At 69.5% G+C, this 57,671-nt stretch carries 46 protein-coding genes, 1 tRNA gene and 1 pseudogene (2 of these 48 cut by a window edge); 29 read left to right on the top strand and 19 right to left on the bottom strand.

Annotated features, from left to right (window positions below; genetic code table 11):
- The 3 genes in view from ACZYZ5_RS11670 to ACZYZ5_RS11660 are tightly spaced (each overlapping or abutting the next) and all read left to right on the top strand, a layout consistent with a single transcriptional unit that may run on beyond the window.
- Positions 1–186, top strand: partial view of a hypothetical protein gene (locus ACZYZ5_RS11670; protein WP_463901884.1) — the 3' portion only. 168 nt of this gene lie to the left of the window's left edge; the window shows 186 of its 354 coding nt (coding positions 169–354); its start codon lies off the left edge, out of view; it ends in the stop codon at positions 184–186.
- Positions 164–2,416: a thioredoxin domain-containing protein gene (locus ACZYZ5_RS11665; protein ID WP_463901883.1), complete on the top strand. Its 2,253-nt coding sequence runs from the start codon at positions 164–166 to the stop codon at positions 2,414–2,416. The genes ACZYZ5_RS11670 and ACZYZ5_RS11665 overlap by 23 nt, the downstream gene beginning before the upstream one ends.
- The gene (locus ACZYZ5_RS11660) at positions 2,413–3,072 is read left to right on the top strand and encodes an HAD family hydrolase (protein WP_463901882.1); all 660 of its coding nucleotides are present in this window, start codon (positions 2,413–2,415) and stop codon (positions 3,070–3,072) included. Before ACZYZ5_RS11665 ends, ACZYZ5_RS11660 begins: the two co-directional genes overlap by 4 nt.
- Positions 3,073–3,097: 25 nt before the next feature.
- Here the strand turns inward: ACZYZ5_RS11660 and trhA are convergent, their stop codons facing one another.
- A complete protein-coding gene (gene trhA, locus ACZYZ5_RS11655; RefSeq protein WP_463901913.1) occupies positions 3,098–3,760 on the bottom strand; it encodes a PAQR family membrane homeostasis protein TrhA in 663 nt (220 codons plus the stop codon).
- A gap of 211 nt (positions 3,761–3,971) precedes the next feature.
- Between trhA and ACZYZ5_RS11650 the strand changes: the two genes are divergently transcribed.
- Entirely contained in the window at positions 3,972–4,733 is a 762-nt protein-coding gene (locus tag ACZYZ5_RS11650) for an isoprenyl transferase (protein ID WP_463901912.1), read from the top strand.
- 233 nt (positions 4,734–4,966) lie between these two features.
- Entirely contained in the window at positions 4,967–6,409 is a 1,443-nt protein-coding gene (phoH2, locus tag ACZYZ5_RS11645; RefSeq protein ID WP_463901881.1) for an RNA 5'-3' helicase PhoH2, read from the top strand.
- 161 nt (positions 6,410–6,570) lie between these two features.
- Here phoH2 and ACZYZ5_RS11640 read toward each other — a convergent pair whose 3' ends face one another.
- Both ACZYZ5_RS11640 and ACZYZ5_RS11635 read right to left on the bottom strand, forming a co-directional pair.
- Positions 6,571–7,242, bottom strand: a complete 672-nt coding sequence (locus ACZYZ5_RS11640) for a GNAT family N-acetyltransferase (protein WP_463901880.1) — start codon at positions 7,240–7,242, stop codon at positions 6,571–6,573.
- A 48-nt stretch (positions 7,243–7,290) separates the two neighbouring features.
- The gene (locus ACZYZ5_RS11635) at positions 7,291–8,160 is read right to left on the bottom strand and encodes a hypothetical protein (RefSeq protein WP_463901879.1); all 870 of its coding nucleotides are present in this window, start codon (positions 8,158–8,160) and stop codon (positions 7,291–7,293) included.
- Between the two features lie 59 nt (positions 8,161–8,219).
- On the opposite strand from ACZYZ5_RS11635, the gene ACZYZ5_RS11630 reads away from it, so the two are divergent.
- Entirely contained in the window at positions 8,220–8,780 is a 561-nt protein-coding gene (locus ACZYZ5_RS11630) for a prepilin peptidase (RefSeq protein WP_463901878.1), read from the top strand.
- 156 nt (positions 8,781–8,936) lie between these two features.
- Complete coding sequence (locus ACZYZ5_RS11625) at positions 8,937–9,605, top strand: VWA domain-containing protein (protein ID WP_463901877.1); 669 nt, start codon at positions 8,937–8,939, stop codon at positions 9,603–9,605.
- Positions 9,606–9,711: 106 nt separating this feature from the next.
- On the opposite strand, the gene ACZYZ5_RS11620 is transcribed toward ACZYZ5_RS11625, so the two are convergent.
- From ACZYZ5_RS11620 to ACZYZ5_RS11610, 3 genes are all read right to left on the bottom strand, one after another.
- Positions 9,712–11,148, bottom strand: coding sequence for a class II fumarate hydratase (locus tag ACZYZ5_RS11620; RefSeq protein WP_307459110.1), 1,437 nt, complete (start codon positions 11,146–11,148; stop codon positions 9,712–9,714).
- A gap of 71 nt (positions 11,149–11,219) precedes the next feature.
- On the bottom strand, positions 11,220–11,834 hold the full coding sequence (locus ACZYZ5_RS11615) for a carbonic anhydrase (RefSeq protein ID WP_463901876.1): 615 nt from the start codon (positions 11,832–11,834) through the stop codon (positions 11,220–11,222).
- Between the two features lie 9 nt (positions 11,835–11,843).
- Positions 11,844–12,590 (bottom strand): DUF4245 domain-containing protein, encoded by a 747-nt coding sequence (locus ACZYZ5_RS11610; RefSeq protein WP_463901875.1) that lies wholly within the window; start codon positions 12,588–12,590, stop codon positions 11,844–11,846.
- Positions 12,591–12,796: 206 nt separating this feature from the next.
- Here ACZYZ5_RS11610 and glpX point away from each other — a divergent pair, with 206 nt between their 5' ends.
- Positions 12,797–13,819, top strand: coding sequence for a class II fructose-bisphosphatase (gene glpX, locus ACZYZ5_RS11605; protein WP_463901874.1), 1,023 nt, complete (start codon positions 12,797–12,799; stop codon positions 13,817–13,819).
- Positions 13,820–13,923: 104 nt separating this feature from the next.
- A complete protein-coding gene (gene galE / locus ACZYZ5_RS11600; protein ID WP_463901873.1) occupies positions 13,924–14,898 on the top strand; it encodes a UDP-glucose 4-epimerase GalE in 975 nt (324 codons plus the stop codon).
- A 257-nt stretch (positions 14,899–15,155) separates the two neighbouring features.
- Here the strand turns inward: galE and ACZYZ5_RS11595 are convergent, their stop codons facing one another.
- Genes ACZYZ5_RS11595 through ACZYZ5_RS11575 form a run of 5 tightly spaced genes read right to left on the bottom strand, consistent with a single transcriptional unit; the run spans position 15,156 to position 20,915 of the window.
- Positions 15,156–16,148 (bottom strand): lipid II:glycine glycyltransferase FemX, encoded by a 993-nt coding sequence (locus ACZYZ5_RS11595; protein WP_463901872.1) that lies wholly within the window; start codon positions 16,146–16,148, stop codon positions 15,156–15,158.
- A 4-nt stretch (positions 16,149–16,152) separates the two neighbouring features.
- Positions 16,153–17,445: a mannose-6-phosphate isomerase, class I gene (manA, locus tag ACZYZ5_RS11590; RefSeq protein ID WP_463901871.1), complete on the bottom strand. Its 1,293-nt coding sequence runs from the start codon at positions 17,443–17,445 to the stop codon at positions 16,153–16,155.
- Positions 17,446–17,501: 56 nt separating this feature from the next.
- Positions 17,502–19,154 (bottom strand): LCP family protein, encoded by a 1,653-nt coding sequence (locus tag ACZYZ5_RS11585; protein ID WP_463901870.1) that lies wholly within the window; start codon positions 19,152–19,154, stop codon positions 17,502–17,504.
- Positions 19,155–19,164: 10 nt separating this feature from the next.
- Positions 19,165–19,770 carry a 5-(carboxyamino)imidazole ribonucleotide mutase gene (gene purE, locus ACZYZ5_RS11580; protein ID WP_463901869.1) on the bottom strand — a complete coding sequence of 202 codons (606 nt, stop codon included), beginning with the start codon at positions 19,768–19,770 and terminating at the stop codon, positions 19,165–19,167.
- Positions 19,767–20,915, bottom strand: coding sequence for a 5-(carboxyamino)imidazole ribonucleotide synthase (locus ACZYZ5_RS11575; RefSeq protein ID WP_463901911.1), 1,149 nt, complete (start codon positions 20,913–20,915; stop codon positions 19,767–19,769). Before ACZYZ5_RS11575 ends, purE begins: the two co-directional genes overlap by 4 nt.
- Positions 20,916–21,214: 299 nt before the next feature.
- On the opposite strand from ACZYZ5_RS11575, the gene ACZYZ5_RS11570 reads away from it, so the two are divergent.
- Complete coding sequence (locus tag ACZYZ5_RS11570; RefSeq protein WP_463901868.1) at positions 21,215–21,835, top strand: GtrA family protein; 621 nt, start codon at positions 21,215–21,217, stop codon at positions 21,833–21,835.
- 40 nt (positions 21,836–21,875) lie between these two features.
- Here the strand turns inward: ACZYZ5_RS11570 and ACZYZ5_RS11565 are convergent, their stop codons facing one another.
- On the bottom strand, positions 21,876–22,580 hold the full coding sequence (locus ACZYZ5_RS11565) for a TIGR03089 family protein (protein WP_463901867.1): 705 nt from the start codon (positions 22,578–22,580) through the stop codon (positions 21,876–21,878).
- 350 nt (positions 22,581–22,930) lie between these two features.
- Here ACZYZ5_RS11565 and ACZYZ5_RS11560 point away from each other — a divergent pair, with 350 nt between their 5' ends.
- Genes ACZYZ5_RS11560 through ACZYZ5_RS11550 form a run of 3 tightly spaced genes read left to right on the top strand, consistent with a single transcriptional unit; the run spans position 22,931 to position 28,522 of the window.
- A complete protein-coding gene (locus tag ACZYZ5_RS11560) occupies positions 22,931–23,473 on the top strand; it encodes a WhiB family transcriptional regulator (protein ID WP_463901866.1) in 543 nt (180 codons plus the stop codon).
- A gap of 29 nt (positions 23,474–23,502) precedes the next feature.
- On the top strand, positions 23,503–26,853 hold the full coding sequence (locus tag ACZYZ5_RS11555; protein WP_463901865.1) for a glycosyltransferase: 3,351 nt from the start codon (positions 23,503–23,505) through the stop codon (positions 26,851–26,853).
- Positions 26,846–28,522 carry a DUF5719 family protein gene (locus ACZYZ5_RS11550; RefSeq protein ID WP_463901864.1) on the top strand — a complete coding sequence of 559 codons (1,677 nt, stop codon included), beginning with the start codon at positions 26,846–26,848 and terminating at the stop codon, positions 28,520–28,522. The genes ACZYZ5_RS11555 and ACZYZ5_RS11550 overlap by 8 nt, the downstream gene beginning before the upstream one ends.
- Here the strand turns inward: ACZYZ5_RS11550 and ACZYZ5_RS11545 are convergent.
- A complete protein-coding gene (locus tag ACZYZ5_RS11545) occupies positions 28,519–29,055 on the bottom strand; it encodes a metallopeptidase family protein (protein WP_463901863.1) in 537 nt (178 codons plus the stop codon). The two genes, ACZYZ5_RS11550 and ACZYZ5_RS11545, sit on opposite strands and share 4 nt — an antisense overlap.
- 106 nt (positions 29,056–29,161) lie before the next feature.
- Between ACZYZ5_RS11545 and ACZYZ5_RS11540 the strand changes: the two genes are divergently transcribed.
- The 5 genes and pseudogenes from ACZYZ5_RS11540 to ACZYZ5_RS11520 form a co-directional block, all read left to right on the top strand.
- Positions 29,162–29,551 (top strand): DUF3499 domain-containing protein, encoded by a 390-nt coding sequence (locus ACZYZ5_RS11540; protein WP_463901862.1) that lies wholly within the window; start codon positions 29,162–29,164, stop codon positions 29,549–29,551.
- An 82-nt stretch (positions 29,552–29,633) separates the two neighbouring features.
- Positions 29,634–29,906 carry a Trm112 family protein gene (locus ACZYZ5_RS11535; RefSeq protein WP_463901860.1) on the top strand — a complete coding sequence of 91 codons (273 nt, stop codon included), beginning with the start codon at positions 29,634–29,636 and terminating at the stop codon, positions 29,904–29,906.
- A 123-nt stretch (positions 29,907–30,029) separates the two neighbouring features.
- Positions 30,030–31,517, top strand: coding sequence for an adenosylhomocysteinase (ahcY, locus tag ACZYZ5_RS11530; RefSeq protein WP_463901859.1), 1,488 nt, complete (start codon positions 30,030–30,032; stop codon positions 31,515–31,517).
- A 214-nt stretch (positions 31,518–31,731) separates the two neighbouring features.
- Complete coding sequence (locus tag ACZYZ5_RS11525; protein WP_463901858.1) at positions 31,732–32,994, top strand: L,D-transpeptidase; 1,263 nt, start codon at positions 31,732–31,734, stop codon at positions 32,992–32,994.
- Between the two features lie 195 nt (positions 32,995–33,189).
- Positions 33,190–34,272, top strand: a pseudogene (locus tag ACZYZ5_RS11520) (TIGR01906 family membrane protein); the annotation flags it as partial.
- Between the two features lie 412 nt (positions 34,273–34,684).
- On the opposite strand, the gene ACZYZ5_RS11515 reads toward ACZYZ5_RS11520, so the two are convergent.
- Complete coding sequence (locus tag ACZYZ5_RS11515; RefSeq protein WP_463901857.1) at positions 34,685–36,514, bottom strand: AMP-dependent synthetase/ligase; 1,830 nt, start codon at positions 36,512–36,514, stop codon at positions 34,685–34,687.
- A gap of 58 nt (positions 36,515–36,572) precedes the next feature.
- Positions 36,573–38,285: a dolichyl-phosphate-mannose--protein mannosyltransferase gene (locus ACZYZ5_RS11510; RefSeq protein ID WP_463901856.1), complete on the bottom strand. Its 1,713-nt coding sequence runs from the start codon at positions 38,283–38,285 to the stop codon at positions 36,573–36,575.
- Between the two features lie 249 nt (positions 38,286–38,534).
- Between ACZYZ5_RS11510 and rsmI the strand changes: the two genes are divergently transcribed.
- Positions 38,535–39,383 carry a 16S rRNA (cytidine(1402)-2'-O)-methyltransferase gene (rsmI, locus tag ACZYZ5_RS11505; protein ID WP_463901910.1) on the top strand — a complete coding sequence of 283 codons (849 nt, stop codon included), beginning with the start codon at positions 38,535–38,537 and terminating at the stop codon, positions 39,381–39,383.
- Positions 39,384–39,576: 193 nt separating this feature from the next.
- Positions 39,577–41,076: an NAD-dependent succinate-semialdehyde dehydrogenase gene (locus ACZYZ5_RS11500; protein WP_463901855.1), complete on the top strand. Its 1,500-nt coding sequence runs from the start codon at positions 39,577–39,579 to the stop codon at positions 41,074–41,076.
- A 28-nt stretch (positions 41,077–41,104) separates the two neighbouring features.
- Here ACZYZ5_RS11500 and ACZYZ5_RS11495 read toward each other — a convergent pair whose 3' ends face one another.
- The 3 genes from ACZYZ5_RS11495 to ACZYZ5_RS11485 are packed head-to-tail and all read right to left on the bottom strand — an operon-like array spanning position 41,105 to position 46,303.
- Complete coding sequence (locus ACZYZ5_RS11495; RefSeq protein ID WP_463901853.1) at positions 41,105–43,702, bottom strand: transglutaminase TgpA family protein; 2,598 nt, start codon at positions 43,700–43,702, stop codon at positions 41,105–41,107.
- On the bottom strand, positions 43,699–45,189 hold the full coding sequence (locus ACZYZ5_RS11490; RefSeq protein WP_463901852.1) for a DUF58 domain-containing protein: 1,491 nt from the start codon (positions 45,187–45,189) through the stop codon (positions 43,699–43,701). Before ACZYZ5_RS11490 ends, ACZYZ5_RS11495 begins: the two co-directional genes overlap by 4 nt.
- A 13-nt stretch (positions 45,190–45,202) precedes the next feature.
- On the bottom strand, positions 45,203–46,303 hold the full coding sequence (locus ACZYZ5_RS11485; protein ID WP_463901851.1) for an AAA family ATPase: 1,101 nt from the start codon (positions 46,301–46,303) through the stop codon (positions 45,203–45,205).
- Between the two features lie 336 nt (positions 46,304–46,639).
- Here ACZYZ5_RS11485 and ACZYZ5_RS11480 point away from each other — a divergent pair, with 336 nt between their 5' ends.
- The 5 genes from ACZYZ5_RS11480 (at position 46,640) to ACZYZ5_RS11460 (ending at position 53,060) form a co-directional block, all read left to right on the top strand.
- Positions 46,640–47,527: a TatD family hydrolase gene (locus ACZYZ5_RS11480; RefSeq protein WP_463901850.1), complete on the top strand. Its 888-nt coding sequence runs from the start codon at positions 46,640–46,642 to the stop codon at positions 47,525–47,527.
- Positions 47,528–47,808: 281 nt separating this feature from the next.
- Positions 47,809–49,002 (top strand): resuscitation-promoting factor, encoded by a 1,194-nt coding sequence (locus ACZYZ5_RS11475; RefSeq protein ID WP_463901849.1) that lies wholly within the window; start codon positions 47,809–47,811, stop codon positions 49,000–49,002.
- A 171-nt stretch (positions 49,003–49,173) separates the two neighbouring features.
- Positions 49,174–50,085 carry a 16S rRNA (adenine(1518)-N(6)/adenine(1519)-N(6))-dimethyltransferase RsmA gene (gene rsmA, locus ACZYZ5_RS11470; protein ID WP_463901848.1) on the top strand — a complete coding sequence of 304 codons (912 nt, stop codon included), beginning with the start codon at positions 49,174–49,176 and terminating at the stop codon, positions 50,083–50,085.
- A gap of 81 nt (positions 50,086–50,166) precedes the next feature.
- Positions 50,167–51,129, top strand: a complete 963-nt coding sequence (locus ACZYZ5_RS11465; protein ID WP_463901847.1) for a 4-(cytidine 5'-diphospho)-2-C-methyl-D-erythritol kinase — start codon at positions 50,167–50,169, stop codon at positions 51,127–51,129.
- A gap of 101 nt (positions 51,130–51,230) precedes the next feature.
- The gene (locus ACZYZ5_RS11460) at positions 51,231–53,060 is read left to right on the top strand and encodes an ABC-F family ATP-binding cassette domain-containing protein (RefSeq protein ID WP_463901846.1); all 1,830 of its coding nucleotides are present in this window, start codon (positions 51,231–51,233) and stop codon (positions 53,058–53,060) included.
- A gap of 315 nt (positions 53,061–53,375) precedes the next feature.
- Here the strand turns inward: ACZYZ5_RS11460 and ACZYZ5_RS11455 are convergent, their stop codons facing one another.
- On the bottom strand, positions 53,376–53,975 hold the full coding sequence (locus ACZYZ5_RS11455) for a TetR/AcrR family transcriptional regulator (RefSeq protein ID WP_463901909.1): 600 nt from the start codon (positions 53,973–53,975) through the stop codon (positions 53,376–53,378).
- Between the two features lie 216 nt (positions 53,976–54,191).
- Between ACZYZ5_RS11455 and ACZYZ5_RS11450 the strand changes: the two genes are divergently transcribed.
- The 4 genes from ACZYZ5_RS11450 to ACZYZ5_RS11435 all read left to right on the top strand — a co-directional run.
- A tRNA-Gln gene (locus tag ACZYZ5_RS11450) sits at positions 54,192–54,263 on the top strand.
- Between the two features lie 212 nt (positions 54,264–54,475).
- Positions 54,476–55,966 carry a bifunctional UDP-N-acetylglucosamine diphosphorylase/glucosamine-1-phosphate N-acetyltransferase GlmU gene (gene glmU / locus ACZYZ5_RS11445; protein WP_463901845.1) on the top strand — a complete coding sequence of 497 codons (1,491 nt, stop codon included), beginning with the start codon at positions 54,476–54,478 and terminating at the stop codon, positions 55,964–55,966.
- A gap of 5 nt (positions 55,967–55,971) precedes the next feature.
- Positions 55,972–56,952, top strand: a complete 981-nt coding sequence (locus tag ACZYZ5_RS11440) for a ribose-phosphate diphosphokinase (RefSeq protein ID WP_282381411.1) — start codon at positions 55,972–55,974, stop codon at positions 56,950–56,952.
- A gap of 261 nt (positions 56,953–57,213) precedes the next feature.
- On the top strand, positions 57,214–57,671 hold the 5' portion of the coding sequence (locus tag ACZYZ5_RS11435; protein WP_463901844.1) for a 50S ribosomal protein L25/general stress protein Ctc. It continues 145 nt past the right edge of the window; 458 of the gene's 603 nt are visible here — the first part of the coding sequence; the start codon lies at positions 57,214–57,216; the stop codon falls past the right edge of the window.

Raw genomic sequence — 57,671 nt, 5'->3', positions numbered from 1 at the left:
ATCCGCCGCGTCCGGTACCGCGCCCAGGTGGAGGAGGAGCGCGCTGCTGCCGCGGAGGCAGCCTCCCTCGAGGGTGATCCCCGGACCGCCGGGACGGGCGCGGGGAACCCCCGGGCCCAGGACCCCGCCGGCCAGCCCGCCACCCGCCCGGAAGCCAACGGTGATGCAGGACCCGGAAGCCGCTGACCGCGGCACCCGCCCGCCCTTCCCCGAGGCCGCCAACGCCCTGGGTGGAGAACCCTCTGCCTACCTTCGGCAGCACGCCGGAAACCCCGTGCACTGGCGCCCGTTCGGTGATGAGGCCTTTGCCTTCGCGGCCGCCCGCGACGTGCCGGTGTTCCTCTCGATCGGCTATGCGGCCTGCCACTGGTGCCACGTCATGGCCCGGGAATCGTTTGAGGACCGGGACACCGCGGCCTTCCTGAATGCCAATTTCGTGGCCGTGAAGGTGGACCGTGAGGAGCGCCCCGACGTCGACTCCGTCTACATGGCCGCGACCCAGGCGATCAGCGGTGAAGGCGGCTGGCCCATGTCCGTTTTCCTGCTCCCCGACGGCCGGGCCTTTTATGCCGGGACGTACTATCCGCCCCGGCCGCTGCCCGGCAGGCCCTCCTTCCGTCAGGTGCTGGAGGCCGTGGCCGACGCCTGGCGGGAGCGCCGCGACGCCGTGGAACAGAACGCCGCAACCCTGGCCCGAGGCCTCGCCGCCGCGCAGCCCGGCGCCGCCGTGCGGCTGGGCGGTGCGCCGGAGCCCCTCGATCCGTCCCTGCCGGCGTACGCCGTGCACGCGCTGGCGGCCGACGAGGACCCTGCCGGTGGCGGCTTCGGCACCGCGCCGAAGTTCCCGCCCTCCGCGGTCCTGGAATTCCTGATCCGGCACGCCGCGGTCCGTTCACCGGACGCCGCTTCGCCGGACGCCGGGGCCGACACCGCGGCGCAGGCCCGCGGCCTGGCGGGCCGGACGCTCGCCGCGATGGCCCGCTCGGCCCTGTTTGACCAGCTCGACGGCGGCTTCGCCCGGTACTCCGTGACGCGCGACTGGTCCGTGCCGCACTTCGAAAAAATGCTCTACGACAACGCCCAGCTGCTGCGCGTCTACGTCCACTGGGTCCGGCTTGGCGGCACGTCCGATTACCCCGCCGCGGAGGCAGCCGACGTCGCCGGCCGCACGGCCGGGTGGATGCTGGCATCGCTGGGGCTGGGCACGGACGAAACCGGCCACGTGCCGCCTCCCGGCGCGGTGCACGGGCAGCTTCCCGAGGCCCTGGCCTCCTCCCTCGACGCCGACACCGTGGTGGACGGCGTCCACGCCGAGGGCGCCAGCTACCTGTGGACTCCCGCAGCGCTGGAAGCCGCCCTGGGACCCGGCGACGGCGCCGCCGTCGCCCGGCTCATGAACGTCCGGGCCCGCGGCACCGTCACCGCGGACGGATCCCCGCTGCACCCCGGCCGGGCCCCCAGCGCCGGCGAGGCGGAACTGTGGCAGCGGGTGAGGCCGGTGCTGCTCACCGAGCGTTCCCGCCGTCCCCAGCCCGCCCGGGACGACAAGGTGGTGGCCGGCTGGAACGGGCTGGCCGTCGCGGCCCTGGCCGAGGCCGGTGCGGTGCTGGACCAGCCTCGGCTGGTGGCCGCGGCCGGCCGCATCGCTGCATACCTCCAACGGGTGCACTGGCGGCCCGGCGCCGGCGGTGAACCCGGCACCCTCATCCGGGTTTCCCATGCCGGTGTCGCGCGGGGAATCGGCGGGCTGCTGGAGGACTACGCCTTCTGCGTCGAGGGCCTGATCGCGCTCTACGCCGTCACCGGCCGGACACACTGGTACCGGCTGGCGGAGGACATCCTGGCCGCAGCCTGTGCCCGGTTCACCACGGACGGTGGGCTGCGGGACACCGCGGGGGAGTCGGACCAGGTCGCCAACGCCCAGGCCGGACTTGCGCCGCTGGAGCTGTTCGACGCCGCCACGCCGAGCGGGGCGGCCGCCTTCGCCGGCGCGCTGCTGTCCTGCTCGGCGCTCTCCGGCTCCCAGGAGCACCGCGCCCTCGCCGGCAACATCCTTTCGCTGCTGCCGCCGCTGGCCGCCCGCGCGCCACGGGTGGCCGGCTGGCTGCTCGCGACGGCGCAGGCGGCGTTCGCCGGCCCGGTGGAGGCCGCCGTCGTCGGGCCGGACACGCCGGAGCGGGCGGCGCTGCACCGCGAGCTGTTGCTCTCGCCGAGCCCCGGGCTGGTGATCGCATTGCAGGAAGCCCCTGCCGGGAATGCTGTCCAGGACGACGCCGCCGTGGTGCCCCTGCTGCGGGGGCGCGGGGCTGCCCCCGACGGCGTGCCCCTGGTCTATCTGTGCCGCGGCATGGTCTGCGGGCTACCGGTGCGTTCTTCCGGCCAGCTGCGGGAGCGCCTGGCTACCATGGCGGGATGACTTTTCACGGTTTCGAGCTCGTGGTTTTCGACTGCGACGGCGTCCTGGTCGATTCCGAGGTGATCGCCGTCCGGGTGGACCAGCTGGTGCTCGCCGACCTCGGGTGGGAGCTGGAGCTGGAGGAGATCGTGGAGCGCTTCGTGGGCAGGTCCGAGGCGGACTTCGTCGCCGCGATCGGGGAACAGTTGGGCATCGAACTGGGCGAGGGCTGGGACCGGAAATACGATCCCTGGTACCGGGCGGCCTTCGAGCGCGGGCTGGTGGCGGTGGACGGCGTCGTGGAGGCCCTGGACGGGATCCTGCTCCCGCACTGCGTGGCCTCCAGCGGAACCCACGCCAAAATGCGGCGGACGCTGGGGCAGACCGGCCTGCTGCACCGCTTCGAGGGCCGGATCTTCAGCGCAACGGAAGTCGCCGACGGGAAACCGGCCCCGGACCTGTTCCTGCATGCCGCCGGGACGCTCGGCGCCGCCCCGGAGCGCTGCGCGGTCGTCGAAGACAGCGCCCACGGCGTCCAGGCGGCCCGGTCCGCCGGGATGCACGTCTTCGCTTATGCCGGCGGCGTGACCCCGGCGGAGCGGCTGGCCGGTCCCGGCACCACCGTGTTCCACGACATGCGTCAGTTGCCCGCCCTCATCTCGGCGGGGCGGCCCTGACGAACCGTCTTTGCGAAGCGGGAAATCAGCTCAGGACGGCGATGGCAATCGCGATGTAGTGCGCGGCGAAGGCAAAGACCGTGAGCGCATGGAACAGCTCATGGAAACCGAAGTGTGAGTAGCTGATGTTCGGCTTCTTCAACGCGTAGAACACGGCGCCGGTGATGTAGAGGGCACCTCCCACGCAGATCAGGACGGCGGAGGCGACATTGGCGGCAAAGAATTCCGGCAGGTAGAACAACGCGCCGCAGCCCAGGGCGATGTAGATCGGCACGTACAGCCAGCGCGGGGCGTCGGTCCACAGCAGCCGGAACAGCACGCCAAGGATGGCTCCGGACCAGATCACCCACAACAGCAGTTCGGCCTTGGGCCGGTCCAGGAGGGCCCAGGCCAGCGGCGTGTAGCTGCCGGCGATCACCAGCATGATGTTCGTATGGTCCAGCCGCTTCAGCACGATCTTGACGCCCGGGGACCAGTTGCCCCGGTGGTAGATGGCGCTGATGCCGAAGAGCAGGACCCCGGTGAAGGCGTAAATGGCGCAGGCGACCTTCAGGTCCGGCGTGGGGGCCAGGATCACCAGCACCAGCCCGGCGGCCAGCGCCAGCGGGGCCGTCACGGTGTGGATCCAGCCGCGCCATTTCGGCTTGATCATCAGGAGTTCCGCCAGCCGGACCGCGGCGTCGTCCATCGGGCCGGTCCGTCGGTCCGCAGGCTGCTCCGGCCGGGGCTCGGGGATGTTGCTTTCCATGCCGCAATAATAACCTACGGCCCAGTAAGTTACCCGCTGGTAACAGGAGCTGGAGGGCAAGACCGTAGCGTCCCTGCGCCCCGGCCGGTGCTCCGGCGGGTAGCCTAGGATGTGCACTGCAGTCGTACAAGGAAGCCAGGTGAATCTCCGGATGGAAATGCCCGGGTTCCTCTATGGCTTCTACGAGCGCAAACTCCAGCGGTCCCTGGACCCGGAACGCATCCCCCGGCACATCGGCGTGATGGTGGACGGCAACCGCCGCTGGGCCCGGCAGTTCAACGCCCCGACCAGCCAGGGGCACCAGGCCGGGGCCGACAAGATCCACGAATTCCTTGGCTGGTGCCAGGAACTCGGCGTCAAGGTCGTCACCCTCTACATGCTCTCCACGGACAACATGAGCCGCTCGGGCGAGGAACTCGACCTGCTCATGGGGATCATCGCCAACACGCTGGACAGGCTGGACGAGGACGCCGAAATCTCGGTCCATGCCATGGGTGCCCCGGAACTGCTGCCCGGCTACCTCGCCGCCCGGCTCAACCGGCTCACGGCCCGCACCCCGGCGCGTGAGAAACTCCATGTCAACGTCGCCGTCGGTTATGGCGGACGCCGCGAAATCGTCGACGCCGTCCGCGAACTGCTGCACGACGCCGTCGCCCGCGGCACGGACATCGGGAAACTGGCCGACGAGCTGAGCGTCGACGACATCTCGCGCTTCCTCTACACCCGCGGCCAGCCCGATCCGGACCTGGTGATCCGCACCTCCGGGGAGCAGCGGCTCTCCGGTTTCCTGATGTGGCAAAGCGCCTACAGCGAGTTCTATTTCTGCGAGGCCCTGTGGCCGGCCTTCCGGAAAGTGGACTTCCTCCGGGCCCTCCGCGACTACGCCGGCAGGCAGCGCCGTTACGGCTCCTGACGCGACATCCGGTGTTCACACGTTGGCAACAAGAATCGCCGACAAATTGGCGCTGAAACGTCGCACCCCGGACGTACGTTAATCCCATCAGCAGGCAAACCGCCGGCTGTTCGGGGAGGCCAGTACATGGAGCGGAAGTTCGCACCGGGTGTATGGGAGGCCGCGTCCGGCCTCAAGGCCGAGCCGCCTCACCAATAACAATTCCGGGCATGCGCCCCGGGGCTGGAGTCGATGTGGCTATTTCTGAACAACTGCCCGACGTCGTGACCGACCAGGGACAGAAAGCTACCTCTCGCGCCAAGCGAGCCACCTCAAAGACCGGTGCAGCGGAGATTGACGCTGCAGCCGGTTTTGCTGTTTCCGGGGAAGGGACAGCAAGCAAGGAACCGGCCCGGAGCTTCGTGATTGACACCTCGGTGCTGCTCTCGGACCCGCGGGCCCTGCTGCGCTTCGCGGAGCACGAGGTGATCCTGCCGATCGTTGTCATCACCGAACTCGAAGGCAAGCGCCACGATCCCGAACTCGGCTATTTCGCTCGCAAGGCGCTCAGGCTCCTCGACGACCTGAGGGTCGAGCACAACGGGCTCGACCGCCCCATCCCGCTCGGCCACGACGGCGGCACCCTCATGGTGGAGCTGAACCACATCTCCGCCGACGTGCTCCCCGCCGGCTTCCGCGGCGGGGACAATGACAGCCGCATCCTCGCCGTCGCCAAGAACCTCGCCAACGCGGGCCGCGACGTCACGGTGGTGTCCAAGGACCTGCCGATGCGCGTCAAGGCCTCGGCCATGGGGTTGCAGGCCGACGAGTACCGCAACGAACTCGTCAAGGACTCGGGCTGGACCGGCGTCGCGGAAATCGACGCGAGTGAGGAGGAAGTCTCAACCCTCTACGGACACGAGCCGGTCTTCATCCCGGAGGCGGCCGAGATGCCGACGAACACCGGGCTGGTGCTCCTGTCCCAGCGGGGATCTGCCCTGGGCAGGGTGGGCGCCGACAAGCAGGTCCGGCTCGTCAAGGGTGACCGCGACGTGTTCGGGCTGCACGGGCGCTCGGCCGAACAGCGGCTGGCGATTGACCTGCTGATGGACCCCTCCGTTGGGATTGTGTCCCTTGGCGGGCGAGCCGGCACGGGTAAGTCCGCGTTGGCCCTGTGCGCCGGGCTGGAGGCCGTGCTGGAGCGGCGGGAGCACCGCAAGGTGATCGTCTTCCGGCCGCTCTACGCGGTGGGCGGGCAGGAGCTCGGCTACCTGCCCGGTTCCGAGGCGGAGAAAATGAACCCCTGGGCGCAGGCCGTCTTCGACACGCTCGGCGCCCTAGTCAGCCAGGAGGTCGTGGAGGAAGTGATGGACCGCGGCATGCTCGAGGTGATGCCGCTGACGCACATCCGGGGGCGCTCCCTGCACGACGCCTTCGTGATCGTGGACGAGGCCCAGTCGCTCGAGAAGAACGTGCTGCTCACCGTGATGAGCCGGATCGGACAGAACTCCAAGATCGTCCTGACCCACGACGTCGCCCAGCGCGACAACCTCCGGGTCGGCCGGCACGACGGCGTTGCGGCCGTCGTCGAAACTCTCAAGGGACATCCCCTCTTCGGCCACGTCACCCTCACCCGCTCGGAGCGCTCGCCGATCGCGGCCCTGGTGACGGAGCTGCTCGAGGGGGCGGAGATCTAGTCGCCGTGGCAGGGGCCGTGTCCGGGTTCGCCGGGACGCGGCCCTTCGCCGTCGCTTAGACACGGCGCAACGGGCCCGCTACGGTCGCTGGGCGACCTTCGGGGCCCGCTGCGCCGCGATGCGCTCCTTTGCGAAGGACCGCGCCGCGGCGATTGCGCCGGTCACGTTCCGTCTTGGTTACCTTCCAGGACGATCCCCAGGAACTTCGCGGTGCCTTCGTGGCCTTCTACGTTGAGTTGCCAGTCGGGGCGGTTGAAGGCGGCGGGGGTGAGTCGGACTTTTTGGGCTTCGTGGAGCTTGCCGCCCCAGTTGACGCGGGTGATGCCGTTGAGTTCGTAGCCCAGGGAACGGGAGACGCCGAGGGACTGCTGGTTCCAGACGGCCGCCTCGGACTCCGCTACCTCCGCGCCAAGCCAGTCGAAGGCGTAGAGGGCGACGGCGGCGCGCATCTCCTGGCCGAGTCCCCGGCCCTGCACGCTTTGCCTGAGCCAGGAACCCGTGCCGACCGTCCTGAGCGTGGCGAAGTCCTTCGCCTCGATATCCTGGCAGCCGATGAACTCGCCCTCGTGCCAGATGCCCAGCAGCAGGGTCCATTCCTGCGGCGACATGGTCCCGCGGCACCGCCAGTACCACTGCGCCATATTCGGTCCGAGCTCCCCGGCCGGAGCCTCCGCCCACGGCCTGCTGAAGGGGCTGCGGCCGGGTTCGTGGATGCCGCTCAGCGCCGCCTCCACCGCCGCGGGGATCTCCTCGTCGCGGATGGGCCGCAGCTCCAGGCGGGGCGTGGTCAGGGTAAGGCCAAAGGGCGGCCAATAGCGGGCGGACTCAGTCATCCGGGAAGCCTAGCGGCGCGGGCCGCGCCCGGCCAGTCACACGCGCCGTCAGCCGGCCGGGAGTTCCCAGCTGATGTGCCGGCGGACGTCCGTGAGGTTCATGGACTCGGCGAGGAACAGGTCATCGAGCATGTACTCGTCCACGCCCAGGATCCGGAGCCAGTGCCCGTACTCTTCCGGCCCGGACCCTTCCGGCGCGTTCCCTTCCGGTGCGGGGGTTGCCCGGCCACCCTCCAGCCAGCGGCTGGCGACGCAAACGCCCGTGCCGACGTCGACCCTCACCAGCGTGCGGCCGGGGCGGGCCAGCGGCGCGCCGGGGTGGCTGGGGCGGTAACCGGCGTTCGGGGTGACGGTGACCTCCAGGGCGGGGCGGCCCTCGTGCATCACTTCGGTGATGCCGTCCAGCTCCACGGCGTTGGCGTTGGGGAATTCGAGCGGCACGGGGGCGTTGCCGGCCAGTTCCACCGGGTCCAGCGCGGCGGCGAAGCGGCCGTTGCCGAAACCGGGCTCGCCGTAGGCTGCCTCGGGGCGGCGCCGGACCAGGCCGCCGTCGTCATAGACCGGGGTGACGAGGTGGGGCGGCAACAGCCAGGTTTTCCTGGTGGAGCGGACATAGAACACGTCACGGGAATCGTTGATGCCGGTCGTGCTTTGCAGGATCAGCCCGTCCGCGGTCTCCAGCCGCAGGGCGCCGGGGCGGCGCAGCCACGCGCGGACCAGATCCGGAGGCGGCGCTGTTCCGGTGCCGCCGGGATCAACGGCGAGGGGCCGGTCCAGATATTCGAAGCGCAGCGACTGCCACTTCCACGGCGAAGAACGGCACAGGTGCCGGAAGACGGCCGCCTGTTCCGCGGGCCCCCCGGGCGTGCCCGGACCGCGCGGGTTCGAGCGCGGATTCGAGGTGTCCCATGCGGCCATATCCACAGTTTACGCGCGGGCCCGGCCCTGGCCGCCGGAAATTCCAGTAGCATCCGAGGGTGATCCAACGACTCGGCGGACTGGGCGAAGTGACCCCGCTGGCCTACTGGCTGGTGCTTCTGGCATGCGCCTACCTGGCGGTTGTGGCCGTCCGGCTCACGGTCATCGACGTCCGGCACCATCTGCTGCCGGACCGGATCGTCTTCCCGGCCTACGCCGTCGCCGGCGTGCTGCTGCTCGGTGCGGTGGCGGTCCACGCGGTGTCGGGAGCCCCGGCCGCGGCGGCCCTGCCCGACGGCGGGGCAGGCCTCTTCGGGGTGCCCGGGCTGCGCGTGGTGGCCGGGGGAGCGGCGCTGTGGCTCTTCTACTTCCTGCTGCGGGCGGTCTATCCGCCGGGAATGGGCTTTGGCGACGTCAAGCTGGCAGGGGTGCTCGGCATGTACCTGGGGTTCCTCGGCTGGCCGCACGTGTTTGCCGGGACCTTCGCGGCCTTCCTCTTGGGCGGATTGTGGAGCCTGGCTCTGCTGGTTTCGCGGCAGGGAACGCTGAAATCGAGCATCCCGTTCGGGCCGTTCATGCTGGCCGGCACGGCCGCGGCCATGGTGCTCCTGCCGGCCTGACGGGCGTTGACGATCGCCTGGGTGCCAAAAAGTGCAAAAACTTGCCGAAGGTGTGGTTTCGCTGCTTTTTTGTCGGTGCCCCGCCATAGCCTGCTTCTGTCCAGCCAGCCGCTGGGAAGGTTGGTCCGGGTGCGCCCGGACCGGAAATGGGGAAACATGACAGATTCCGCTCTGACGCACGTGTACGTCCTGCTGGACCGCTCCGGATCCATGAGTGCCATTGCCGACGACACCGTGGGCGGATTTGCCGCGTTTGTCCGGGAGCAGCAGTCGGTTCCTGGCCGCTGCCGGCTGTCCCTGGCGCAGTTCGACGACGTCTACGACCGGGTCTACGCCGCCGTGGACATCCGGGATGTACCGCCGCTGGACCTGCAGCCGCGCGGCTCCACCGCCCTGCACGACGCCATGATCCGGCTGATCGGGGAGGCCGGGGAGGAACTGGCCGCCCTCCCCGAAGAGCAGCGCCCGGGCACGGTGCTGGTGGCAGTGCTGACCGACGGGCACGAGAACGCCTCCAGGGAGGCGACCGGCCCCGTGGTGAAAGCCCTCGTGGAGCAGCAGCAGAGCCAGTGGGGCTGGCAGTTCACCTACCTGGGCGCCAATCAGGATGCCGTGCTGACGGCGGAAGGGCTCGGCATCCGGGCCGAAGACGCGCTCACGTACGCGGCCGGCAACGTGGACGCGGCTTTTTCCGGGCAGTCGGCCAAGACCCGCAGGCTGCGGGAGGCCCGGATGGCCGGAGCCAGCATGGCGGACGCCGCCGCCGCCGCGGCCTACACCGCCGAGGAGCGGCGGGCCGCCGGGGGAGGCGTTCCGCCGCGCTAAGCAGGTCCCGGCTAGACAAACAACGGCGGCCGGCGCCTTTCGCTGGAAAGGCGCCGGCCGCCGTCGGACGCTGCCGCGGCCCGGAGGCGCGACAGCCGCGCGGGTGTTAGGCCTTGTGCGGCGGACGGGTCATGGACATAACGTCCAGGGCCGTGTCCAGCTGCTCCTCGGTCAGTTCGCCGCGTTCCAGGAATCCCATCGCCACCACGGTTTCGCGGATGGTGAGGCCCTCGGCCACGGCCTTCTTGGCGATCTTGGCGGCGTTCTCGTAGCCGATGAACTTGTTCAGCGGCGTGACGATCGATGGGGAAGCCTCGGCCAGGTAGCGGGCGCGTTCGACGTTCGCGGTGATGCCGTCGATCATCTTGTCGGCCATGACGCGGCTGGTGTTGGCCAGCAGGCGCACGGATTCGAGCAGGTTGGCGGCCATCACGGGGATGCCGACGTTGAGCTCGAAGGCGCCGTTGGTGCCGGACCAGGCGATGGCGGTGTCGTTGCCGATGACCTGGGCGCAGACCATGATGGACGCCTCGCAGATCACCGGGTTGACCTTGCCGGGCATGATCGAGGAGCCCGGCTGCAGGTCCGGGATCGCGATTTCGCCGAGGCCGGTGTTGGGGCCGGAACCCATCCAGCGCAGGTCGTTGTTGATCTTCATGAAGGAGATCGCGATGTTGCGGAGCTGGCTCGAGGCCTCGATCAGGCCGTCACGGTTGGCCTGCGCCTCGAAGTGGTCGCGGGCCTCGGTCAGCGGCAGCCCGGTGTCGGCGGCGAGCAGTTCGATGACGCGCTCCGGGAACCCGGCGGGGGTGTTGATGCCGGTGCCGACCGCCGTGCCGCCGAGCGGAACCTCAGCGACGCGGGGCAGCGAGGCGTTGATGCGCTCGACGCCGTAGCGGACCTGAGCGGCGTAGCCGCCGAACTCCTGGCCCAGCGTCACCGGGGTGGCATCCATGAGGTGGGTGCGGCCGGACTTCACGACGTCCTTGAACTCGACGGCCTTGCGCTCCAGGGACTCCGCGAGGTAGCCCAGCGCCGGGATCAGGTCGTTGATCAGCGCGGACGTGGCGGCCACGTGGACCGAGGTGGGGAAAACGTCGTTGGAGGACTGCGAGGCGTTGACGTGGTCATTGGGGTGGACCACCTTGTCGCTGCCGGCGGCCTTGAGCGCGCGGGTCGCCAGTTCGGCAAGGACCTCGTTGGTGTTCATGTTGGACGAGGTGCCGGAGCCGGTCTGGAACACGTCGATCGGGAAGTCGCCGTCGTACTTTCCGGTGGCGACCTCATCGGCGGCGTCCGCGATCGCCTGGGCGAGCTCGCCGTCGAGCACTCCCAGTTCCGCGTTGGCCTGCGCGGCGGCCTTCTTGACCCGGGCGAGGGCTTCGATGTGGGCGCGCTCCAGGGTTTTGCCGGAGATCGGGAAATTTTCGACGGCACGCTGCGTCTGGGCACGGTACAGGGCGTTCACGGGGACCCGGACCTCGCCCATCGTGTCGTGTTCAATGCGGAACTCTTCGGTGTTCAACTCTTCTGTGGAAGTCATGGGGCTAGCTTATTGGGCGGAGGCGTCGCATCGAAAACCGTGAAGGGCTTGCTACCGGGTGTGGCAGGAACCTAGAGCTCGCCGATTCCGGAAACGAGGTCCGCCCTGCCGTCGGCGAGGCTGTAGGCGAGGCCGATCACGGCTGCCCGGCCGCCCTCGACCGCATCGGAAATCACCCGCGAACTGTCCACGAGCCGCTGCGACGTCTGTTTGACGTTCTCCACCACCATGTCGTTGACGTCGTTCTGGTTGTGGCGCAGCGAGGTCAACACCGAGGGGGTGATGCGCTCGACGAGGCTGCGCATGAAGCCCACGGGCATCTGCCCGGTCTCGACGGCTTTTTTGGTGGCCGTGACCGCGCCGCAGCTGTCGTGCCCGAGGACCACGATCAGCGGCACGCCCAGGACGCTGACGCTGTATTCGAGTGAGCCGAGGACGGCGTCGTCGATCACCTGGCCGGCCGTGCGGACCACAAAGGCGTCGCCGAGGCCCAGGTCGAAGATGATCTCGGCAGCGAGCCGGGAATCCGAGCAGCCGAAGATCACCGCGAAGGGGTGCTGGTTCTCCACGAGCGAGGAGCGGCGGGACGCGTCCTGGTTGGGATGGGACGATTTGCCGGAAACAAAGCGCTCGTTGCCCTCGCGGAGACGGCGCCAGGCAAGGGCGGGGGTGAGATAAGTGGCCACGGGAGTACTTTACGGCGAAGGGACGGGGGAAGGTGAAATTGTTGCATCCGCGGTGCTCCCCGGTGACACGGTGCCGGCCGTGCCGGACTTGGCCGCAAGGTCCTTGACCACCGCTGCTGCCAGCACCGTGAATTCGTCCAGTTGGGCGGATCCGCTCAGAATCACGGTGGTGCCGGCGGCATCGGCAAGCACCATGCTCTTCTCGCCCTTGCCGGTGTCGCGGAGCTCCCAGTCGCGTCCGCCGGCGTTGCGGGTGCCGGTCACGGGCGCGCTCTTCACCTGCTGCAGCAGCCAGGTGGGATTGGGCTGCCGCGTCTGCACCAGGCCGATGAAGGATTCCTTCGGGGTGAGGTAGCCGACCTCCCAGGTCGGGACTCCGCTGCCCGTCCCGGATTCCCAGCGGGCGTAATTTGCGCGGAATGTGTCGCCGGTATCGGGGGCGGCCGGTGTGAATCCCGCCACATCGGTGGCATTCTGCGCCACGGCGCTGACGTCGACGTTCGGCCGGTAGCCGCCGGTCTTGGGCGAAGGGTTCATCAGGACGATGGGCAGGAACGCGGCGATGCTCAGGACCAGCGCAATGATCATGCCGATCACCGAGGCGTTCGCACGCTTCGCCGCACCGGCGCTCAATACGGGCTTGACGGGCGGCTGCCCGGCGGCGCCGGGTGCTTCCCGGCCGGCGGTGCCGGCGGGGGAGGCGGGGGCTGCGGGGGGCGTTTCCTGCAATTCACTCACCCCTCTATAGTCGCCCATTCCGGGCTGATCTCACATTCGGCGGTGCCGGGCGGGCCGGGGGCGTGCTGTTCACGGAATGGTCAATCCAAGCCGCAGCTTTCCACCGCGACTATGATCAGTATCAGACGAGATCACAAACTAGGGATCACCGCTACGGATCGATCCTGTCCGCACGGCTTCAATGATCGCCACTCGAAGAAGAGGTTCACGTGACACCACCGCCAATGACCCAGAAATACTCCACGCTTTCGCCGTCTCTCGCCGTCGGCATCGACGAGCCGGGCCGCAACCTTGCTCTGGAACTGGTCCGCGTCACCGAAGCCGCCGCCATCGCCGGCGGCCACTGGGTTGGGTTCGGGGACAAGAACAAGGCCGACGGCGCCGCCGTCGACGCCATGCGTTCCTTCCTGCAGACCGTCCACTTCAACGGTGTTGTCGTGATCGGCGAAGGCGAGAAGGACGAAGCGCCGATGCTCTTCAACGGCGAGAATGTTGGTGACGGCACCGGCCCCGAGTGCGACGTCGCCGTCGACCCGATCGACGGAACGCGCCTCGCTGCCCTCGGCATCAACAACGCCCTCGCCGTCCTTGCCGTCGCGGAACGCGGTTCCATGTTTGACCCCTCCGCGGTGTTCTACATGGAGAAGCTCGTCACCGGACCGGAAGCCGCCGACATGGTGGACCTGCGCCTGCCCGTCAAGCAGAACCTGCACCTGATCGCCAAGGCCAAGGGCGTCAAGGTCAACCAGCTCAACGTGATGATCCTGGACCGGGACCGCCACCGTGGGCTCGTTGAAGAGATCCGCGAGGCCGGCGCGCGGACCAAGTTCATCATGGACGGCGATGTCGCCGGCGCCATCGCCGCGGCCCGCTCGGGCACCGGCGTCGACGCCCTGATGGGCATCGGCGGAACGCCGGAAGGCATCGTCACGGCCTGCGCCATCAAGTCCCTCGGTGGAGTCATCCAGGGCCGACTGTGGCCCACCAGCGACGAGGAGAAGCAGAAGGCCATCGACGCCGGCCATGACCTGGACCGGGTGCTGTCGACCAACGACCTCGTCTCCAGCGACAACTGCTACTTCGCCGCCACGGGCATCACCGACGGCGACCTGCTCAAGGGTGTGCGTTACTCCAAGGACAAGGTCCTCACCCAGTCCATCGTGATGCGCTCGAAGTCCGGGACCATCCGCTTTGTGGATGGCGAGCACCAGGCCAGCAAGTGGGAAGGCTACGCCCGCAAGGGTTAGCAGCTGCCCAAATCAGGACACCCGGATCCCGGGGCGCGAATCGCGCCCCGGGATCCGCCGTTTCCAAGCGGCCTGGCGGGCACGGCATTGGGTAGGGTGGAACCATGACATGGCTCGTAACAGGTGGCGCAGGATATATCGGTTCTCACGTGGTTTCCGCTTTGCGGGGGGCCGGGATGCAGGCGGTGGTGGTTGATTCGCTCTCCAGCGGGCACCGCGAATTCGTCCCGGACGATGTTCCGTTCGTGCACGGCACCATCCTCGACTCGGAACTTCTGGCCCGCACCATGCTGGACCACGGCGTGACCGGAGTGATCCACCTCGCCGGCTTCAAATACGCCGGCGTTTCGGTCCAGGAGCCGCTGCTGACCTACGAGCAGAACGTCACCGGCACAGCCGAACTGCTGAAGGCCATGGAACTCGCCGAGGTCGACAAGCTGGTCTTCTCCTCCTCCGCCGCGACGTACGGCACCCCCACCGGGGACATCGTCACGGAAGTCACCCCGACCCAGCCGGAATCCCCCTACGGCGAGAGCAAACTAATCGGCGAATGGCTGATCCGCGACCAGGGCCGGGCGCGGGGACTGAAGCACACCTCGCTGCGCTACTTCAACGTCGTCGGCTCCGGCTCACCCGAACTCTACGACACGAGCCCGCACAACCTCTTCCCGATCGTGCTCCGCGCACTGACCGCGGGGAAGACCCCCCGCATCAACGGCACCGACTACAACACCGCCGACGGCACCTGCGTGCGCGACTACGTGCATGTTGCCGACCTGGCGACCTCCCACGTCGCGGCCGCCCGGGCCCTCGCCGCCGGCAGGCCGCTGGAGCGCGTCTACAACCTCGGGTCCGGCGACGGGCTCTCCGTCCGCCAGATCATGACGGCGATGGCCACGGTTACCGGCATCGACTTCGACCCGGAAATCGGGCCCCGCCGGGCGGGTGACCCGGACCGGATCGTGGCCGACGGCTCCCTGGCCGCACGCGACCTGGACTGGAAGATGCGGCACTCCGTGGAGGACATGGTCGCCAGCGCGTACGAGGCCCAGAAGAAAGCCGCCGCCGCCGCACGCTAGGCCCCACCGAGGGACATGCCCCGTGCTGAGGCCCGGGGTTGCGCTGCCACCGGGGACATGCCCGGTGCTGAGGCCCGGGAGTGGACATAGTGGGTCTATGTCCACCCGCGGGGGCTAACGCGGGACATGTCCAGTGCTGAGGCCCGGGGTTGCGCCGCCCCACCGAGGGACATGCCCCGTGCTGAGGCCCGGGAGTGGACATAGTGGGTTTATGTCCACTCGCCGGGGCGGACGCGGGACATGTCCGGTGGGGAGTGCTAGCGGCGGAGCGCGCCGCGCAGCCGGACGGGCAGCTTCCGGGCCGCCGCCACGCCGCGGCGGGCGGCGTGCGCGCTCTTCCTGGCCAGCTGGTATCCGTTGTAGCGCACCGTGCGCACCGGCAGGTCCCAGGTTCCGGGATATGCGACCTCGCGCCCGCCGAAGGACTTCTTGAAGGACGTGAATCCCGCCCACTTGTGGTCGGGGTCGTCCGCCGGCGCCACGCCCCAGAGATCCACGTGCTTCAGGCCCCTGTCCTTGGCATCGGCCATCAGGGTGACCAGCAGCGGAATCCCGGCGCTGAGCTTGCGGTGCGCGTCATCCAGCGCGGCGTGGGCATAGGTGCGGGTGTCCGCGGAGTCGTATGCGAGGGCAGCCGCAATTGGCTCGCCCCCAAGTTCGGCGATGAAGAGTGTCGCGGCACCGGCCGGCATCAGGGAGCGGGCGACCTGGTCGAGATAGTCGTCGCTCTGCGGCTTGAAACCGCTGCGCGCCGCCGTCAGGTGCAGGAATCCCAGCAGGATCGAAATCTCCGCCGGGTCCTGGCTGGAGCGGAACGTCACGCCTTTCTTGTGGATGTTCCGGTACAGGTTGCGGTTCACCGGCTTCATCTCCGCCAGGACGTCCTTGAAGTCCCGGTCCAGGTCCACGACCCAGGTGAGCTCCGGCTGCTGGTTGGCCGGGGCCGGCCGGAGGCCGCGCGTGCGCAGGACAGCATCGGCGTCGGCGGCCGCGAAGCCGGCGTCGACCGGTTCAATGCGGACAAACACCGCACCGCAGCCGCGGGCCAGCTCCGTTAGAGCCGCCAGGGCGGCGTCGAGCGCGGCCAGCGAAGCGGCCACCGGTCCGTAGGGTGCGTAGAGCAGTTTCCCCGCCGGGTTGCTCTCCTCGATGGCCAGGAAGCTCCAGCCGGGTCCCGAGCGCTCATGCACGGTGCGTCCCAGGTCGCGTTGGAAGCCGGCCCACGCGGGGCTCTGCAGGAAGTGGTCCACGGTCTCAGGCTTTCAGGGCAGTGGTGACGGCAAAGGCCAGGGCGGTCCCGGTGGCGCCGGCGGCGGCGTGTGCATTGACCGGCGCCTCGGCCGCGGGCAGGAAGGCGCTCGCGCCGCGCTCCAGCCGCAGTTCACCTTTGGGGGAGTCCAGGAGCACGGAACCGGAGACCACGAGAATGACCGCCGCCCCCGACTGCGCCAGCGGAACGGGCCCCGCGCCGGGCTCGAGCTCGACGCGCTGCAGCTGGAATTCCCGGAACGGCGGCCGGAAGACCTCCTGTCCCAGCATGGTGGTTTCGGGGCTCAGCATCGGCACGCCGACGGCCTCGAAGGAGACGGTGCGGAGTAGTTCGGGCACGTCGATGAACTTCGGGGTCAGCCCGCCGCGCAGGACGTTGTCCGAGGAAGCCATGACCTCGACGCCGAGGCCGTGCAGATAGGCGTGGACGTTGCCGGCCGGCAGGTAGACCGCCTCGCCCGGCGCCAGCGAGATCCGGTTGAGCAGCAGTGAAATCAGCACACCCGGATCGCCCGGGTACTGGGCATCGAGCGTGACGACGGTGGAAAGCTCCGCCTGGTAGGGCGCCGTCGGGGCGCCGGAGATCAGCGCTGCCACAATCGCGGCCGTCGCCGCGGCGACGTCCTCGCCGCCGGAGATCAGCCGATTGAAGGCCGAGCGGAGGGCCGTGGGTTCATCGTGCTGCGCCAGGTCCTCGAGCAGCAGTGGGACGAGCGGCGGCAGTTCCAGGCCGGCCAGCTCAAAATCGGCCACCAGCACCTGCAAAACGGCGCGGGAGTCCGCCGCCGGCCGGAAGCCGCACAGCGCCTCGAACGGTGTCAGCGCCAGGATCATCTCCGGCTTGTGGAAGGCGTCCTTGTAATTGCGTTCCGCCGCCGCGCGGTCGACTCCGGCGGCCTCCTCGCGGGCGAACCCTGCCCGGGCCTGCTCGAGGGTCGGGTGCACCTGCAGGGAGAGGGGGCTGTCGGCGGCCAGGACCTTGAGCAGGAAGGGAAGCCGGGGGCCGAATTCTGCCACGCTGCCGCCGCCCAGATGGTGCTCCGGATCCTCCGCGATCAGCGCATCCAGGGCACGCCGTCCGCCGTCGTCCGCCACCGCGGCGTGAGCGCCCGTCGATCCGGCGCCGGCCGGACTGAGCGCCACCGAGGGGGAGTCCGGGTGCGCGCCGATCCACAGCTCCGCCTCCGGCCCGCCGGACGCCACCCGGCCGAGGAGCCCGGCGATGGCGGTCGTGGAACCCCAGGCATACGGCCGGAGGACATTTTCGAGTTCGTACACTGCCGGGTGTCCCTATCTGTTACGGAAGGTTTTACTGGAAAGACTGGTCGCTGGCACTACAACGGCGCGCACTGGCCGTTCGTGGCCACCAGGTTGCGGATCGACTGCTCGTCGCCGTTGCGCTTGAACTGGTTGAGCATCTCCACGGTGATCGGCTCGCCGTCCGGCGTTGTGGTCACCGGGGTGAAGTCCGACGACGACGACGACGGCGCGGGCTGGGTTCCGGGCAGTGCGCGGGGCAGGGCACCGGCAGCCGACACCGGCCCGGGCGCCGCGTCCTGCGGGCGGATGCCGTCGTCAGCGGCGCCTGCCTCGGGGGCGGGGCCGAGGAGGGCGTCAACCTTCTGATGGATCTGGTCGAAGTCCGGGACCGTGGAGAAGGATGCGTCGAAGTCGGGCGGTCCGATGGTGAGCCGGCTCATGTCCTGGCCCTTGGCCTTCATCGCGAGGTCCACAAAGCTGCCGAGCTGGCCGGCAGAGACGTTGGAGTCCACCACCTTGGTGCCGGCCTTGGCGATGTCCTCGAACTTGGCCAGCAGCGTGGCCGGATCCAGTTGCTTCAGCATGGCCTGCTGGACGCACTGCTGCCGCTGGATCCGGGCGTAATCGTCAACGAACTCGCGCGACCGGCCGTACCAGAGGGCGTGATAGCCGTCGAGGGTCTGCTCTCCGGCGCGGATCCAGCCGGTCGGCATGCCGTGGATGCCGTTGGCTTCGTCCACCATGTCGCCGCTGAGCGGGACCCAGCCGCCTGCCTTGATCCGGATGCCGCCCATGGCATCAATGAGCTTGGCGAAGCCGTCCATGTCGACCAGCACATAGGCCTGGACCTTGATGCCCAGGGACCCGGACACGGCTTCCATCGTGGCCTGCGCGCCCGGGTCCGCCACGCCAGGGTACAGGTCCTGGTGTTCGTTGGTGACCTCGGTGTTGATGGCGTTGATGAGGCATTCATTGCCGCAGTCGTAGCCATCAGGGTAAATCCCGCGCATCGGGGAGTCCTCGCTGAACTGCGCGTTCTGCAGGTTCCGGGGCACGGAGATGATGGCGGTCTTGCCGGTCTTGGCATCGACGCTGATGACCGAGAGGCTGTCCGGCCGGCGGCCGGTCCGGTCCGCCCCGGCGTCGCCGCCCATCATGAGGAAGTTGTACCGGCCCTCTGAGGGCTCCATCGTCGGTCCGTTGGAGAAGATGTTGCCGATGGCGTCGCGGCTGACGTTAAGCAGGTAGGCGGAGTACCCCAGCGAGCCGCTGCTGAGGATCATAGCCAGCACCAGGGCGGCGACGACGGCGGTGCGCACGCCGGGCGCCAGCAGCGCTGGACGGATCAGCCGCAGGGTGTTGATGAAGAGGGCGGCCCAGCCGATGGCCAGCGCCGCCAGGCCGACAACCAGCAGCAGTGCGGTGACCGGGTTGGTGATCAGGTTGATCAGCGTGGACCGGGATGCCAGGAGGAGCACTGCCGCGAGGACGGCCAGCACCCAGACGGTGAGGGTGACCCGCAGCGCCATCCGCCCCAGCCGCCGGTTGCCGGCGACAATCTGGGCGCTGCCGGGTACCAGCAGGGTCATCAGGACCAGCAGGAAGGCACGCTTGGTCAGTATCGGCGCCGCTGCCCCCGAGGGATGCCGGACGGGATCCGTGCGGGACGGTGGAGCCGTCCGGTTCTGCGGCGCCGGCTGGCGGGACGGGGCATAACTGTTGGTCATCTGGTGATCCTTAACGGCTGCCCCGGGTGACGACGTTCGCGTCCGCGAAGACTTCGCTCACCTTGTGCCGCAGGGTCGCGCCCTTCCGGGTGGCGACGTCGTTGAGTTCCTGGGCGAAGTTGAGCAGCTCGGTGCGGAGCCGGGCGGCCAGCGGGTCCGAGCCGGAGGCCAGGATGCGCACAGCAAGCAGGCCGGCGTTCCGGGCCCCGCCGATGGACACGGTCGCGACCGGAACCCCGGCGGGCATCTGGACGATGGAGAGCAGGGAGTCCATGCCGTCGAGGGTCTTGAGCGGTACCGGGACGCCGATGACCGGCAGCGGCGTGACCGAGGCGAGCATGCCCGGCAGGTGGGCGGCGCCGCCGGCGCCGGCGATGAGGACACGCAGCCCGCGCTCATGGGCCGTCTGGCCGTAGCGGATCATTTCCAGCGGCATCCGGTGCGCGGAGACAACATCAGCTTCGAAGGGGATTCCGAATTCGGCGAGGGCCTCGGCAGCAGCCTCCATTACGGGCCAGTCGGAGTCCGAGCCCATAACGAGCCCGACGATCGGGGCAGCGGCCCCGGCGTCCGGGAACCGGGCGTCCGCGGACGGTGCCTTGCTACTGCTGCTCATGCGTTCTCCTCGTGTGCGCCCGCTGCGGTTCGGGACTGGGCCCTTCCGTTCCGGATGATGTTGGCGACCGTGGTGGCGCGTTCGCGCACCGAGTCGACGTCGGCCACCGAGCCGCCGACGAGGTTGACGTGGCCGATCTTGCGGCCCGGCCGGACAGCCTTGCCGTAGCAGTGGACCTTCGCCGCGGGTTCGCTGGCCAGGGCTGCGGGAAAGGCGGAGAACAGATTCTGGTTCTCGCCGCCCAGGAAGTTCTTCATCACGACGACGGGTCCCAGCAGGTCCGTGGCGCCGAGCGGCAGATTGAGGATGGCCCGGAGGTGCTGTTCGAACTGGCTGGTCACCGAGCCGTCCTGGGTCCAGTGGCCGGTGTTGTGCGGACGCATGGCGAGCTCGTTGATCAGGAAGCCTGCTCCGATGCCGGGGGTTTCGAACAGCTCGACGGCCATCACACCGGTGACGCCGAGTTCGCTGGCGATCCGGAGGGCAGCGTTTTCGGCCGCCGCCGCGACTTCAAGCGGGATGTCCAGGGCCGGGGCGATGACTTCGTCGCAGACGCCGTCGACCTGGATCGTGTGCACCACGGGCCAGGCCCGCGATTCACCGTCCGGAGTCCGGGCCACCAGGGCCGAGAGCTCGCGGCTGAAGTCCACCTTGGCCTCGGCGAGCAGCGGCGACATCGCCGCGAACCAGTCCGCAGTGTCCGCGGCGTCCGCCGCGGAGTCGAGGATCCGCACGCCCTTGCCGTCGTAGCCGCCGCGCGGGGTTTTCAGGACGACCGGCCAGCCAATGTCATCGCCGAACGCGACCAGCCCGGCGACGTCGTCGACCGCGGCCCAGCGAGGATTGGGCAGTTCCAGCCGGTCGATGGCCGCCCGCATCACGAGCTTGTCCTGGGCGTTGACCAGCGCGTCCGGTCCGGGATGGACGTTCACTCCGGCCCGCTGCAAGGAACGGAGGTGTTCGGTGGGGACGTGCTCGTGGTCGAACGTCAGCACGTCCAGGCCGCGGGAAAACTCAAGGAGATGGTCCAGGTCGGTGTAGTCACCGACCGGGGCATTGGCCACGGCTGAGACGGCTGAGACGTCCTCACCTTCGGCAAGGACGCGGAGCTCGAAGCCCAGGGCGGTGGCCGCGGGGGCCATCATTCGGGCGAGTTGGCCGCCGCCAACCACACCGATCACAGGAAAAGTCACAAGTCCCAGCCTACCGAAAGCCTCGCCATATCCCGGCTTTTGGACGTCCCGGGGCCGGATCCGGGGGGCCGCGGGGCCCTTTCGGGTTGGGTTGGGGAGGGCTGTCCCCGACATTTTGACCGGCGTCCGGCCGGCTTCCGGGCGGCCCCGTTGCGGCCGGCGGACCGGCTTCCGGGGCGCGCCCCGGGCAATGGGCGCTAAAATGGGCCGTTGGCCCAATGGCCGACAGTTCAAGAAGGCCACGGAGGGTCATGATTACTACACTTAGCGAGCGCTTGCGCGGGCTCGCCTCGCTCTTCTGGCGCGAAGTGGCAAAATTCGGTGCGGTCGGCGGAGTCGCGTTCATCATTGACAACGGACTCACGTACTACCTGATGCACGGCCCGATGACCGACAGCGAGGCCAAGGCCCGCTTTGTCGGCGCCAGCATCGCAACGATCTTCTCCTGGATTGCGAACCGCTTCTGGACCTTCCGTCACCGCCGCCAGGACAACGTGCTCCGCGAGTTCGGGATGTTCATCCTGATCAACGGCATCGGCATCGGCATCTCCACTGGATTCACCGCCCTCGCCAAGTACGGCTTCGGGGTCACGGACAAGAACATGCTCTTCGCCGCCGGGGTCGTGGGGATCCTGGTCGCCACGGTGGTGCGTTTCTTCGCCTACCGCTTCCTGGTGTTCAACAAGGAACTCGACGAAGAGCCGGAGTTCTCGCACGACCACGAAATCATCGAGCGGTACCCGCACCCCAGCCCCGCCGTTAGGAACAGCCCCGCCGCCACAGACCCCGCCGTCACAGACCCCGCCGTCACAGACCCCGCCGTCTCAAGCCGCGCCGTCAAGGACTCGGAGCTGCCCGGCCCGCCGGCCTAGGAGCCGGCAGGCTCCCCGCCCGCGGCACCCGGGACCCGGCTCAGCTGACGTTGACGCGCTCGTCCGCGAGCAGCTTCTCCGTAACCGTGACGTCGGGGTGCACCAGCACCACCGACCCGTCGCTCTTCCAGGCGCCCAGGCATTGGGCCAGGGCAGGCTCCAGGCCGTCGCCGGCGGTCACCAGCAGCCGGACGCCGTCGTCGTGCGCGGCCGCGAAGCCGTCCAGAAGATCACCGTGGGTGTGTTCCGTCCCCGCGGCGGCCACGACGGCCCGCCGCGACGCTTCGGGATCCACATGCGGCATAAAGACGTCACCGTGGGAGCGCACCTCCGCGGCGAAGTCCACGACGCCGGTGGGAAGCTCGCCCTGCCACCGCATCGCCAGTGCCGGGAGCGCCACTGCCAGGACGGTGTCGAACGCCCCCTGCGCCGCCCCTGGCCCCGGATCGCCGGTGGCCAGCAGTTCGGCCTCGGCATCACTGAACACGACCTCCATGCCAAGCTGCCACGCGGCGAGGGCGAGGATCACGGACTTCCAGTGGGCCGGCAGGTCCAGCCGCAACCGCGTCCCGGGTTCGGCGTCCAGCTCGTCCTGCAGGAGGTTGCTGGTCTTCGCCACCCAGTTGTCCAGCACCCGTCCGGAGAGCTCAACCCGCTCGGATGCCGGCCCGTACCAGGTGAGCCGGGGGGAGGTGGATTGGCCGGAGCGCAGGGCTGTCATCAGGTCGAATGCCGGGATACTCATGGATTCATCTTGCCACGATGGCCGGTGGTGTGATCTCTGTCATAGGCCTCCCGGCGCCCGCCGGCCGGCGTCCAGCGCCGTCCCGGGCAGTTCCCCGTAAATTCAGTAAATATTTCTCCGAAGTGCTCAGCACCCTGATTATTCCGCGCATTCTCCGGGCTGTGGTCCAAAAATCCCGGGCGTGGCGTGCCCCCGCTTTGCGCCTCACATTGATTAGTATCTCCGCCGTGGCTTGACTGGAGATACTTACACGCGTGTAATTAGGTATCGAAGGCCGATGTGCGGAAGCCGGAACTCAACCGAGAGTCAACGGGTCAGGCAAAGGCCGCAAAATCAGAGAGGAAACGCCAATGGGGCTAGCAGAGCGTCTCCATGAAGAGGCCGTCGTTGCTGGGCAGGCCACGGCCAAATACCGTTCACGCGGAGTGCCGAGCGACTGGTATGTCGATCCGGCCGATCCGGACGCGGCAGACCGCTACAACGAAGACACCAGGGACAAGCTGCAGGACCAGGCGACCGCCTTCCTCGCGGCGCACGACGAACTTCTGTCCGGTCGGGACCAGGACAACGATCTTCACGATCCGCCGATGGAACTCCAGACCCTCCACGCTGGCACCACCACGCAGCCGGTGTGGATCGGACTCCCATCCCAGCAGGACTTCGACGATGAAGGCGAGCTGGGCTGGCAGACGGACGCGCTCTGCGCGCAGACCGACCCGGAGGCATTCTTCCCCGAGAAGGGCGGCTCAACCCGCGACGCCAAGAAGGTCTGCGGGGCGTGCAACGTCCGCTCGCAGTGCCTGGAATACGCCCTGTCCAACGATGAGCGTTTCGGCATCTGGGGCGGCCTCTCCGAGCGCGAGCGGCGCCGGCTTAGGAAGCGAGCGATCTAATTCTTCAAGAAGTACAAGTCACCGCCGTCGTGGTTTCCCACGACGGCGGTGACTTTCTCCCCAGGACCCTCGCGGCGCTGGCGGCTCAGAGCCGGCCCGCGGACACCTGCATCGGGGTCGATACCGGTTCCCGCGACGATTCGGCCGCCCTCCTCGAGGAGGCGTTCGGCGCAGCCAACGTCACTGTCTTCGAGCAGGCCCGCAGCGGCATGGGTGCAGCGGTGCAGGCGGGCCTCAGCGCCCTTGCCCCCCGGGCCGGCGCCGGCACGTCCGGCAAGGGGACAGCCGGCAGCCCCGCGGTCGAGTGGATCTGGCTGCTGCACGACGACGCAGCCCCCGCGCCAGAGGCCCTCGCCGAACTGCTCCGTGCCGTCGAACGCGCGCCCTCGGTCACGGTGGCGGGCTGCAAGCAGCTGGACTGGCACTCCGAACGCCGGCTGATCGACGTCGGGCTCTCCACCAGCCGCTGGGCCGAGCGGCTGACCCTTATCGAAGCCGACGAGCTGGACCAGGGACAATACGACGGACGCAGTGACACCTTCGCGGTCAACTCCGCCGGCATATTGGTCCGCCGCGACGTCTGGGAGGACCTTCGCGGCTTCGACCCGGCACTGCCGGGCAGCGGCGACGACGTCGACTTTTGCTGGCGGAACCGGCTGGCCGGACACCGTGTGGTGGTGGTCCCCAGCGCAAGGATGTTCCACGTCTCGCACCGCCCGCACGCCCTGGGCAACGCGGCGGCGGCCCGCAAGGCCCAGGTGCATCTGCGGCTCAAGCACGCCCCCGTCTGGAAAGTGCCGCTGCACGCCGCCGGGGCCCTGCTGGGCAGTATCTTCAAGCTGGTCCTGAGCATCGCGGTCAAAGATCCGGGACACGGCTTCTCGCAGCTCCTGGCCACCTTCGGCGCACTTTCGCGCCCCGGCGCCGTGGCCCGGGGCCGGCGCAACGCTGCCCGGACGCGCCGCATCCGGCGTTCCGTCATCAAAGGCCTGCAGACCCCGCGGCGTGAGGTCTGGGCGCACCGCCGCTCGCTCATGGAAGCCCTCGGGGCGGATGACTCCGGCGACAACCCGGGCGGAAACGACCCCCTGGCCGAACAGCCCACCGGCGACTCGGCGGACGACTTCGCCGCCCTGACCACGTCCGAGCGGGGCTGGGTGGGCAACGGCGCGCTGCTCGCCGTCCTGCTCACCGCCGCGGCATCCCTGATCGGCCTGCTGAGCCTGTTCCGGGCCGAAGCTGTCGCCGGCGGCGCGAGCATTCCGCTCCCGCTGCGGCTGGGCGAGATCTGGGACCACGCCTCCGGCTGGTGGATCACCCTCGGCGCAGGACTTCCCGGGCACGGGGACCCGTTCGGCTACGTGCTGTGGGCCCTGGGCGCGCTCGGCGGCGGGAACGCCAACACCGCATTCGCCGGGCTGCTCATCCTGGCCATGCCGCTCTCCGCCCTCGGCGCCTGGTTCGCCGCCGGCGCGCTGACGCAGCGCCGCCGGCTCCGGCTGGCCGCCGCTCTCCTCTGGGCCGCAGCGCCGGCCCTGCAGGTGGCGCTCAACCAGGGACGCGCCGGCGCCCTGGTCGCCCACGTAATGATGCCGGTGCTGGTGCTGGCTCTGCTGCGGGCCACCGGTACCGCCGCGGGACGCGGGCGCTTCGCGGTCCCGGCCCCGGGGGAACGGCGCTTCACCGATGCGCCCCCGGTGAAACCCGGCATCAACGGCACCCCCTCCTGGACCGCCGCTGCCGCGGCCGGACTGGCCCTGGCCGTCGTGACCGCGGCAGCCCCCTCGCTGCTGCTGCCCGGCGTCGTGCTCGTGGCCCTGTGCGGCACGCTCCTGGGCCGTCGCGGCCGCACCGTGTGGTGGGCGCTGCTGCCCACCCTGGCGTTGTTCGTGCCGTTCCTGGCCTCCACCATTGACCGGCCCCGCGCCCTGCTCGCAGACCCCGGCCTGCCGCTGGGCTTTGACGCGGCACCGCTGTGGCAGCAGGCCCTGGGCCAGCCGCTTCGCTTCGCGGCCGGCGGCGGCCTCACCGGCCTTCCGGTGTTCGGCACAGACTCCGCCGTGCCGTGGGCGCTCCTGCTCGCCCTGCTGATCGGACTGCCCGTCCTGCTCCTGGCCGTGGCCGCCCTGTTCCTGCCGGGCCGGCCACCGCGGACTGCCCGCGCCCTCTGGGCCGCGGCACTGCTGCTGCTGGCCGGCGGCTGGCTCAGCAGCCGGGTCGCCACCGGGGTCAGCGCCGACGTCCTGGTCACTCCCTTTGCCGGACCGGCCGTGTCGGCCGCGGCCTTTGCCCTCCTGGGGGCGTCCCTGATCGGCGCGGCCGGCCTGCTGGACTCCGCCGACCGGGCCGGGGCCGCAACCACGGGCCGCAAGATCCTGACCCGCGGCACCGCGGTCACGGCTATGATCCTGCTGCTGGCCGGCCCGGTGGCCGGCCTGACGGTGTGGGCCGCGCAAAACGTCCTGCCGCCGGCCATGCCGGCCGCCGGAGCGGCCGGCGCCGGGTCCCTGGGCGCCACGAGGCTGGTGCAGCCCGCCGAGCCCAGGACCCTCCCCGCAACGGCCATCGACCGCGGCGAAGGACCCGAACAGTCCCGCACCCTCATCATCACCACCGGCGAAGACGGAACGTTTGACGCCGCGCTCATGCGCGGCGCCGGCACCACCCTCGATTCGCTGTCCACGATTGCCGCCGCCCGTCCGATCATGGGGGAGCCCGGCCGGGAGAGTGTCCGTGACGACGACGCCGCCTTGGCTTCGCTGCGCAACGCCGTGGCCACCATCGTGGCTGGCCAGGGCGTCGATCCCCGCGCCGAGCTGGAGCAGCTCGGCGTCGGCTTCGTGGTCCTGCGGGCCGCCGATACCGCGGCCCAGCTGACCGCCAGCCGAATGGACGCCGTCCCCGGCCTCGTCGCGGTCGGCAAGACGGACGTCGGCTGGCTCTGGCGGATCAGCCCCCTGAACCAGCCCGCGATCGCGGCCGCCGATGTCGCACACCGCGTGCGGATCGTCGACGGCGCGGGCGCCACTGTCGGGCTGGTACCGTCCCAGACGGTGTCCGCCGATGCAGCGGTGCCGGCCGGGCCGGAGGGACGGCTCGTGGTGCTGGCCGAACGTGCCGATCCGGGCTGGAGCGCCTGGCTCGACGGCCGCCGACTCACCGCCACCACTTCCGGCTGGGCGCAGGCCTTCACCCTGCCCGCCGGGGGCGGGCAGTTCAGTCTCCGCTACGAAGCACCGTGGGCCATCTGGACGGGCGCTGCCCAGGCCGTCATCATTGGCCTGACCGTCCTGCTGGCCATCCCCATGCCTGCCCGTCGGCCGAACACCGGCCTCTCCAGGGACGAAGGCTCCCTGCGTAAGGAACATCAACATGCCTAGGGACGACATCCCCGACATCCCCGACATCGCCGACAAGCCCGACATCCCCGACATCCCCGACAAAGACGCCCCGGAGCCCACGGCGCGTCCGCGGGCCAGGCGGCTGGGTGGCGTCCTCGCCGCCGTCCTCCTCGTCGCAGCCGGCGGCGGACTTGCTTCCGCCACGGCGCTCACGCCGCAGGGTCCCGGCAGCAGCCGGCCCATCGCGACACCGCTGGCGGCGGTCCCCGCCGGTAGCAGCGTGGGCGTCTGCCCGGGCCCGGCCCGGCTGCTCGAAGGTGCCCCCGTGGGCACCGATCCGCAGTTCAGCCCGGAGTCCGCCACCGCCCGGAGCGACGTCAACGCCGTGGTGCTGGGCTCCAGTTCCGGTGTCCTGCCCGGCAGTAGGCTCGCCGCGCTGACCGGCAGCACCCTTGTGGAACTGGCCAAGGCCGCACCGGTGTCCGAAAGTCCGGCCGCGGCCCGGCCCGCGGCCGCCGCGCCGCTGGCCGGTGTCGTGGCCCAGCAGGGGGTCGACGACGTGACTGTCCTGAGCGCCGACGCCGAGGCCGACCGCCAGCCCTCCGCGGGAGCCGTCATGCGCTACACCGCCGAGGACGGCGACCTCCGTGGTTCGGCGGCCGCAGCCTGCCAGCAACCGGGCAACGACCTTTGGCTGGTGGGCGCCAATACTGCGCTTGGCCGGACCGCCGTGCTGAAGCTCAGCAACGCCTCCAGCAGCCCCGCCACGGTCAGCCTCGAACTCTTCGGCACCGAAGGCCTGATCCAGGCCCCGGGCAGCCGGGGACTCCTCGTCGCGCCGGGCACCACCCGCTCCGTTATCCTGGCCGGGCTCGCCCCGGGGCAGGATCGGCTCAGCGTCCGGGTGCGCAGCGCCGGCGGACCGGTGGCCGCGCACATCCAGCAAAGCGTGTTGCGGGGACTGACGCCCGGCGGCGTCGAATTCATCGCTCCGGCCGCAGCGCCGGCCCTCCGCCAGGTCATCACCGGTGTCGACATCCAGGATCCCGCCGGCCTGGCGGGGCTCACCGCCCAGTCCGGCTTCGCGGACGCCGGACCGGCCCTGCAGCTGACGGTGCCGGGCTCCGCCGACGCTGTCATCGCGATCAAGGTCTTCGGACGGGACGGCCAGAAGGCGCTGCCCGGCGGCGGAGTGGTCACGGCGAAGGCCGGATCCGTCACCGAGGTCCCCCTCGCCGGCGTGCCGGCCGGGCCCTACACTGTGTCCGTCAGCTCGGACGTTTCCTTCACCGCGGCGGCGCGCGCCACCAGGGGACTGGCGGCCGGGGATGCCTCCGACTTCGCGTGGTCACCGGCCTCGGCGAGGCTGGGAAGCCAACACGTTGTTCCGGTCCCCGGCCAGGGAGAGCGCTACCTGATTTTCGGCGCTCCCGAAGGCCGGGCCAGCATTTCCTATTCCCCGGTCACGGCGGACGGCACGGTCCACGCGGCCGCGGCTGCCGACATCGCCGGCGGCACCACCGCGTCCATCAAGGTTCCGGCCGACATCGGGGGTTCGCAGCTCGTGGGCTACCTCGTGTCCGCCGCGGGGGATCCCGCCTACGGCGCGGTCCTGCTGCAGCAGGACGGCAGGCAGGACATCTCAACGATCGCTGTTGCCCCCGGGGCGGCGGGCCAGGAGCAGGTCCCGGTCACGCTCGGCTACTAGTAGCGGCGGCGGTAGACAGGATCGAGCGACTCGGGCGGCACGCCCAGCATCTCGGCGGTGTACTCCACCACGACGTCATGGACCAGGTCCGGCAGTTCCTCGCGGCTGCCGCAGGCCTGCTCGACGACCCGGCGGTACAGGGTGATCACCGGTCCTTCCTCCGCCGTGGCGGGGGAGTAGGAGCCCATCGGGGCGATAGTGCGGTCCGCCACCAGCCGTTCGAGCCCCGGCGGAATCTTATCGACGGCGAACCGGACCCCGTCCAGCGGCTTGCCCCAAATGTCGTGGAGCCGCTCAGCCGAGTCCAGGACAAAGTCGTCGAAGCGGTCCGAGCGGGTGCGGTAGCCGGGCAGCGTGGGCAGCATCAGCTCGCCCCGGAGCCCGCGGCCGTGCCGGTTCCTGCGCCGCTGGCGGAAGCCCCTCGGCGCCGCGGCCGGGCCGGAACCGGCCGTGGCGGAGCCGGCGTCGTGACGTCCGGCGTCGGTTTCAGCCAAGCGGACCGTAAAACCCGGATCTTGGTGCGATGACTGCATATCTCGACTCTAAACCCGGCGGATGGTTTACGCGATACGGGCCGTCCGACCCGCCGTCAGCGTGCCGCCCGGCGTCCGGCGGCCTAGGGGAGTAGTCTGTGATGTCGTGGGTGTCATTCGTCTTTGTTCAAGGTCAGCCTGCCGCAACTCAGCGGTGGCGACTTTGACGTACGTCTATGCCGACTCCACCGCCGTTCTGGGGCCGCTGGCAACTTACGCCGAGCCGCACTGCTACGACTTGTGCGAACAGCACGCCGGGTCCCTGACCGTGCCGCGCGGCTGGGAAGTGCTGCGGCTGGCCATGCCGGCTACCCCCGCAGGTCCCGGACCCGATGACCTCCTGGCCCTGGCCAATGCCGTCCGGGAAGCGGCCTCACGGCCCGCCGCGCCGGAATCCGGCCAGGGCCAGCGCAGCGTCCACCCCGCCCTCGAAGCCCCGGCCGCAACCGAGGGCACCCGCCGGGGGCATCTGCGCGTCCTGCGCGAACCTTCGTAAGCGGCAACTGGCGGTAGGCTGGGAACTGCAAAATCCGAAAGCCACCGGCGCCTGCTGCGGCGTCTACCAGGGAGCGTTCACCATGCCAAAGATCAGTCCCGAACTCTTGTCTGTCCTCAGATGCCCCGTGACCGGGTCCCCGCTGGTGCAGGACGGCGAGGAACTCGTCACCACTGCGGCCGGCCCCGCCGGGGTGAAACTGCGTTACGCGATCGAGGACGGCATCCCCCTGCTGCTTCCGCCGGAATTGCTCCCTGCCGCCGCAGCGGCCCCGGCCTCCCAGCACGACGCCGGCCAGCCCGGCCGGCCGGATTCAGGCCAGCCCGACGCCGCGTCCCGGCCCACCAGCGGCTAGGCAGCCTGCCCATCGCTGCGCCGTTCGGCTCCGAAGTACTTTCCAGCCACTGATCAGCCCCTCTACGTTCGTCACAGGCAGCCAGGTCAACGACCTGCCCGCCGGCCACAGCAAAGGATTCATATGACTCTCGATTACAAGATTGCGGACATCTCCCTGGCCGAAGCAGGCCGGCACCAGATCCGTCTCGCCGAGCATGAAATGCCCGGTCTGATGTCCCTGCGCGAGGAGTTTGGCGCCAGCCAGCCGCTCAAGGGTGCCCGGATCGCCGGGTCACTGCATATGACGGTGCAGACCGCCGTCCTGATCGAGACGCTTACGGCACTCGGCGCCGAGGTCCGCTGGGCCTCCTGCAACATCTTCTCCACCCAGGACGAAGCCGCCGCCGCCGTTGTGGTCGGCAGCGGAACGGTCGACGCACCGCAGGGTGTCCCGGTGTTCGCCTGGAAGGGCGAGACGCTGGAGGAATACTGGTGGACCGCGGAGCAGATCCTGACCTGGCCCGGGGCGGACAGCGACCCGGACCTCGGCCCGAACATGATCCTCGACGACGGCGGCGACGCCACCATGCTGGTCCACAAGGGCGTCGACTTCGAGGCGCTCGGTGCTGTCCCGGCCACCGCCGACGACGAGTCCGAGGAGGGACGGGTTTTCCTTGACGTGCTGCGCGCCTCGCTGCAGGCGGACCCGCAGAAGTGGACCCGGATCGGCTCCCGCCTGCTGGGCGTCACCGAGGAAACCACCACCGGCGTGCACCGCCTCTACCAGCTCGCCGAGCAGGGCAAGCTGCTGTTCCCGGCCATCAACGTCAACGACTCCGTCACCAAGAGCAAGTTCGACAACAAGTACGGTATCCGCCACTCCCTGCCGGACGGCATCAACCGCGCCACCGACGTCCTGATGGGCGGCAAGGTCGCCGTCGTCTGCGGTTACGGCGACGTCGGCAAGGGCGCAGCGGAGGCCTTCCGCGGGCAGGGCTCACGCGTTATCGTCACCGAAATCGATCCCATTTGCGCCCTCCAGGCAGCCATGGACGGCTACCAGGTCGCGAAGCTGGAATCGGTCCTCAGCGAGGGCCACATCTTTATCACCACGACCGGCAACAAGGACGTCATCATGGCCGAGCACATGGCCGGGATGCGGGACAAGGCGATCGTGGGCAACATCGGCCACTTCGACAATGAGATCGACATGGCCGGGCTGGCCCGGATCCCCGGCATCACGAAGGTTGAAATCAAGCCCCAGGTGCACGAGTGGGTCTTCGCGGAAGATCCCGCCACGGAACAGGGCAGCCGCTCCATCATCGTGCTGTCCGAGGGCCGCCTGCTAAACCTGGGCAACGCCACCGGCCACCCGTCCTTCGTGATGAGCAACTCCTTCGCCAACCAGACCATCGCGCAGATCGAGCTCTTCACCAAGCGTGACCAGCCGGAGGGGGAGCGGGAGTACGACAAGCAGGTTTACGTGCTGCCGAAGATCCTGGACGAAAAGGTTGCCCGTCTGCACCTTGACGCCCTCGGCGTCGAACTGACCGAGCTGTCGAAGGAGCAGGCCGAGTACCTGGACCTGGCGGTGTCCGGCCCGTACAAGCCGGACCACTACCGCTACTAGGAACTGCCGGGGACAGCGGCCCGGGCCGCCAAAAAGTTCCCGCCGTCCCCGCCGCGGAGGGCCCCGGACCAGGCGTCCGGGGCCCTTTTGTGACCTGATCGTGGCGCCGCCGTGACCGGCGGGGCGGGACGCTTCGCTTATGCTGGCATAAGGAGATCGTGAGCTCCGATGTGGGCTTTAGGGCAAACGCAGTGGGGGAACACAGGAAGTGGCCATGACTGAACAGAGCGGGCGTCGACGCCGTCAGCCGGGACGCCGTCCCCGCAACACCGGGAAAATGCTGGCCGTCCTTGCCATCTGCGCAATTGTCGGAGCGGGCGGCATCGGCGTCGCCACGTCACCGGGCTGGGCCAATGCCGACATGCCCTCCGAGGCCTCGGCGCCGATGCGGAACGTGTCCGGCCTCGCCGCCCCCGTCGTGAAGCTCGTTGAGCTCGGAGTGACCCCGACTGACGGCGCCAAGGGCGTCAACCCCGCTGCCGCCCCCTCAGTCAAGGCAGTCAACGGCGTCGTGAAAGACGTCGTGCTGGTCCCGGCCGCCGGCGGCGACCCCGTGCCCGGAATCACCAGCCCGGACGGCTCCACCTGGACCGCCGGGGATCCGCTGGAATTCGACACTAAGTACAAGTACGGCTTCACCATCGTCGACCAGGCCGGACGTGAGACACAGAAGGCCCAGACCTTCACCACCGTGGCCACAGCCAACGAGGCGGACGCCGCCGTCTATCCGCTCAACGGCACCACGGTCGGGTCCGGACAGCCCATCGAAATCGTCTTTAGCGAGCCCGTCCTGGACAAGGAGGCCATGGAGAAGGCCGTCACCGTCACAGCCTCCTCCGGCCAGGCCGTGGCGTGGCGTTGGTATTCGGACCGCCGGGTCCGGATCCGCCCCGAAGCGTTCTGGGCTTCCAACAGCGAGATCACCGTGGACCTGAAACTCTTCGGTGTTGACTTCGGCAATAAGATGATCGGCAATTCCGACACCAAGGTCTCCTTCAAGGTCGGACCGCAGCGCCTGGCCGTCGTTGATGACAACACCAAGACCATGAACGTCTACTTCGACGGCCAACTCGTCAAGACCGCCCCGGTCACGCTGGGCGGTACTGACTGGCTCTCCCCAACCGGCTACGCCGTCATCATGGAGCAGGAACGCCACTCCGACTTCAATGCCGGCAGCATCGGGCTCAAGCCCGGCGACAAGGGCTATTACCCGCCCCTGACCGTGGAGTACGCCAACCGCCTCACCAACTCCGGCGTGTTCGTCCACCAGGCCCTCGAATCGGCATGGCGTGCGGTGGGCAGGTCCAATGTCTCGCACGGCTGCGTCGGGCTGCTCCCGGCGGACGCGGCCTGGTTCTTCAACAACATGAAGACCGGCGACGTCGTCCAGACCCTCAACACCGGGGCCCCGGCCGTGGAACCGCTCGAAGGCTACGGTGACTGGAACATCCCCTGGTCGCAGTACGCCAAGCGCTGACCGCGGCACCGGGGGCATGGCATGTCTGTCCTGAATCCCGGTGCTGAATCCCGTGCTGAATCCCGTGCTGAATCCCCGTCCCTCGGGGTGTGGCATCTCGCCTACGCAGAGCCTCTGGCGGTAGGCTCGGAGGCAGATATGTAGCGTTGCCGGGTCCCGGCCGGCGGCGCGGACACCGACGGAAGCGAAGCTGCAGTGACTGACTCAAGTCCCACCCCTCCGAACCGGCAGGATCCGCAGCTGGATCCGGCCGGTGACGCTGACGAGCCCGCGTTCGACTGGATGAAGCCGAAGTCCGCGGAGCAGCGTTCCGCCGCCTCCGACACCCCAGCCTCCGACAGCCCAGCCCCGGACAGCCCAGCCGCACCGGCTGCCGGCAGCCCTCCCGAGCCCCTGTCGCGCGCCGACCGCAAGGCGGCCGAAGCCGCCGTCGAACCGGCGCCCACGCACAACGCCCCCCACTTCACCGAGCCGCTTCCGACCTCCGCCTTGCAGGTCCGGCCCCCGGAGGAGGAAGTGCAGCGCCGCTACGCAGAACGTGAACACGCCCTGAACGCCAAACCGGTGGCCCCGCGCGTGATGCAGGTCCTGCTCGCCGTGTGCTTCCCGGTGATCCTGCTGGTGCTGGCCGTCCGGGCCGTCGCCAGCCCGCTGTTCCTCTGGGTGGAGTACAACCGCCCCGGCTTCCCGGGCGACGGCTACGGGTTCAGCACCGACGACCGCATGACCTACGGCTCTTACGCGGTGGACTACCTCAGCAACTGGGCGGGCCCGCGCTATCTGGGCGAACTGGTCGACCGCAGCGGCGACAGATTGTTCGAGGCGGGCGAGGTCAGCCATATGGCCGACGTCAAACTCGTTATCCTGTCCGCCTTCGGAGCCGGAGTCCTGCTCATCCTGCTGAGCCTGATCGCCGTGGTCTACCTGCGGCGCCGCAGCCCCGGGGGAGTGCGGCGCGGTCTGTTCGCCGGGTCGATCATCACCCTCGTCATCATCATCAGCCTCGGCGTGCTGGCGGTGCTGGGCTGGGAGCAGTTCTTCACCCAGTTCCACAGCGTCTTCTTCGCCAGCGGCACCTGGACATTCTCCCTGCAGGACACCCTGATCCGGCTCTTCCCGACCCAGTTCTGGGTCGATGGCGGGATTGTGATCGCCGGCCTGGTGCTGCTCGCCTCGCTCGTCACCCTGATCCTCACCTGGCCGACGCGCAAGCGCCGCGGACTGCCGAAGCGCGGCGCAGCGGTCCAGGACCCGGCCGGGGACACGACCACCGAAGCTGACCCCGCCGAAGCCGCTCCCCGCGAGGCGGCCCCCGCCCAGGCTGCCCCCACCGAGGCGGGCCCCGCCCAGGCTGCCCCCACCGAGGCTGCCACCACCGAGACTGCGCCCGCAAAGCGGTCGCTCTTCCGGCGGGACAGGTCCGGCAGGGCCGGCGGGGCAACCGCCGCAGCGTCATCCGCCACGGCTGACGCAGCCGCAGCGGATCCAGCCGCCGGACGCTCCGCCACCGGGCCGGCGGGCGCCGGCACAGGAGGAACCGGCACCGGGGATACCGGGACCAACGACACCCCCGCGCGGGGTCACTCCAGCGCCGTCTAAGGTCGCTGAACCCTGCGGAGGACAGACACACAAAAGCGGCCGGCACCACGGTGCCGGCCGCTTTTGCGTGTCCCTTTTTGATGTGGCGGCGTCAGCCGTAGATCCGGTCGATCTGCGCCTCGAAGTCACGCACGACGGCGGCGCGCTTGAGCTTGAGCGAGGGCGTCAGGTGCCCCGATTCCACCGTTAAGTCGGCGTCCAGCACCACGAAGCTGCGGATGGACTCGGCCGTGGAGACCAGGGCGTTCGCTTCGTCCACCGCGTGCTGCAGGGCTAGGCGTACCTGGTCGTTATCGCGGGCCTCGGCCGGGCTCATGGCGGGAACCTTGTGAGCGGCGCACCAGTTTTCCAGGCCCTCCGGGTCCAAGTTGATCAGGGCTGACACGAACGGCCTGCCGTCCCCGATCACCACGGCCTGCAGGACCAGTTCGTGCTCGCGGATCTTCTCCTCCAGCGGTCCGGGGGCGATGTTCTTGCCGCCGGCGGTGACCAGCAGGTCCTTTTTCCGGCCGGTGATCGTCAGGAAGCCCTCGGCGTCGAGGGACCCGAGGTCGCCGGTGCGGAAAAACCCGTCTACGAAGGCCTCCGCGTTGGCAGCCGCGTTGTTGTGGTACCCCTTGAAGACGCCGATGCCCTTGACCAGGATCTCGCCGTCCTCGGCGACGCGGATGGTGGTGCCGGGCACCGGGATGCCGACCGTCCCCACCCTGGTCCGCGTCGGGGTGTTGGCCGTGCACGGGGCCGTGGTTTCGGTGAGGCCGTAGCCTTCGAGGACGGGGATGCCCGCGCCACGGAAAAAGTGCGCGTCGCGGGAGCTCAGCGGGCTGGCTCCCGAGACCGTGTAGCCCAGCTGGCCGCCGAAGGCCTGCCGCAGCTTGGGGTACAGCAGCCGGTCGAAGAGGGCGTGCTGGGCACGGGCCGCCCATCCGGGGCCGGGGCCGGTGCCCCGGGCAGCGGCATCGAGGGCCTTGGAGTAGTCGATGGCGACGGCGGCGGCCGACTCGAAGAGGCGTTCCTTCCCGGCGAGGGCCGCCTTGTGGGCGGCGCCGGCATAGACCTTCTCGAAGATCCGGGGCACCACCAGCAGGAAGGTGGGTTTGAAGCTGGCCAGGTCCTCCAGCAGCTCCTTGGCGCTGGCGGTGTGGCCCAGGGTGGTTCCGGCGCTGAGGCAGACCACCTGGACCGCGCGGGCGAGGACATGGGCCAGCGGGAGGAACATCAGCGTCCTGGTCCGGGGCTGCCGCAGGATCTCTGGCAGGAACAGCACGATGTTCCTGGCGACCAGGGCGAAGTTCCCGTGTGTGATTTCACAGCCCTTGGGCCGGCCGGTGGTTCCGGAGGTGTAGACGAGGGAGGCAACGTCCGTGAGCCCGGCCGCGCTCCGGTGCCGTTCCAGTTCGGCGTCGCCGACTCCGGTGCCCGCCGCCGCCAGGCTGGCGAGGTTGGGGGCGGCGCCGTCGTAGTCCATCCGCACCACCGGGAGCACGGTGCCGCCGAGCAGGCCGGAGCTGTCCAGGACCTGGCGGACCAGCCCCGTCTTTGCCTCGTTTTCCGCGAAGATGCGCCGGGCTCCGGAGTCATGCAGGATCCATTCGATCTGGCTGGCGGAGGACGTCTCATAGACCGGAACAGGGACGCCGCCGGCGAACCAGATGGCAAAGTCCACCACGGTCCACTCGTAGCGGGTGCCGGACATGACCGCCACGGTTTCCCCGGGCGTGATGCCGCCGGCGATCAGGCCCTTGGCGAGCGCCCGGACCTGGTCCAGGAACTGCTGAGCGGAGACGTCGGCCCAGCCGGCCGGGCCTTTGCGGGAGTACAGCGCATGCACGGGATCCTTGCCGTGCTGCTCCAGCAGAAGGTCCGTCACGTTGCTGCCCGGATCGAGCTCGACGAGCAGTCCGGTGCTTGCTTCTCTCACAGCCGTTTCTCCGTTCCGGGTCCGCCTGATGCCGGTGGACGTCCCCTGCAATCCTGCCCTAGATCCAGGACGGCATCCACATCCGGAACCGCCAATCCTGGTAGGTAATGGTCTCGGCGGTCCACACGGGATAGAAGAAGGCCGAGACGACGACGGCTGTGACCACAAAGAGCGTCACGAGGTAAAGCCCGGAACGCCGCCGCCACGGCGGATCCGTGCGCTGGCCCAGGACCAGGCCCAGGCAGTACACGAGGGCCAGCACCAGGAAGGGTTCGAAGGAGACGGCATAGAAGAAGAACATGGTGCGTTCGGGGTACAGGAACCAGGGGAGGTACCCGGCCGCCACGGCCGCGAGAATGGCCCCGGCACGCCAGTCGCGCCGCCCGGCCCACCAGAAGAGCAGCACGCCCAGGCTTATGGCGGCGCCCCACCAGATCACCGGGTTGCCCACGGAGAGGATCGCCGTGGTGCAGCTGGCGGTGTCGCACCCCGGGCTGCCCGGTTTGGGGGATTCATAGAAGAAGGATGTGGGCCGGCCGAGCACCAGCCAGCTCCAGGCGCTGGCCTCGTACGGGTGCTCCGCGCTCAGCCCCTGGTGGAACTTGTAGGCCTCCAGATGGTAGTGCGCCAGGGACCGGACGGCGTCGGGCAGCCAGCCCCACTCGGCCGAGGGGACCGTCCCGGCCCAGTTCCGGAAGTACGCGTCCCTGGACCGGAACCAGCCGGTCCAGGAGGCGGCGTATACCAGGGCGGCCACCGGGACGATACTGAGGAACGCGGGAATCCCGTCCTTGAGGATCCCGCCGCTGATCCAGCCGTGGATTCCGGCGATCCGGCGCGCACTCAGGTCCCAGAAGACCGTCAGCAGCCCGAAGCCGGCCAGGAAGAACAGGGCGGACCACTTCGTGCCGACCGCCAGTCCCAGGCACACCCCGGCCGCGAGCCGCCACCAGCGGATTCCCAGCCAGGGCCCGGACGCCAGCTGGAGCAGGCCGGGACGCCCGTCCGGGGAGGCGGCGGCCTGCCGGCCGAGCCGCCGGGCAAGCCGGCGGCGGCCGTCGTCGCGGTCCATCAGCAGGGCCCCGAACGCGGCGAGGATCCAGAACATCAGGAAGATATCGAGCAGGGAGGTCCGGGACATCACCAGATGGTGCCCGTCCACCGCCAGCAGCACACCGGCCACGACCCCGAGGGTCAGCGAGCGGAAGAGTTTCTGGGCGATGAGCGCCAGCAGGAAAATGGACAGCGTGCCCGTCAGGGCCGCCCCGAACCGCCAGCCGAAGGCATTGTCCGGGCCGAAGAGCCACATGCCGCCGGCAATCATCCACTTCCCGACCGGCGGGTGGACGACGTACTCGGGGCCGTCCAGCAGCACCCCGGGATTGCCGGCGATGAACGCGTCATTGGCCTTGTCCGGCCACGCCCGCTCGTAGCCGCTGACCAGGAACGAGTAGCCGTCCTTGACGTAGTAGGTCTCGTCAAAGACCAGATTCCGGGGCGTATCCAGCCGGACGAAGCGCAGGACGCCGCCCAGGGCGGCGGTGATGGCCGGAATGAGCCAGAACCACAGCCGGAGCGAGGGCGGATAGTCCCGCCAGCTCCGGATGCTGCCGATCAGGCGGTCCGTGAGCGCGTCAGGGGTGAACGCCTCCGCCGGGCGGCTGACCCACCGGTGCCCCTCCAGGTTGCGTCCGCGGCGAGGGGCTGGGGGCGCCGATCCGGTGGAACCGGCTTCGGCGGGCCGCGTGGGGGTCTGCGTCACGCTGCCCATGCTACCTTTTACGGCTGTGGTTCCCCGGCCTTACGCGTCGGTCCCGTCGCCCGGAAGGGCCGGGAACGTCCCGTTGGGGGCCGGCCCGGTCAGTCGGCCCGCGACACCTGCCAGCAGTAGGCTGGTCATGTGGACCCTAAACTCAGCACCTCCCCGAATCTTCCCGGCGACGAGACGGGCCTGGCGGACGACGCCGAGGATGGCTCCCGTCCCGGACCCGGCGGTTCCCCCGGAACTGAGCCGGAACCGGTGCCCCAAAGCGGCGGACCCGGCCGGATCGTGCTGGCGGCAACCCCGATCGGCAACGCCGGAGACGCCACCTACCGGCTCGTCGAGCTGCTGACGACGGCGGACATCGTCGCCGCCGAGGACACCCGGCGGCTGCACCGGCTGGTCCAGAACCTGGGCATCACCGTCGCCGGCCGGATCATCAGCTACCACGAGCACAACGAGGCCGCCAAGACCGGCGAACTCCTGGACCAGGTCCGGTCCGGGAAGACCCTCGTGATGGTGACCGACGCCGGCATGCCGTCCGTCTCGGACCCCGGCTTCCGCCTGGTCGAAGGGGCCGTGGCCGCCGGACTGACCGTCACCGCCGCCCCCGGACCGTCCGCGGTACTGACCGCACTCGCGCTCTCCGGCCTGCCCACCGACCGTTTCTGCTTCGAGGGGTTCCTGCCCCGCAAAGCCGGGGAACGCGTCTCCCGCCTCGCGGACCTCGACGCCGAGCGGCGCACGATGGTCTTCTTCGAGGCCCCGCACCGGCTGGAACCGATGCTCCGCGCGCTGCGAGAGCGGTTCGGCGCGGACCGCCGCGCCGCCGTCTGCCGGGAACTGACGAAGACGTATGAGGAAGTCATCCGGGGCACCCTGCGCGAACTGCTGGAATGGGCCGAGACCAACGAGGTGCGCGGCGAGATCGCCGTCGTCGTGGGCGGCGCCCCGGAGCGGGAACGGGGCACCCCGGAAGACCATGTGGCCGACGTCAACGCGCTCATTGCGCAGGGAATCCGGCTCAAGGAAGCCGTCGCGGCCGTGGCCGAGGACGCCAGGGTCAGCAAGCGCGAACTGTATTCCGCGGTGCTCGCAGCCCGTTAGGCCGCGCGGTCTCCGGACCGAACCGTCGCTGTGCAGCTGCACAGCGAAGCCCGCTCCATGTAGTGCGGACATGCGTAGACAGTCCGGAGAGCGCGGCAGTACCGTGGCAGTAAATCCAGCATGGTCCCAACGTCTGTGGAACCGCGCTGAACCCGATCCAATCCACCCCGAATCGCTGACGAGGGAGTCAACCGTGACTGTAACTGCCCAGCCAATTGTTACCGCGGAGCGCGAGAGCGCCCTGCTGGCATCTGTTCCCACCGGTCTGCTGATCGGCGGCCAGTGGCGCCCGGCCGCGTCCGGGAAGACCTTTAACGTGGAGGACCCCTCGACCGGGAAGGTCCTGCTGAGCATTGCCGACGCCGGACCCGAGGACGGCATGGCGGCCCTGGACGCGGCCGCTGCCGCGCAGGAGTCCTGGGCGAAGGTCCCGGCCCGTGAGCGCGGGGAGATCCTGCGCCGGGCCTTCGAGCTGGTCACGGCCCGCGCGGAGGACTTCGCGCTGCTGATGACGCTGGAGATGGGCAAGCCGCTGGCCGAGGCCCGCGGCGAGGTCACCTACGGCGCGGAGTTCCTGCGCTGGTTCTCCGAGGAGGCCGTGCGGGCCTTCGGTCGCTACTCGGTGTCCCCGGACGGGAAGTCCCGGCTGCTCGTGACGAAGAAGCCGGTAGGCCCGTGCCTGCTGATCACCCCGTGGAACTTCCCGCTGGCCATGGCGACCCGCAAGGTCGCCCCGGCCGTCGCCGCGGGCTGCACCATGGTGCTGAAGTCCGCGAACCTGACACCGCTGACCTCGCAGCTGTTCGCCGCGGTGATGCTGGAGGCCGGGCTGCCGGCCGGGGTGCTGAACGTGATCCCGACGTCCACGGCCGGTGCCACCACGGGTCCGCTGATCAAGGACTCGCGGCTGCGCAAGCTCTCCTTCACCGGGTCCACCGAGGTCGGCCGCCGGCTGCTCTCGGACGCGTCCGAGAACGTGCTGCGGACCTCGATGGAGCTCGGCGGGAACGCCCCGTTCGTGGTCTTTGAGGACGCCGACGTCGACGCCGCCGTTGCCGGGGCGATGCTGGCGAAGCTGCGGAACATGGGCGAGGCCTGCACGGCCGCGAACCGGTTCATCGTGCACGAGTCCGTCGCGGACGAGTTCGCGGAGAAGTTCGCCGCGAAGATGGCGGACATGACTACGGCCCGCGGCACCGAAGCGGAGTCCAAGGTCGGCCCGCTGATCGATGCGAAGAGCCGGGACAAGGTCCACGAGCTGGTCTCCGATGCGGTGTCCGCCGGCGCGGTCGCGGTCATCGGCGGCGCCGCCGTCGAGGGCCCGGGCTACTTCTACCAGCCCACCATCCTCAAGGGCGTCACCGAGGGCACCCGGATCCTGTCTGAGGAAATCTTCGGTCCCGTCGCGCCGATCATCACCTTCGACACCGAGGACGAGGCCGTCCGGCTCGCGAACAACACCGAGTACGGGCTGGTCGCCTATGTCTTCACCCGGGACCTGAACCGGGGCATCCGGATGGGCGAGCGGCTCGAGACCGGCATGCTGGGCCTGAACGCCGGTGTGGTGTCCAACGCCGCGGCCCCGTTCGGCGGGGTCAAGCAGTCCGGCCTGGGCCGCGAAGGCGGACTCGAAGGCATCGAGGAGTACCTTTACACCCAGTACATCGGCATCGCCGACCCGTACGCCGGCTAGGACCATCCCCGGCCGCGCCGGAGCTGACTCAGCTCCGGCGCAGCCGCCGCTCCCGGCGCACCCGCCGCAGCGTCCCGCGGACCCTTGACCGGGCACCGGCGAGGCCGCGCCGGGTGCGCTGTGCTGTGCGGCGGGCGGCGCGGAACGGCGCCGTCGCCGCACGCCGCCAGACGGCCAGGATGGACGGCGGCAGCCACTCCGCGCGGAGCCGCACGAGCGGCCCGGCATGGGCACGCAGCGAACTGCGGACCGCCGCGATCAGTGGCCCGGCCGGCGCTTCGGTGCTGCCGGCACCGGCGGCACTCCCGGAGGACGTGCCGGCTCCGGGCAGGGCGCCGGGCTGGGCGCCGTCGGCCCCGGGCACGGACGGAGGCCGGCCGTACTGCCGGCGCTCAAATTCCGCGGTCAGGGACCTGACGGCCCGGTGGCCGTCCGCGTCCAGGCCCTGCGGCTCCCCGAGGGCGCCCGTGTGCCGCAGCCGTTCGGAGAAGTGGCGCGGCGTCTCACTCGGCCGCGGCGCGACACCGTAATCCGTGGCGAGGTCGCGGAGTTCCGCCCAGGCCTGCGAGGCCGCCGCGCCGTCGGCCCCCGAACCGCTCAGCCGGCGGCGGCGCACCGCACCGCGTGCCAGGTGCGGTGACGCCAGCAGCAGCCCGAACAACAGCAGGGCCCCGGTCCCGTACAGCACGGGCCGCAACACGCTGGCCCCATCCGGCTGCGCGGCAGCACCCGGGAGCGGCAGCGGCGCCACACTGGGCGACGGCGTGGGGAGCGGACTGTTGCTCGGAATGAGCCCGTCGTTGTTTTCATTCGTGCTGGCGCCGCTGGGAGCCTGGCCCTCCGTGGCATAGGACGGAACCACACCGCGCGAGGGGGTTGGCTCGAAGGGCACCCAGCCCAGGCCCTGGAAATACAGCTCCGGCCACGCGTGGGCGTCCCGGGCATCGACCTCAAATTCCGGCAGGGCACCCTGGCCCCCGATCGAGACCGTCGCGCCGGTGGTCCGGCCCGGGGCGTATCCGACGGCGATGCGGCTGGGGATTCCTTCCAGCCGCGCCATCACCGCCATGGCCGAGGCGAAATGGATGCAGTAGCCGCTCTTCTGGGTCAGGAAGTCGGCCAGGACGGACAGGCCGTTGCCGTCGTAGCCTCCCTGCACCGGGGACTGCAGTGAGTAGGTGAATTCGACGGAGCGCAGGTACTGCTGGATGGCCATGGCCCGTGCGTAGGGGGTGGTGCTTCCCTCGGTCACGGCCTGCGCGGTGCTGCGCACGATCTCCGGGACGTTGTCCGGTGGCAGGATGAACTGGTCGGGGACATCCTGCACCGGCCCTGTGGCCCGGGCCAGCAGGTCCGGGGTGAGCTGGGGGGCGGCGGAGAGCACCACGTACTGCTGGTTGCGGGAATTGGCGTCGACCCCCTTGATGCTCAGCGTGGCAGGATCCCAGCTCCAGAGGCCGGTGAGCCCGTTGACGGCCTCCGGGGCGTAGGGCGCGGGCAGGTAGGGGCTGGTGAACTGGCCGGTGTCGATCGCGGTGACCACACGGACTTCAGCGGCGGCCGACTCGAGGCCCGGATCCATCCTCCCCGTGCCCAGCCGGCGGGTGCTGTCGCGATCGTCCGGAGCCCAGGTGTCCCCGTTGAAACTGTCCACGGTGACGGAACGCAGGTACGGGGTGCTGGTCGCGTTGGTGGCAAAGGTGATCCGGCCGTCGCCGGTGGGGCTCCGCAGGCTGTTGCCCAGGCTGATCATCGGGTTGAGCCCCGAGGCCGAGCCGAAGGGGTTCAGCCGCGAGCCCTGCGGGAACGTTCCCTGGTCAAAGCCCGGGACCGCGAGTTGGAGCAGCAGGGTAACGGTCAGCGCCACGGCCCCGGTCAGTGCCCCGCGCCGGAACTGGCCCGGGTTGCGTGCGGTGTCCGCTCCGGTCCGCGGGTCGGGTGCGAACCAGTGGCTGCAGCCGAGGATCAGGAGGTACCCCGCGGTGGCCGCCGCGAAGCCCAGTACGCCGACGCTCTGCGGCTTGATCATGGCGGGAACGATCAGGATGGCGAGGATCCCGAGCCCGCTCGTTGCCGGCAGGGCCAGGGGATAGGCGAGGGCGTCGACCAGGATCACCAGCAGCCCCAGGGCGGCGCAGACCAGCAGCACGATGCCGGCGTTGGGGGCCACCGGGGCGCTTTCCGCGAGGACGGTCTCACTGGCCCGGCGCAGGTACCGGCCCAACTGCGTCATGGTGGCGCCGGAGGGAATGAAGCCCAGGATGCTGTTCGGGCGGAAAAAGGTGAAGGTCAGGATCAGCACGAGCGCCGCCAGCGCACCGGCCGCCACGAACACGTTGCGCCACCGGAGCGCGCGAAGTCCCGCCATGGTGAAGGCCACGGTGAGGACCGTCGAGAGGACGGGGGAGTACCACGCCCATCCCCGCAGCACGCCGTTGAGGCTCAGGGCCGCACCGGCGACGGCGACCGCCACCGCGAGGGCCATCAGCCACGGCTGTGCGCCGGTCTTTTTCCGGGCCCTGGACGTCCCCGGGGATTCCGGCCCGGGGGTGCCCGGTCCGGAATCCCCGGCCGCCCCGGACCGTTTGTCGTGGGTACCGGCGCTTCGCTGCGGTGCCAGTGTCATCGCCGGACCCCCGATCCGCGCCGTACATCGTCGGCGGCTGCCAGCGGTGCGGCCACGCCGTCGTCGAAGGCCGTCCACGCTGCGGGCAGCGGCGTCGAGGAGGAGACGGCCACGGCCCGCCAGCCGCCGAGCCGGAGGGCTGCGAGCACGTCATTGGCGTCCCCGGTCCGCTCCGTGACAACCAGGGCAAACGCGTTTGCCCCATAGCCGGCGGCCGGGGACAGCGCCCGGGCCTCGGCCCGCGTGAGGTTTCCCAGGATGGCCAGCACGGGGCCCCGCATCCGGTGGGCGGCCAGCCTGTCCATAAGCCGGTCGTCGAACGGCTGCGGGCCGGTCTCCGCGCCCGAGGGGTGGCGCCGGCCGGGCGTCCCGGCGGTAACCGCCTCCCTGCTGTCCCTCCGGTTGTGGTGGTGCCCGGTGAGCTGGATCGCGGCCAGGCTCTCGGCGACGGACTGCAGCCCGGAGGCCCCGATGTACATGTCGGCCTCCGGCTCGGGGGCGGACGGCGAATGCCGGAACGCCGGCTCGCCGGCGGCATCGAGGAACCGCAGCGCATAGTTGCGCTCGGCGAGATGCGCGCCGATGGACATCGCGGCCGTTACAGCCCATTCGAAGGTGTCGCTGGTCAGGAGTTCGTGGCCGTCCGCAACGGGGGCGCCGCCGTGATCGGTGCCGGTGCCGAAGGGACCGCGGGCGGACGACGTCGAGCCGGCAGAAAAAGCGCCGCGTATGAAGGCCGAGAGCCGCTGGTCCAGGATGATGGTCGCCTCCGGCGTGGTAACGGATTCCTCCTGGCGGACCATCAGTTCCCCGTGCCGTGCCGTCGCCGCCCAGTGCACGCGGCGCATCGGATCGCCGTGCCGGTATTCCCGCGTCATGACGTCGTCGTCGCTGGGATTGGCCCGGATGCGTGTGGCGGTGACGCCGTCGTGCCCCCTGGCGCCGGCCAGGCCGGTGACGGGAAGTTCGACGGCGGCGGGCGTCACCGTGAGGACGTCGCCGCCGTCGATGGCGTGGCGGTGCAGGGACAGCCCGAAGGGGTCGCTGAACTCGGCCGTGACCGGCCCGACCAGGAACTGGCCGCGTTTCCCGGAACGCAGATGGTACTCGTAGCGGCTGGTCCCGCCCACCGCCGAACGCGACGGGAACCGGAAGACGGGGGATTCACCGAACCGGGAGGGCAGACGCTCCTCCATCAGCGCGTGGCCGGAGCCGGTGCCGGTGCGGGCGACCGCCAGCCGGACCGTCGTCGTCGCCCCCGTTTCGACGCTGGCCGGGCTGAACTCCCGGTAGACGCTGAAGTTCGGCTTGAGCACGCGGGTCCCGGCCAGCGAGAGCAGCGGCAGGACCAGCAGCAGCAGTGCCAGCGCCAGCAGGTCCCGGCGCCCCATCACCTGCGCTGCCAGCAGGAAGACCGCCCCCGCACCCAGCAGGCCCCAGCCGCGGGTCGTGAAGATGTGCCTGGGGAACCGATCGGTCAGCGCCACGCCCGGGCCACCCCTAGCTGCGATTCGGCAGCGCGGCAGCCGGGGCGGCCGCCAGGTCCGGGCTGACCGGGATCTTCGCCAGGACGGCACGGACCACACTCTGGGCGGTCTCGCCCGCGCTCGCGGCTTTGCGGTCTAGGATGATCCGGTGGGCGAGGACGGACTCGGCCACACTGACGACGTCGTCCGGCAGCACAAAGTCCCGGCCGTCCAGGGCCGCGGTGGCCTTGGCGGCGCGCAGAAGCTGGAGCATGGACCGGGGGCTCGCGCCGAGCCGGAGCTTCGCGCTTTCCCGCGTGGCGCGGCCCAGGGACACGGTGTATTCCTTGATCGACTGGGAGACGTAGACCTGCCGCACCGTGGCAATCATGGACGCGACCTCTCCGGCGGTGACGACGGGAGTGACCTTGGCCAGCGGGGACGTGGCCTGATGGGTCTCCAGCATTTCCATCTCGGCCTCCTTGTCCGGGTAGCCCATGGAGATCCGCGCCATAAAACGGTCCCGCTGCGCCTCCGGCAGCGGATAGGTCCCCTCCATTTCGATCGGGTTCTGCGTGGCCACCACCATAAACGGCTCGTCGAGCCGGTAGGACGTGCCGTCCACCGTGACCTGGTGCTCCTCCATGCATTCCAGCAGGGCCGACTGGGTCTTGGCCGACGCGCGGTTGATTTCGTCTCCGATAACTATGTTGGCGAACACCGCCCCGGGCCGGAACTCGAAGGACCTCGACGCCTGGTTGTAAATGGACACGCCGGTGACATCGGAGGGGAGTAAATCGGGCGTGAACTGAATGCGGCTCACCGAACAGTCGATGGTGCGGGCCAGGGTCTTCGCCAGCAGGGTCTTGCCGACCCCGGGGACGTCCTCGAGGAGCAGGTGGCCCTGGGCCAGGAGCACGGTCAGGGCCAGCTTGGCCGCCTCGGCCTTGCCGTCGATCACCGTGTTGATGGCGGTCAGGATGCGCTCGCTGGCGGACCGGAACGCCTCTGCGTCCATTGCCGCGGGCGGCTGGGCCGGCCGGCGGGTCAGCGGGGGCCCGGCCACGGCGGAATCTTCCCTGCCGCCCTGCCCCTCGGGAAGGGCCTCGTCTAGGGAGATGCGGTGGTAGTCCATCGGTAGCCTTTCAGCCCTGGTGGTTGCCCGGGACGGTTCGGCAGGGAGCCTGCCGGGCCACTCGTCGGGTGTGTGCCTGTGTTCCTGACCGTTTATTCCTAGCCTTCTGATTCTGGCCATCTGCTTCTGGCCGTTGATGATTTCCTGGTCCTAAAGCCAGTCTTTACAACAGAGTACTAACACAACTGCCGGCCCTGACAGAGAGTTCCGGGGGAAATCTCCGCCGGTCTTGCGGGCGGGAGTCCGCCGGTCTTGCGGACGGGAGATAGCGCGGTCACGTTAACTCGCGGGCCGCGCGGGTTCATGCGGGCTCGGCAGCGCCGATAGGGTTGGACGATGATCACCCCACTGACGCCCCTCCCGTTCCGTGCGTCCGGCAGTGATGGCACCGGCAGGCAGGGGTATCCGCCGGCGCCGGAGCCTCTCCCGGTGCCGGTTATGGACAACCACACCCACTTGGATTTCCCCAACGCAGACGTCACGGTCAGCGTCGCCGAGGCCCTGGATGCCGCCGAAGCCGTGGGGGTCCAGGGGGCCGTGCAGGTGGGGTGCGACCTGGAATCGTCCCGGTTCACCGTGCAGGCGGTCGAGCTGGATTCGCGGCTGCTGGGTGCCGTCGCCCTCCACCCCAATGACGCGCCTGGCTACGCCGCCCGCGGCGAACTGGAGGAGGCGCTGGCCGAGATCGAGGCGCTCGCAGCGCACCCGCGGATCCGGGCCATCGGCGAGACCGGCCTGGATTTCTACCGCACCGAGGGCGAGGGTCTGGCCCATCAGCGTTATTCCTTCCGGCGCCACATCGATATCGCCAAACGCCTCGGGCTGACACTGCAGATCCACGACCGTGACGCCCACGACGACGTCGTGCAGGTGCTGCGGGAGGAGGGCGCCCCGGATCGGGTGGTGTTCCACTGCTTCTCCGGCGGGGAGGAGCTGGCCCGGATCTGCAATGGCGAGGGCTGGTACATGTCCTTCGCCGGGACGCTGACGTTCAAGAACGCCGCCAACCTGCGGGCCGCCCTGGCCATCGCGGAGCCGGAGCGGATCCTGGTTGAAACCGACGCCCCGTTCCTCACCCCGCATCCGCACCGCGGCCGCCCCAACGCGAGCTATATGGTCCCCTACACGGTCCGGGCCATGGCCGAATTGACTGGATGGGAGCTCTCGGAAATGTGCTCCCGGATCGCCGGAAATACCCTGCAGGCATACGGATCCTGGGACTGACAGGCCACAAATCCCCCCGCTGGGATGGATACCAGGTATGCACGAAATGTTGTCTGCTTTATAACGCTCCGGTTACAGTGGTCAACTATTAGCCGGGGTCGGGGAAGGCCTTCGGAAAATTTCACTCCTGCAGGGCGCGCATCGTGGCGAACGATCCATATGCGCGCTCTCGTTTGTGAGTGTGGCAGTGCACACAGCTTCCGCTGACAAAACGCACCCCTACGGTGCGGCCTTCGGGCTGTCCGCGGAGGGTGGAGCTGTGCACGTTTCCCCGTGCCCGGATGGTCCAAAAGATATGGGCAATCGTGGTCAAGTTCTTCACATCGGACGGCAAGTTCAGCTTCGTCAAGGTCGGCACGCAACTCGTGGTGCTCGTGGCCCTGGTGCTGGGGCTCGTGGCCTTCGTCGGCAACAACAAGACAGTCACCCTCAACGTCGACGGCAAAGTGAGTGCAGTCCAGACCTTCGGCGGCACTGTCGGCCAGGTCGTGAAGGGTGCCAACCTTGAACTCCAGCCCTCCGACCGGATCACGCCGGCTGCTGATTCCCACGTCCGGGACGGTTCCGTCATCAACGTCAATCTCGCCAAGGCCGTCAAGGTCAGCCTGGACGGCGCGGAGCGGACCATCAGCACCACCTCGCCCACGGTTGAGGGGCTCGTGACCGAACTCGGCGTCGCCGGTGCCTCCGAGCTGTCCGTTCCGAAGGAGGCACAGCTTGCCGTCTCCGGTTCCTTCCTGTCCATCTCGACTCCGAAGTCCGTGAGCATCGTCGCTGACGGCAACGCCGGGACGACCACCACGACAGCCGCCAACGTCGGCCAGCTCCTCGCCGACGCCGGCATCACGCTGGGCGCCAGCGACCGCGTCTCGCAGCCGGGGAACGCACCGGTCGTGAACGACATGGTGATCAAGGTGTCCCGCGTGGACGCCAGCCAGACGGCAGAAGCGGCCGAACCCGTGCCGTTTGGAACCGTCACCACGGAGGACGCCGGCCTCACCGCGGGCGAAAAGAAAGTGACCCAGGCCGGGGTGGCCGGCTCCATCAACAAGAGCTTCAAGCTGGTCCTTGTCGACGGCCGCGAAGCCTCCCGGACCCTGGTGTCCCAGTCCGTCGGCGCGCAGCCGGTCACCGAAAAGATCACCCTCGGCACCAAGCCGAAACCGAAGCCGGCAGCACAGGCGGGTGCCAGCACCGGCGCCAACACCGGCGCCGGAGCCCCTGCCATGATGAACGAAGCCATGTGGGACAAGATCGCGCAGTGCGAGTCCACGGGCAACTGGTCCATCAACAACGGCAACGGCTACTACGGCGGACTGCAGTTCGACGTCCGTACCTGGCTTGGATCCGGCGGCGGCGCGTACGCCCCGAACGCCAGCCTGGCCACCAAGGCCCAGCAGATCGACATCGCCAACCGCGTCTACGCGCAGCGCGGCCTGCAGCCCTGGGGCTGCGGCTGGGCAGCCTCACGCTAGGAGAGCCAGGCCGGCACCTCACCCGGCTGAGGGCGTGTGTGGCGAGACGGTGAAATCGCAGGGTTTCCGCAGCGGCTGACCACGGCAGCGGATGCCCGGCCCAGGCCGGGTCCGGTTTTTCGGACCCGGCCTTTGCCATGCCCGGACCGGCCAGCGGGATAGGATACCTAGGTGACTGAACCGACCCCCTCCGCGCCAGGCAGTGCGCCCAGCAGTACGCCGGCCAGCGCGCCCCCGCCCCTGATGGGGGCCTCCGACATCCGCAGGCTGGCCGAGGAGATCGGCGTCCGTCCCACGAAGACGCTCGGCCAGAACTTCGTCATCGACGGCAACACCATCCGCCGGATTGTCGCCGCGGCGGATATCCACCCGGACGAGACGGTCCTGGAAGTCGGGCCCGGGCTGGGGTCCCTGACCCTGGGCCTGCTCGACGCCGCCCGCTCGGTCGTCGCGGTGGAGATCGATCCGGTTCTCGCCGGCAAACTTCCGGCCACCGTCGCCGAATGGCGCCCGGAGGCCGTCGGTAACTTCCACCTGGTCCTCGCCGACGCGATGCGGGTCACCGAACTCCCCGTGGAGCCGACCGCGCTCGTGGCGAATCTTCCCTACAACGTCGCCGTGCCGGTGGTCCTGCACCTGCTGCAGCGCTTCCCGAGCCTCCGCCACGGCCTGGTCATGGTCCAGGACGAGGTGGCGGACCGGCTCGCCGCCGGACCGGGATCCAAGACCTACGGCGTTCCCTCGGTCAAGGCCGCCTGGTACAGCAGCATGCGCAAGGCCGGGGTCATTGGCATGAACGTGTTCTGGCCCGCGCCCAAGATCCACTCCGGCCTCGTGGCGTTTACCCGCCGGGAACCGCCCGTCACCGCGGCCACCCGCGAACAGGTTTTCGCCGTCATCGATGCGGCCTTCGCCCAGCGCCGCAAGACCCTTCGCGCGGCCCTGACCGGGTGGGCCGGCAGCGCTGCGGAGGCCGAACGGTGCCTGCGGGCCGCCGGCGTCGATCCCACCGCCCGCGGTGAGGTCATCGACATCGCGGCGTTTTCCCGGATCGCGGAAGCCCACGCGCGGCCGGCTCCCTAACACCGGCGTCAGCCCCGAAACAGTGATGCCGGTCCGGTGCCGTGCTTGGAGCCTGACCCCGCCATGCCATAGCGTGGAGCCATGAACGCAGTGAGAGGGCGCTTTGCCGCGAGGACTGTCCGGGTCAAGGCTCCCGGCAAGGTTAACGTCTCACTGGATGTCGGGCCGCTGCGCGCCGACGGCTACCACTCGGTCGCCAGCGTCTACCTCGCGGTGTCCCTCTATGAGGAAGTCGCCGCCACCAGCACGGACACCGGGGAGATAACCGTCAGCATCAGCCCGGCGAGCACCCTCGACCTCGACGGCATCGACATTCCCCTGGACGAGCGCAACCTTGCCTACAAAGCCGCCGCGATCATGGCCGATGTCTCGGAACACTCCACCGGCGTCCACCTTGAAATCACGAAGCGGGTGCCAGTGGCCGGAGGCATGGGCGGCGGCTCGGCGGACGCAGCGGCCACCCTGCTGGCCTGTGACGCGCTGTGGAACAGCGGGCTGTCACGCGAGGAGCTCGCGCATCTGGCCGCGGAACTCGGCGCCGACGTGCCCTTCTCCCTGCTCGGCGGCACCGCCGTCGGACTCGGTCTCGGCGACGAACTCTCGCCGGCCCTCGTCAAGGCCCAGACCGACTGGGTCGTGGTGGCCGCGGACTTCGGCCTGCCCACCCCGGACGTCTACCGGACCCTGGACCGGCTCCGCGCCGCCGAAGATGCGGCGGTCGAGGAGCCCAAGGCGGTGGACCCGATGATCCTGCAGGCCCTGCGGGCGGGCGACGCCGATGCCCTAAGCCGGGTGCTGGTCAACGACCTCCAGCGGGCCTCGATTGAGCTGGCGCCGGGCCTGCGGGACACCCTCGGGCTCGGTGAGTCCCTGGGGGCGATCGCCGGGATCGTGTCCGGATCCGGACCCACGGTCGCAATGCTGGCACACAGCCCGGCGGCCGCCGAAGGGCTGGCCGACGACCTCCGGCACCACGGCCTGGACGCCATGGCGGTGCACGGCCCGGTTCACGGGGCGCGCATCATCTCCGATACGCTCCTTTAATAGGATTGTCGTGATCAGCACGACGTCAGTGGGCTCGGGCCGATCAAGCCTGAGCAAATTTTGCACGGCATAATTTTTTCTTTCTAGGAAAGCAGTTCCCAGTGGCACACCTGCTCGGCGGCGAGAACCTCACGGTCTCGTATGCAACCCGTACCGTTCTTGACGGCGTCACCCTTGGGCTCGAAGAGGGCGACCGGATCGGCATGGTCGGCCGCAACGGCGACGGCAAGTCGACGCTGATGCGCCTGCTGGCAATGCGCGCCACCCCGGACACCGGCCGGGTGACGAAGCGCAGCGAGGTCAACATCGGCTACCTGGACCAGAGCGACGTGCTCGACGGCGACCTCACCGTCGGCGCCGCGATCGTCGGTGACCAGGCCGACTACGAATGGGCCCGCAATCCCCAGATCCGCGAAGTGATGGGCGGACTCGTGTCCGACGTCGACTGGCACGCCAACGTCCACGCCCTCTCCGGCGGGCAGAAGCGGCGTGTCGCGCTGGCCAAGCTGCTGATCGAGGACCACGACGTCATCATGCTCGACGAACCCACCAACCACCTCGACGTCGAAGGCGTCGCGTGGCTGTCCAGGCACCTGAAGACCCGGTGGCGGGCCAACCAGGGCGCCTTCCTCGTCGTCACCCACGACCGCTGGTTCCTCGACGAAGTCTGCACCAAGACCTGGGAAATTCACGACGGCATCATGGACCCGTTCGACGGCGGGTACGCCGCCTATGTGCTTGCCCGCGCCGAACGTGACCGCTCCGCTTCCGTGGTGGAAAGCAAGCGCCAGATGCTCGTGAAGAAGGAGCTCGCCTGGCTCCGGCGCGGCGCCCCGGCCCGCACCGCCAAGCCCAAATTCCGGATCGAGGCGGCCAACGCCCTGATCGCGGATGTCCCTGAGCCGCGCGACTCGACGGCCTTGAGCAAGATGGCCACGGCCCGGCTCGGCAAGGACGTCCTGGACCTGGAGAACGTCTCCCTCGACTTCCTCGGCGGCGAACCCGGGCAGAAGCTCTTCGACAACATCACCCTGCGGCTCGCCCCCGGTGAACGGCTGGGCCTGGTCGGCGTCAACGGCGCCGGCAAGACCACCCTGCTGAAGCTCCTCAACGGCGAGATCCAGCCCAGCGCCGGGAAGGTCAAGCGCGGCAAGACGGTTGTCACCGCTGTCCTCACCCAGGAGGTCAAGGAACTCGATGACGTCTCGGACCTGCGCGTGATCGAGGTGATCGAGCGCGAAAAGCGCTCCTTCAACGTCGGCGGCAAGGAATTCACCGCGGGACAGCTCGTGGAGCAGCTTGGCTTCACCAACGAGAAGCAGTGGACCCCGGTCAAGGACCTCTCCGGCGGTGAACGCCGGCGCCTCCAGCTGCTGCGCCTGCTGGTGGGGGAGCCCAACGTGCTGATGCTCGATGAGCCCACCAACGACCTCGACACCGACACCCTGGCCGCCGTCGAGGACGTGCTGGACGGCTGGCCGGGCACGCTTGTCGTCGTCAGCCACGACCGCTACCTGTTGGAACGCGTCACGGACCACCAGATGGCGCTCCTGGGCGACGGCAAGATCCGTGCCCTGCCGCGCGGTGTGGACCAGTACCTGGAACTGCGCGAAGCGGCGCTTGCCGGCTCCACCATCACCGGCGGCGGCAACCCGGTCACTGCCGCCAGCGGCCCTTCCGCGCCCGCCGCGGCCGGGGCCTCGGAAGCCGAAAAACGGGACGCCCGCAAGGCCAAAAACCGGATCGACCGCCAGCTGGGCAAGCTCAAGCAGCAGGAGGACAAGGTCCACGCCCAGATGACCGCGGCGGCCGCCAACCCTTCCGGCGTAGGCGACCTCGCGGGGCTCAACAAGAAGCTCAAGGACCTCGCCGTCGAACGCGAAGCCCTCGAACTCGAATGGCTGGGAGCCCTCGAAGTCCTCGGCGAGTAGCCGCCCGGACCCGGGGGGACATGCCCCGCGCGCTGCGGCACGGCAGGACATGTCCCCCCGGGCGACTCAAATCCCGCAGGACATGTCCCGCGGGGCAGGCGACGGTTGGACATGGTGGTGTTATGCCCAGTCCTTGGGCCCGGGGGAGGGCATGTCCCACTGGGCGCCCACAGCACGCCGTCCGTTCCCCCGCGGGACATGTCCCGCGGGGCAGGCGACGGTTGGACATGGTGGTGTTATGCCCAGTCCTTGGGCCCGGGGGAGGGCATGTCCCACTGGGCGCCCACAGCACGCCGCCCGTTCCGCCGGCGGCTCCTAGCCGTCGCCGCGGAGTTCGGGGTCTTTTTGGAGCCCGGTGAGGCCGTTCCAGGCGAGGTTGACCAGGTGGGCGGCGACTTCGCGCTTGTCCGGGGTACGGCTGTCCTGCCACCACTGGCCCGTCATCGCCACCATTCCGACCAGCATCTGCGCGTACATGGCGCCGTCGGCCGAGGTGAAGCCGCGGCGGGCGAATTCATCGGCCAGGATGTACTCCACGCGGGCCGTGACGTGGGAGATCAGGGTGGAGAAGGCGCCTTCGGGCTGCGTCGGCGGGGCGTCACGCATGAGGATGCGGAAGCCCTCGGTGCGGTCCTCGATGTAGCTCAGCAGGGCAAGGGCGGCCCGCTCGACCAGGACGCGCGGCTTTGCCTCCTCGGATAGCGCGTCGCTGATGGAGCCCAGCAGGATCCGGAACTCGCCGTCAACGACCTGCGTGTACAAGCCCTCCTTGGACCCGAAGTGCTCGTAGATCACCGGTTTGGAAACGCCTGCGGCGGCGGCGATCTCCTCGATCGTGGTCCCGTCCAGCCCGCGGAGGGCGAAAAGCCCCCGGCCGATGCCGATGAGCTGGCTGCGGCGCTGGGGCCCCGTCATCCGGACCCGGGGGACGTGCCCGGCGGACCGTGCCGGCCTCCCGCTGCGGCCCCCCGCCCCTCCGGGCACCCCTGTGCTGTTGCTCACAGCTCCATCATGCCGCACATCATCCACCGGGAGGGGTGCCGCAGGGCCGCGTCCGCGACGCCAGCACGTGGGGACAACGCAGTGTGGCAGAATTGACTCTCGTGCCACAGGCTCAGTGCCTAGGCATGGTCCGCCCTGGTGTAATGGCAGCACCCCGGCCTTTGGAGCCGTGGAGTATAGGTTCGAGTCCTATGGGCGGAACTACCGTGCGTCGCGGGGGCCGGGAAACGGCACCCGCCGGGCGCGGCCCGGCGTGAGTCCAGTAGGATGAATCCGGTGCCGTGACCTAAGTCCGGCCCGCCCAAGCCGTGCGGATCCGGCAACCGAGGTGCACCATCTGGCCTCAGCCGCCGGCCACCCAGATCCACCAAGCAGCGGCATGCGCTAAGCCGCTGAGCAAGGAGAGCCCGTACGTGAGCCCCGAGAAGACCGGCCCAGCCGCCGTCATCGTCCTAGCTGCAGGTGCCGGTACGCGGATGAAGTCCCGTACCCCCAAAATCCTCCACGAGATCGGCGGCCGGTCCCTCGTCGGCCACGCGCTACACGCCGCCCGCACCATCCGGCCGCAGGAACTGGCCCTCGTCGTCCGGCATGAGCGCGACCTCGTGGCCGCCCACATCGCCGCCATCGATCCGGCCGCCCTGATCGTTGACCAGGACGACGTGCCCGGCACCGGCCGCGCCGTCGAGGCCGCCCTCGACGCCCTGGACGCGCTTCACCCCCAGCGGCAGCTCAGCGGAACGGTCGTCGTCACCTACGGCGACGTCCCGCTGCTCACCGGCGGGCTGCTCGCCGAGCTCGTCGCCAGCCACGAGGCCGGGCACAACGCCGTCACCGTCCTGACCGCCGTCCTGTCCGACGCCACCGGCTACGGCCGGATCCTGCGGGCCGCGGACGGAACGGTCACCGGAATCCGGGAGCACAAGGACGCCACCGACGCCGAACGTGATATCCGGGAGGTCAACTCCGGCATCTACGCCTTCGACGCCTCCGTGCTCCGCGATTCCCTGGGCCACGTCACCACCGACAACGCCCAGGGCGAGAAGTACCTCACGGACGTGCTGGCCCTGGCCCGTGCCGCCGGAGGCCGCGTCGCCGCCGTCGTGACCGAAGACCGCTGGCAGGTCGAGGGCGCCAACGACCGGGTCCAGCTCTCGGCCCTCGGCGCGGAACTCAACCGGCGCACCGTCGAGGCCTGGATGCGGGCCGGCGTCACCGTCGTCGACCCGGCCACCACCTGGATCGACGCCACCGTCACCCTCGACGAGGACGTCCGGCTGCTGCCCAACACCCAGCTCCACGGCGCCACCACGGTGGCCCGCGACGCCGTCGTCGGCCCCGACACCACGCTCACCGGCGTCCACGTGGGGGAGGGCGCCAAGGTGATCCGCACGCACGGTTCCGGTTCCACGATCGGCGCCAAGGCGCGCGTCGGTCCGTTCACCTATCTGCGCCCCGGAACCGTCCTCGGCGAGACCGGCAAGATCGGTGCCTTCTACGAGACCAAGAACGTCACCATCGGCCGCGGCTCCAAACTGTCCCATCTCGGCTACGCCGGTGACGCCGAGATCGGTGAGGACACCAACATCGGCTGCGGAAACATCACCGCGAACTACGACGGGGAGAAGAAGCACCGCACGGTTATCGGTTCCGGCGTCCGCACCGGATCCAATACCGTGTTCGTTGCTCCCGTGCAGGTCGGTGACGGCGCCTATAGCGGTGCCGGGGCTGTGATCCGCAGCGACGTGCCGCCCGGCGCCCTGGTCCTGTCCCTGGCCCGGCAGCAGAACACCGAAGGCTGGGTCCTGGCGAACCGCCCGGATTCGGTTTCCGCGTCCCTGGCCGCGGCCGCCGGCGCCACCACGACTTCCTCCAGTACTCCGGCATCTACAGAAGAGGGCTAGCAACAATGAGCGAAATTACGGCACGCGGCGAGAAGAAGCTGGTGCTTGCCGCTGGGCGCGCGCATCCTGAGCTGGCGAGGGAAATCGCCAAGGAGCTCGGCACCGAGCTGCTGCCCCTGGATGCCTACGACTTCGCCAACGGCGAGATCTACGTCCGGGCCGGAGAGAGCGTCCGCGGCACCGATGCCTTCGTCATCCAGGCGCACCCCGCCCCGCTGAACAACTGGCTGATGGAACAGCTCATCATGATCGATTCGCTCAAGCGGGCCTCCGCCAAGCGCATCACGGTGGTGTCTCCGTTCTACCCGTACGCCCGGCAGGACAAGAAGGGCCGCGGCCGCGAGCCCATTTCCGCCCGCCTGATTGCCGATCTGTACAAGACCGCCGGCGCCGACCGCATCATGAGCGTGGACCTGCACACCTCGCAGATCCAGGGCTTCTTCGACGGTCCCGTCGACCACCTCATGGCAATCCCGCTGCTGGCGGACTACATCCGCACCCGCGTCGGCGCGGACGACATCACGGTGGTTTCCCCGGACACCGGCCGCGTCCGCGTTGCCGAGCAGTGGGCCGAGCGCCTCGGCGGCGCGCCGCTGGCGTTCGTGCACAAGAGCCGCGACCTGACCGTTCCGAACCAGGCGGTGTCCAAGACGGTCGTCGGCCAGGTCGAAGGCCGCACCTGCGTGCTGATCGACGACATGATCGATACCGGGGGCACCATTTCCGGTGCGGTCCAGGTGCTCAAGAACGCCGGGGCGAAGGATGTCATCATCGCGGCCACGCACGCCGTCTTTTCCGATCCCGCGGCGCAGCGGCTGTCCGAGTCCGGCGCCCGCGAGGTCGTCGTCACCAACACCCTCCCGATTGACGCCAGCAAGCGCTTCCCCCAGCTCACAGTGCTGTCTATCGCGCCGCTGATTGCCCGCGCCATCCGCGAAGTGTTCGACGACGGCTCCGTCACCAGCCTGTTCGACGGCAACGCCTGACGCCAGTCTGGGCCCTGCCCGGCCGACCGCCCGCGCGGGCACGTTTTCCTGAAACCGTGCCCGCGCTGGTAGCCTTGTACCGAAACCTTGGCGAGGGAGAGCGCCGGTAAGCCGTGTTCACGGCTCACCGGACTGCTGGTCTCCGTTATCGACTGGGTCTGAATCTCCCTTCGGAAGGGCGGCCTCACGGCCACCCGGCGTTGAAGGTCGCAAACAGACCTCCGCCCTTGCTGACCACCGCTAGTCCACTAGGAGATCCCCATGTCTGAGCAGAAGCTCGCAGCAGAAGTACGCACCGAATTCGGCAAGGGCTTCGCCCGCCGCGCCCGCATGGTGGGCCTGATCCCGGCCGTCATCTACGGCCACGGCGCAGAGCCCATCCACATCACCCTCCCGGCGAAGTCCACCACCCTGGCCGTCCGCCGTGCCAACGCACTGCTGACCCTGGACATCAACGGTGAACAGCACCTGGCCCTGGTCAAGGACATCCAGCGGGACCCGATCAAGCAGATCATCGAGCACCTCGACCTCCTGACCGTCCGCACCGGCGAAAAGGTCACCGTCGACGTTCCCGTGCACGTCACCGGCGAGCTGGCCCCGGGCAACGTGTTCAACCAGGAAATGACGACCGTCTCCCTCGAGGCCGAGGCAACCCACCTGCCGACCGCCGTCGAGGTCAGCATCGAGGGCCGCACGGCCGGCGAGCACATCCACGCTTC

It is taken from the genome of Pseudarthrobacter ribosi (assembly GCF_055412865.1).
This window is presented reverse-complemented; position numbering and strand designations above follow the sequence as displayed.

Excerpts from the sequence above, each read along its gene's own strand:
- ACZYZ5_RS11665 (WP_463901883.1), top strand. The coding sequence starts at position 164 with ATGCAGGACCCGGAAGCCGCTGACCGCGGCACCCGCCCGCCCTTCCCC.
- ACZYZ5_RS11660 (WP_463901882.1), top strand. The coding sequence starts at position 2,413 with ATGACTTTTCACGGTTTCGAGCTCGTGGTTTTCGACTGCGACGGCGTC.
- trhA (WP_463901913.1), bottom strand. The coding sequence starts at position 3,760 with ATGGACGACGCCGCGGTCCGGCTGGCGGAACTCCTGATGATCAAGCCG.
- ACZYZ5_RS11650 (WP_463901912.1), top strand. The coding sequence starts at position 3,972 with ATGGAAATGCCCGGGTTCCTCTATGGCTTCTACGAGCGCAAACTCCAG.
- ACZYZ5_RS11640 (WP_463901880.1), bottom strand. The coding sequence starts at position 7,242 with ATGACTGAGTCCGCCCGCTATTGGCCGCCCTTTGGCCTTACCCTGACC.
- ACZYZ5_RS11635 (WP_463901879.1), bottom strand. The coding sequence starts at position 8,160 with ATGGCCGCATGGGACACCTCGAATCCGCGCTCGAACCCGCGCGGTCCG.
- ACZYZ5_RS11625 (WP_463901877.1), top strand. The coding sequence starts at position 8,937 with ATGACAGATTCCGCTCTGACGCACGTGTACGTCCTGCTGGACCGCTCC.
- ACZYZ5_RS11620 (WP_307459110.1), bottom strand. The coding sequence starts at position 11,148 with ATGACTTCCACAGAAGAGTTGAACACCGAAGAGTTCCGCATTGAACAC.
- ACZYZ5_RS11610 (WP_463901875.1), bottom strand. The coding sequence starts at position 12,590 with ATGGGCGACTATAGAGGGGTGAGTGAATTGCAGGAAACGCCCCCCGCA.
- glpX (WP_463901874.1), top strand. The coding sequence starts at position 12,797 with ATGACCCAGAAATACTCCACGCTTTCGCCGTCTCTCGCCGTCGGCATC.
- galE (WP_463901873.1), top strand. The coding sequence starts at position 13,924 with ATGACATGGCTCGTAACAGGTGGCGCAGGATATATCGGTTCTCACGTG.
- ACZYZ5_RS11585 (WP_463901870.1), bottom strand. The coding sequence starts at position 19,154 with ATGACCAACAGTTATGCCCCGTCCCGCCAGCCGGCGCCGCAGAACCGG.
- purE (WP_463901869.1), bottom strand. The coding sequence starts at position 19,770 with ATGAGCAGCAGTAGCAAGGCACCGTCCGCGGACGCCCGGTTCCCGGAC.
- ACZYZ5_RS11575 (WP_463901911.1), bottom strand. The coding sequence starts at position 20,915 with ATGATGGCCCCCGCGGCCACCGCCCTGGGCTTCGAGCTCCGCGTCCTT.
- ACZYZ5_RS11570 (WP_463901868.1), top strand. The coding sequence starts at position 21,215 with ATGATTACTACACTTAGCGAGCGCTTGCGCGGGCTCGCCTCGCTCTTC.
- ACZYZ5_RS11565 (WP_463901867.1), bottom strand. The coding sequence starts at position 22,580 with ATGAGTATCCCGGCATTCGACCTGATGACAGCCCTGCGCTCCGGCCAA.
- ACZYZ5_RS11560 (WP_463901866.1), top strand. The coding sequence starts at position 22,931 with ATGGGGCTAGCAGAGCGTCTCCATGAAGAGGCCGTCGTTGCTGGGCAG.
- ACZYZ5_RS11550 (WP_463901864.1), top strand. The coding sequence starts at position 26,846 with ATGCCTAGGGACGACATCCCCGACATCCCCGACATCGCCGACAAGCCC.
- ACZYZ5_RS11545 (WP_463901863.1), bottom strand. The coding sequence starts at position 29,055 with ATGCAGTCATCGCACCAAGATCCGGGTTTTACGGTCCGCTTGGCTGAA.
- ACZYZ5_RS11535 (WP_463901860.1), top strand. The coding sequence starts at position 29,634 with ATGCCAAAGATCAGTCCCGAACTCTTGTCTGTCCTCAGATGCCCCGTG.
- ahcY (WP_463901859.1), top strand. The coding sequence starts at position 30,030 with ATGACTCTCGATTACAAGATTGCGGACATCTCCCTGGCCGAAGCAGGC.
- ACZYZ5_RS11525 (WP_463901858.1), top strand. The coding sequence starts at position 31,732 with ATGACTGAACAGAGCGGGCGTCGACGCCGTCAGCCGGGACGCCGTCCC.
- ACZYZ5_RS11510 (WP_463901856.1), bottom strand. The coding sequence starts at position 38,285 with ATGGGCAGCGTGACGCAGACCCCCACGCGGCCCGCCGAAGCCGGTTCC.
- ACZYZ5_RS11495 (WP_463901853.1), bottom strand. The coding sequence starts at position 43,702 with ATGACACTGGCACCGCAGCGAAGCGCCGGTACCCACGACAAACGGTCC.
- ACZYZ5_RS11485 (WP_463901851.1), bottom strand. The coding sequence starts at position 46,303 with ATGGACTACCACCGCATCTCCCTAGACGAGGCCCTTCCCGAGGGGCAG.
- ACZYZ5_RS11480 (WP_463901850.1), top strand. The coding sequence starts at position 46,640 with ATGATCACCCCACTGACGCCCCTCCCGTTCCGTGCGTCCGGCAGTGAT.
- ACZYZ5_RS11475 (WP_463901849.1), top strand. The coding sequence starts at position 47,809 with ATGGTCCAAAAGATATGGGCAATCGTGGTCAAGTTCTTCACATCGGAC.
- ACZYZ5_RS11465 (WP_463901847.1), top strand. The coding sequence starts at position 50,167 with ATGAACGCAGTGAGAGGGCGCTTTGCCGCGAGGACTGTCCGGGTCAAG.
- ACZYZ5_RS11455 (WP_463901909.1), bottom strand. The coding sequence starts at position 53,975 with ATGACGGGGCCCCAGCGCCGCAGCCAGCTCATCGGCATCGGCCGGGGG.
- ACZYZ5_RS11440 (WP_282381411.1), top strand. The coding sequence starts at position 55,972 with ATGAGCGAAATTACGGCACGCGGCGAGAAGAAGCTGGTGCTTGCCGCT.